This window comes from Paenibacillus barengoltzii NBRC 101215, from assembly GCF_004000745.1.
GTDB classification, from domain to species: Bacteria; Bacillota; Bacilli; order Paenibacillales; family Paenibacillaceae; genus Fontibacillus; species Fontibacillus barengoltzii.
Window position 1 is genome coordinate 115,344 of record NZ_BILV01000007.1, and the last position, 44,460, is coordinate 159,803.

The 44,460-nt window shown below is 52.5% G+C and carries 33 protein-coding genes and 1 riboswitch (1 of these 34 cut by a window edge); of the genes, 17 read left to right on the plus strand and 16 right to left on the minus strand.

Going from position 1 to position 44,460, the window contains the following annotated elements; translation table 11 throughout:
* Positions 1-2,019, minus strand: the 5' portion of a protein-coding gene (locus PBA01S_RS03080) for a helix-turn-helix domain-containing protein (protein WP_127575306.1). The gene continues 96 nt to the left of window position 1, outside the view; only the first 2,019 of its 2,115 coding nucleotides appear in the window; the start codon lies at positions 2,017-2,019; its stop codon lies off the left edge, out of view.
* 425 nt (positions 2,020-2,444) lie between these two features.
* Positions 2,445-3,338 carry a proline iminopeptidase-family hydrolase gene (locus PBA01S_RS03085; protein ID WP_028537472.1) on the minus strand — a complete coding sequence of 298 codons (894 nt, stop codon included), beginning with the start codon at positions 3,336-3,338 and terminating at the stop codon, positions 2,445-2,447.
* A 194-nt stretch (positions 3,339-3,532) separates the two neighbouring features.
* Between PBA01S_RS03085 and PBA01S_RS03090 the strand changes: the two genes are divergently transcribed.
* The 7 genes from PBA01S_RS03090 (at position 3,533) to PBA01S_RS03120 (ending at position 13,543) form a co-directional block, all read left to right on the plus strand.
* Positions 3,533-5,743, plus strand: coding sequence for a helix-turn-helix domain-containing protein (locus tag PBA01S_RS03090; RefSeq protein WP_028537471.1), 2,211 nt, complete (start codon positions 3,533-3,535; stop codon positions 5,741-5,743).
* Between the two features lie 43 nt (positions 5,744-5,786).
* Entirely contained in the window at positions 5,787-7,394 is a 1,608-nt protein-coding gene (locus PBA01S_RS03095; protein WP_028537470.1) for an extracellular solute-binding protein, read from the plus strand.
* A 253-nt stretch (positions 7,395-7,647) separates the two neighbouring features.
* Positions 7,648-8,595: an ABC transporter permease gene (locus tag PBA01S_RS03100; RefSeq protein ID WP_127575307.1), complete on the plus strand. Its 948-nt coding sequence runs from the start codon at positions 7,648-7,650 to the stop codon at positions 8,593-8,595.
* 17 nt (positions 8,596-8,612) lie between these two features.
* A complete protein-coding gene (locus tag PBA01S_RS03105) occupies positions 8,613-9,485 on the plus strand; it encodes a carbohydrate ABC transporter permease (RefSeq protein WP_009223834.1) in 873 nt (290 codons plus the stop codon).
* Between the two features lie 100 nt (positions 9,486-9,585).
* Positions 9,586-11,211: an extracellular solute-binding protein gene (locus PBA01S_RS03110; RefSeq protein WP_009223833.1), complete on the plus strand. Its 1,626-nt coding sequence runs from the start codon at positions 9,586-9,588 to the stop codon at positions 11,209-11,211.
* A 76-nt stretch (positions 11,212-11,287) separates the two neighbouring features.
* Positions 11,288-12,439, plus strand: coding sequence for a Gfo/Idh/MocA family protein (locus PBA01S_RS03115; RefSeq protein WP_009223832.1), 1,152 nt, complete (start codon positions 11,288-11,290; stop codon positions 12,437-12,439).
* Positions 12,440-12,460: 21 nt separating this feature from the next.
* Positions 12,461-13,543 carry a Gfo/Idh/MocA family protein gene (locus PBA01S_RS03120; RefSeq protein WP_127575308.1) on the plus strand — a complete coding sequence of 361 codons (1,083 nt, stop codon included), beginning with the start codon at positions 12,461-12,463 and terminating at the stop codon, positions 13,541-13,543.
* Between the two features lie 65 nt (positions 13,544-13,608).
* Here the strand turns inward: PBA01S_RS03120 and PBA01S_RS03125 are convergent, their stop codons facing one another.
* Positions 13,609-14,310: an SDR family NAD(P)-dependent oxidoreductase gene (locus tag PBA01S_RS03125; RefSeq protein WP_028537465.1), complete on the minus strand. Its 702-nt coding sequence runs from the start codon at positions 14,308-14,310 to the stop codon at positions 13,609-13,611.
* Positions 14,311-14,402: 92 nt separating this feature from the next.
* Positions 14,403-14,858, minus strand: coding sequence for a VOC family protein (locus PBA01S_RS03130; protein WP_127575309.1), 456 nt, complete (start codon positions 14,856-14,858; stop codon positions 14,403-14,405).
* Between the two features lie 191 nt (positions 14,859-15,049).
* Between PBA01S_RS03130 and PBA01S_RS03135 the strand changes: the two genes are divergently transcribed.
* A complete protein-coding gene (locus PBA01S_RS03135; protein WP_051416785.1) occupies positions 15,050-15,430 on the plus strand; it encodes a hypothetical protein in 381 nt (126 codons plus the stop codon).
* Between the two features lie 48 nt (positions 15,431-15,478).
* Here PBA01S_RS03135 and tgl read toward each other — a convergent pair whose 3' ends face one another.
* A complete protein-coding gene (tgl, locus tag PBA01S_RS03140) occupies positions 15,479-16,297 on the minus strand; it encodes a spore coat transglutaminase TGL (RefSeq protein ID WP_127575310.1) in 819 nt (272 codons plus the stop codon).
* A 142-nt stretch (positions 16,298-16,439) separates the two neighbouring features.
* Between tgl and PBA01S_RS03145 the strand changes: the two genes are divergently transcribed.
* Together PBA01S_RS03145 and PBA01S_RS03150 are read left to right on the plus strand one after the other, a co-directional pair.
* A complete protein-coding gene (locus tag PBA01S_RS03145; RefSeq protein ID WP_127575311.1) occupies positions 16,440-18,392 on the plus strand; it encodes a BglG family transcription antiterminator in 1,953 nt (650 codons plus the stop codon).
* A 118-nt stretch (positions 18,393-18,510) separates the two neighbouring features.
* Positions 18,511-20,478, plus strand: a complete 1,968-nt coding sequence (locus tag PBA01S_RS03150; RefSeq protein ID WP_009223826.1) for a fructose-specific PTS transporter subunit EIIC — start codon at positions 18,511-18,513, stop codon at positions 20,476-20,478.
* A gap of 48 nt (positions 20,479-20,526) precedes the next feature.
* Here PBA01S_RS03150 and kimA read toward each other — a convergent pair whose 3' ends face one another.
* The 3 genes from kimA to PBA01S_RS03170 form a co-directional block, all read right to left on the minus strand.
* Complete coding sequence (gene kimA, locus PBA01S_RS03155) at positions 20,527-22,344, minus strand: potassium transporter KimA (protein ID WP_028537462.1); 1,818 nt, start codon at positions 22,342-22,344, stop codon at positions 20,527-20,529.
* A 159-nt stretch (positions 22,345-22,503) separates the two neighbouring features.
* A riboswitch (cyclic di-AMP (ydaO/yuaA leader) is annotated at positions 22,504-22,681 on the minus strand.
* Positions 22,682-22,921: 240 nt separating this feature from the next.
* Positions 22,922-24,037 carry a threonine aldolase family protein gene (locus PBA01S_RS03165; protein WP_028537460.1) on the minus strand — a complete coding sequence of 372 codons (1,116 nt, stop codon included), beginning with the start codon at positions 24,035-24,037 and terminating at the stop codon, positions 22,922-22,924.
* A 236-nt stretch (positions 24,038-24,273) separates the two neighbouring features.
* Positions 24,274-25,554: a methyl-accepting chemotaxis protein gene (locus PBA01S_RS03170; RefSeq protein WP_127575312.1), complete on the minus strand. Its 1,281-nt coding sequence runs from the start codon at positions 25,552-25,554 to the stop codon at positions 24,274-24,276.
* A 268-nt stretch (positions 25,555-25,822) separates the two neighbouring features.
* Here PBA01S_RS03170 and PBA01S_RS03175 point away from each other — a divergent pair, with 268 nt between their 5' ends.
* Positions 25,823-26,575, plus strand: a complete 753-nt coding sequence (locus PBA01S_RS03175; protein WP_127575313.1) for an SDR family NAD(P)-dependent oxidoreductase — start codon at positions 25,823-25,825, stop codon at positions 26,573-26,575.
* Positions 26,576-26,631: 56 nt separating this feature from the next.
* Here the strand turns inward: PBA01S_RS03175 and PBA01S_RS03180 are convergent, their stop codons facing one another.
* The 3 genes from PBA01S_RS03180 to PBA01S_RS03190 form a co-directional block, all read right to left on the minus strand.
* Positions 26,632-27,750 (minus strand): mechanosensitive ion channel family protein, encoded by a 1,119-nt coding sequence (locus tag PBA01S_RS03180; protein ID WP_127575314.1) that lies wholly within the window; start codon positions 27,748-27,750, stop codon positions 26,632-26,634.
* A 111-nt stretch (positions 27,751-27,861) separates the two neighbouring features.
* The gene (locus PBA01S_RS03185) at positions 27,862-29,595 is read right to left on the minus strand and encodes a methyl-accepting chemotaxis protein (RefSeq protein ID WP_028537456.1); all 1,734 of its coding nucleotides are present in this window, start codon (positions 29,593-29,595) and stop codon (positions 27,862-27,864) included.
* 175 nt (positions 29,596-29,770) lie between these two features.
* Complete coding sequence (locus tag PBA01S_RS03190; RefSeq protein WP_016313841.1) at positions 29,771-32,404, minus strand: calcium-translocating P-type ATPase, PMCA-type; 2,634 nt, start codon at positions 32,402-32,404, stop codon at positions 29,771-29,773.
* A gap of 245 nt (positions 32,405-32,649) precedes the next feature.
* Between PBA01S_RS03190 and udk the strand changes: the two genes are divergently transcribed.
* Positions 32,650-33,273 (plus strand): uridine kinase, encoded by a 624-nt coding sequence (udk, locus tag PBA01S_RS03195; protein ID WP_016313842.1) that lies wholly within the window; start codon positions 32,650-32,652, stop codon positions 33,271-33,273.
* Between the two features lie 58 nt (positions 33,274-33,331).
* Here udk and PBA01S_RS03200 read toward each other — a convergent pair whose 3' ends face one another.
* The 3 genes from PBA01S_RS03200 to PBA01S_RS03210 are packed head-to-tail and all read right to left on the minus strand — an operon-like array spanning position 33,332 to position 37,047.
* A complete protein-coding gene (locus PBA01S_RS03200) occupies positions 33,332-34,441 on the minus strand; it encodes a GerAB/ArcD/ProY family transporter (protein ID WP_051416784.1) in 1,110 nt (369 codons plus the stop codon).
* A 19-nt stretch (positions 34,442-34,460) separates the two neighbouring features.
* Positions 34,461-35,561 (minus strand): Ger(x)C family spore germination protein, encoded by a 1,101-nt coding sequence (locus PBA01S_RS03205; protein ID WP_164744073.1) that lies wholly within the window; start codon positions 35,559-35,561, stop codon positions 34,461-34,463.
* A complete protein-coding gene (locus tag PBA01S_RS03210) occupies positions 35,551-37,047 on the minus strand; it encodes a spore germination protein (protein WP_127575324.1) in 1,497 nt (498 codons plus the stop codon). The genes PBA01S_RS03205 and PBA01S_RS03210 overlap by 11 nt, the downstream gene beginning before the upstream one ends.
* Before the next feature lie 232 nt (positions 37,048-37,279).
* Between PBA01S_RS03210 and PBA01S_RS03215 the strand changes: the two genes are divergently transcribed.
* From PBA01S_RS03215 to PBA01S_RS03225, 3 genes are all read left to right on the plus strand, one after another.
* Complete coding sequence (locus tag PBA01S_RS03215; protein ID WP_127575316.1) at positions 37,280-39,034, plus strand: ABC transporter ATP-binding protein; 1,755 nt, start codon at positions 37,280-37,282, stop codon at positions 39,032-39,034.
* The gene (locus PBA01S_RS03220; RefSeq protein WP_127575317.1) at positions 39,024-40,859 is read left to right on the plus strand and encodes an ABC transporter ATP-binding protein; all 1,836 of its coding nucleotides are present in this window, start codon (positions 39,024-39,026) and stop codon (positions 40,857-40,859) included. The genes PBA01S_RS03215 and PBA01S_RS03220 overlap by 11 nt, the downstream gene beginning before the upstream one ends.
* A gap of 122 nt (positions 40,860-40,981) precedes the next feature.
* Positions 40,982-41,653: an SGNH/GDSL hydrolase family protein gene (locus PBA01S_RS03225; protein WP_164744074.1), complete on the plus strand. Its 672-nt coding sequence runs from the start codon at positions 40,982-40,984 to the stop codon at positions 41,651-41,653.
* Between the two features lie 54 nt (positions 41,654-41,707).
* On the opposite strand, the gene PBA01S_RS03230 is transcribed toward PBA01S_RS03225, so the two are convergent.
* Entirely contained in the window at positions 41,708-41,920 is a 213-nt protein-coding gene (locus tag PBA01S_RS03230; RefSeq protein WP_016313849.1) for a DUF378 domain-containing protein, read from the minus strand.
* Between the two features lie 199 nt (positions 41,921-42,119).
* On the opposite strand from PBA01S_RS03230, the gene PBA01S_RS03235 reads away from it, so the two are divergent.
* Positions 42,120-42,818, plus strand: coding sequence for a hypothetical protein (locus tag PBA01S_RS03235; RefSeq protein WP_127575319.1), 699 nt, complete (start codon positions 42,120-42,122; stop codon positions 42,816-42,818).
* Between the two features lie 57 nt (positions 42,819-42,875).
* Here PBA01S_RS03235 and PBA01S_RS03240 read toward each other — a convergent pair whose 3' ends face one another.
* Positions 42,876-43,064: a hypothetical protein gene (locus PBA01S_RS03240; RefSeq protein WP_036644358.1), complete on the minus strand. Its 189-nt coding sequence runs from the start codon at positions 43,062-43,064 to the stop codon at positions 42,876-42,878.
* 196 nt (positions 43,065-43,260) lie between these two features.
* Between PBA01S_RS03240 and PBA01S_RS03245 the strand changes: the two genes are divergently transcribed.
* Positions 43,261-44,169, plus strand: a complete 909-nt coding sequence (locus PBA01S_RS03245) for an EamA family transporter (protein ID WP_127575320.1) — start codon at positions 43,261-43,263, stop codon at positions 44,167-44,169.
* Positions 44,170-44,460: the final 291 nt, after the last annotated feature.

Consider the following 44,460-nt stretch of genomic DNA (forward strand, 5'->3'; position numbering starts at 1 on the left):
GGCGGCAATTTCATCAACGGTATAGTTGCTCTCCTTCAGCAACAATGCGGCCTGATCCATCCGCACTTTAATCAGATGATCGGAATAATTCACTCCGGTCACTTCTTTAAACAGCTGGGAGATGTATTTCTCCGGTCGTTCCACGTGCTCTGCAACCCGATATAACGTCAGATCGGGATCGCAATAGGCTTCAGCTGTATACTCATAGATCTGTTTGATCAGTTGGGCGTGCGAATCCTTCTTCTTATTGGCGATAAAGCTGCACAACTCCTGCATGATCCCATGGATCTCCTGCTGAATCGTCTCCAGCGGGACCGTAGGGCTGATGTCCATGATTCGCTGCTTCACGCTCTCGAACAGCGGGGATTCCAGGAAGATCTTCTGATCCAGCAGCTTAAGGAATGTCCCCTTGATTTCCCCGACGAGTTGGTTTTTCATTTCCACCGACAGCTCGCGTTGCTCTAAATTCTGCGCGATGATCGCATCGATAATCTTCTGGGCTTCTTCCAACTCCCCAGCGCGGATCGTCCTGATCAGGCGGTGCTCCGTATCAAGCGGATAGTAGTACGTTGTGTTTGTACTTTGCGTTTCATGGCTCCACAGAATGCCTTTCTTGTTTAGATATACCGCATATTCCAGCGCCTGCTTCGCCTGGTCAAAGGATTGGCCAACCTCCGTGACGCTCGCAAAGGCTTCGCCAAATCCCGCTTGCATCGAGATTTTATACTCAGCGAACACATGCTGGACCAGCTCCTCCATCAGCGTAGTAATCCGCTCTTCCTCCGCCGGTCCTGGCAGGCGATCCGCCTCGCAGAAGAACAACAGGACGATTTTGTCCGACCCCAAATCGGTCATCGGCATCGGCCCTGCAAGCTCGGTAATCGTTTGCTTCATCAATAGCCTTGCGGCATTCAGCTCATTTAGAACCTCAACGGTATCCATGCCAGCGTATCCGTTGATCTGCAGTATCCCCACATAGCCTTCGCCTTGCCGAAGCGGGATGTCAGCCTGAGCCGCCGCAGAGACGATCTCTTCCCGCGATTCGAATTCCCCGGCAATCAGCCGCTTCAGGAAAGCGTCACGCACCAGCGGAAGCTGGCGGTGCAGCTCCGTCTCCAGTTGCTTGTTCTTCGTAATCATGCCGGCGATGTTCCCGCTTAGGAAGTCGAACTCGTTACGTCCTGTATCGTCATCCTTGCCAAACTGCTCCTTCATCACGCCGATCAAGCGATTAATTGGAAGACTGTTGCGGTAAGCCAGGAACAAGCCCACCAGCAATCCGATCAACATTGCGCCGCCGGTAATCATCCAGGAGATCCGTTTGATCTGGTCAGGTTTCTCCATTAGCGTGCTGCGAGGGATGCCGGCTTGGTACACCCAGCCGTTCTTATCCGATCGTGTGGTGATCACGAGATCATCACCATAAAATTGACTCGTCTTGTTCTCATCAAACTTCGGATCAGCGTGCAGCTTGGCGATATCCGGCACCTTTTCACCCTGAAGGAAGATCGTATTGCCCTTGGCGTCGTAGATATGAACCCACCCGCCACTCTGCTCCGTTAAGCCGGATAACAGCCCGGTCATCGTCTTCTGGTCGATCAGAACGACCACAATCGCTGGCGACGTATCGTTAAAGCTGTCCAGCGGCAGCGACTGCATGTAGGTGATCACAGAAGTTTTCACATCGCGTTGGATGAACGGGGTCAGCGGCTTGATTTCGCTGCGGTGAGTTTGGCCCAACACCTGCTGCTCCCATTCCTCAAAAGATAGATTGTCGTAATGAAAATATTCATAATAATGCTCTGGCCGGTAGGACGACCCGGAGGTGATAATCAAATTATAATTCGCCAGATAGATGAAATAATTTTGCAAAAAATCGTTGGTTTGCCCAAACGTCAGCACGTTGCGCATCGCCTTCCAGATGCCGTACACATCCCTCTCCGTACCTCGGTCGTTCATCAAGGCGTTAATCTCCTGGCTGATCGCCAGCTGCCGAGTCATCCCCTCCACTTCCGCCATCCGGTGCTCGAGCAGCTCTTGGCTCTTCTCCAGCTGGATGACGCTGTTCTCAATCGAGATCGACTCTGTTACCGAAATGGAAGTCCGGTACGAGATGTACCTGCCGAAGCATGGGATGACCCCCCATCTTTTTTGGTAGCGCTCTCATATAACGGCCGAGCCGTCCGCTTTTTTCGTTTCATCATTATATCTACTGCGTATTTCTCTGTCCAGCGGCATGGAGCGCCCCTTCTATCCCAGCATATCGAGGTTCACCTCGATTGGATAGGGTACTCCTGGGTCGCCTAGCGTACATTTTTCCTTCTCTGTCCCCGTAAAAACCGCATCGTGGCGCGGGTTTGCAATCCTCTGCGGTTGTCCGTAACAAGAGCAGCAAAAAAGAGCAGCCCAAGCCCTCTCTAGAGCCGGGCTGCATGCGCTATCGTTCACATGAGGCTGAGTTCAACCTTATTCGTGAAGCTTCTCAACAAAGCCTTATACTCATCCGAGTCTTCCAAATAACCGTAATGGGCACTATTTTCAAACACATGAAATTGCGAATGGGGTACAAGCGATTGATAATACTGAGTCGATTCGGGGGTAGCCTCATCATAGCGCCCGCAGACAAACAATGCAGGAATCGCAATCTGATTCAACTCCGAAGTACAATCAAAGGTTTTCAAATTCCCTGTCGGACAGAACTCGGAAGGTCCCCACATCGTCAGATATACTTCGGAATTGGATTTTGCCCGATTCTGAATGACCACTTCCGGAAGAGGATCAATCCGGATTAAGTGCCTCTTGTAATATTCGTCAACCGCATTTCGGTACTCCTCAGAGTCGGTGGTCCCTCGTTCTTCATTGCGAACAATCGCCTCACGGACTTCTTGAGGCAGCTTGGAGATCAGAACATCTGCATCCCGTTTCCAGCGTTCCGCACTTAAGCATGGACTGGAAAAGGTAATGCTTCGCACGCCCTTCGGCTTCCGTTTTATTAAATAAGTGGCAGCCAGCATCGTTCCCCACGAATGCCCCAGAAGGTGAATTTCATCCAGATTTAATGCTTGTCTCACACATTCCAGCTCTTCAACAAACCGATCGAGCTGCCAGAGTGAAGGATCACCTGGCCGCTCCGAGTTCCCCGAGCCCAGCTGATCATAGAAAATAACCGGCCGCTCATCCGCCAGATCTTGAAGACCGGCTTTCAAGGAATGATGTGTCCCTCCAGGACCCCCATGCAATACAACCAGCGGTGTCTTGGAGCCGGTTCCTACTCGAACGAACCAGACTTTCCCCCCGGGAACATCAATATATCCTTCCTGTTCTGTTAGTTCCTCCATGTGTTCTCCGCCTTTCCCTAAATATGAGAATTATAATACTCCATCCTTCCCTCCCAGAGCAAAAGATCTTAAGTCAAGATGGTAAGCTTTACGCTCCTGCAACAAATAAAAAAATGAGAATTTGAAATAAATTGTGAATTAACAACAGGAATGGGATCTCTTATAATAAACGAAACGGTTTGGGAGAGTTGGTTATGCGAATGAACTGGTATTACCGTACGATTCTTTCCTATGCTCCGATCTTCTTCGTGATCATTTCTTCCATGATCTTCGTGATTTTCTTAGCCCTCAACAATGCTTCCGAGCGAAAATACTTGGAAACCAACAAAGCGATCCTTGATCGGATCGTCTTTCACGCGGATGCGAATCTCATGCTGATCGAGCGCAATGTCGTCAGTAAGCTGCTCATGGACAGCGAGATTCAGGACTACTTCGCCAACACCTCGCAAGATGCATTAGATGACTTCTTACTGCAGAAAAAGCTGATTGACCTAAGCTTAACTTTGCCTTTTGCCAACACCATTTACATTTACAATGAAGCCGAGCAACGAATTATTTCGGATTTGGGGTCCTATTCGCTCCGTTCATTTGGGGATGCAGACTTTCTGGCAGCCAACTACGGCAGAAAGGAAGCGGCAGGATGGTTTAATCCACGCTCATTCGCTTACTCGCCGCATGAGGAGGAAGCCCAGCAGGTGGTCTCCCTGGTGAAATTTGTATATACCGGAGACGATATGCGCGGAGCACTGGTGGTCAACGTATATCAGCGCTCTTTTATGGAATACCTTAATTCCTTTGGTGAAAGCGATTACAATCGAGTGAGACTAATTGATGCTGCTTCGCCATCCCCGGATCAAGTGACGGCCATGAACCCGATTCAAGTTCAATCGGATTATACCGGCTGGACCTATGTGTCAGAGGGGGTTCATGATCAGGGCTACAACTGGTTGTCCCTCTTCTCCAACGCGTGGATGGTCATTTGGATCATCTTGATCTTGCTGGCGCTGATCGGATTTACTATCATCACTCACATTCATTACAAACCGATCCAATCGATCACGGAAAAGGTCAGCCAATTCTCGAACCGAAAAAGTGAGGAGCTGGGCATTAAAGGGGCAAACAATGAGTTCACCTTCATCGAAATGGCGCTGGACCATCTCTTGAAGCGATCGCTGGATTACGAGAACCTGCACAAGGAAGACAGCTTGTTGCGGCAACAACGATTGTTTCATGATCTGTTAGCGGGTCATCTCGTGTTAACGGATGAAGAATTCCAGCAGCGACTGACCGAGTTTAATTTGTCTGCTCCCTATGACCGGTTAGGCGTGATGGTAGCCGAACTGGACCGATATGCCGAGTTTACAGATAGGTACAAGGTCAAAGACCAGAACTTGCTGAAGTTCATTGTTGAAAGCGCATTCCGCGATCTAGGCCAAAGCCATCATGTCTTCGTCTGGCATGCCTGGATGGAGCCGCATCGCATCGCCTTTGTCGTACATCACACCGCCGATTCACACAGCACCCAAGCGACCATCACCTATGCAGAGGAATTTAAAAAATGGATTCATCAGCATCTGGAGCTGACGCTGACGATCGGCATCGGAGCCGATTCAACCTCGATTGAGACCCTCGCTGATTCCTATCGGAACGCGGTGGAGAATGTGGAGCTGAAGACGGTACTAGGTATTCATTCCATCATCGATAATCGGCGAAGCGCAGGCATTCTAAATCTGGACCGATATGCGTATCTACAAGCATTGGATTATGCCGCCCAGTCCTTCCGTATGAATGATAGCGAATGGCGGGCGAAACTAACCCAAGTCTTGGGCGAACTCAGTAAAATGCAATTCCGCAAGCGGGATATGGTGGAGTTCGCTCAGGCGTTCCTTAAACGGATGGACCAGGTCGTATTGGCCATGTCCCCCCCTATCCAATCGCGCTGGAAAAGCGAGTATCAAGAGCGGTTCGCTAATCTAGCTGAAACGGTGGAGACGCTGGCAGAATTTCAAGAACAGTTCATGAGCCTCATGAATCAGTTCGAAGCCTGCGTGGAGGAAGACCGGCAAGCCCGCAGACATCATAGCTTGGCGATGCAGGCCAAGCATTACATCGATGCGCATTTCGCCGACCCCGGCCTCTCCCTGGTTCAAGTCAGCGACTATTTGAACCTGCAGCCCAGCGCCTTAAGTGTGATTTTCAAGGAGGAAATTGGGGAGAAATTTGTGGACTATGTCTTGAAGGTCCGGATGCAGCAAGCGAAGCAGCTCCTGTTGGAAACGGAGGACTCGATCCAGTCGGTGGCGATCAACAGCGGTTACCAGAACGTGAATTCCTTTTATCGCGCATTCAAGAAATTTCAGGACATTCCGCCAGGAGAGTACCGCAATATGCACCGCGCAACGTAAAAGACATAAAAACTGTGTTCCCAACGAGGAAGGAGGGTTCGCCATGCCCCTGTTGAGGTTGTGGTTATCAAAGCTGGCGCTCATCGTTATTCTGGGCGTCCTGTCGGGCTGCAGCGGATTTGGGGATCCGAATCTGCTGGGTTGGGCTGCCAGCCCTCTCCCAAACTTGGAATCAGACGAATTCACAGCCAATCATGATAGCTGGACAACACTTCGTATTGAACTGTTCGAACGGAGCAATAAACCGATCGGCGCCCCCACGATTACCGATAATCGGATGACGCAGTACATTCAGGAGCATTTCGGAAATCCGGAACGGATTAAGATCGAATTTGTCACCATCCCTCGGGCGGAGGAGGTCCGGCGGCTGCAGGTGTTAATGGCCGCTAATCAAGCGCCGGATATCGTGTTCACCTATGATCTGCCGACCGTCTACAATTTCTACACCCAAGGGAAATTGACCGATTTATCGCCTCTGCTGGACCAGTACGGATCCAGGTTGAAGGAGCTCCTCGGGGAAGAGATTTTGAGTTATGGACGTATGCAAGGAACACAGTTTGCGATTCCTGCAAAGCGGGTGCTGACGGCCCGAACCACGACCTTTATCCGTGAGGATTGGCTCCGCGAAGCTGGACTCTCCCTGCCGGAAACGACAGAGGAGTTTTACCGGGCGCTCCAAGTGTTTAAAAAGAATCGGTTGCAGAAGACCGGAGAGGTCATCTATCCTTTCGGTCAAATCGATTATTACCATACTGCCCCGCTGCAGTACTCGTTTTGGGATTGGGACCAGATCACCGAGGAGGACTTATACGCTGAGCCGGGTTGGACGATGCCCGGGAACAAGGAGGCGTTCCGATTCCTGAACCGTCTGTATCACGAGGGGTTGATTCATCCCGAATTCCATTTGGACCGGTTCGCCCAACAATTTCAGAAAGACCTGGTGAACGGTCGCGTTGGAGCCGCATCCCCCAATACAAATGAGCCTGTTTATATGGGATATCTGGCTGAACTGTTAAAGAATGACCCCAATGCCATCCTAACGCCAATCGATCCCTTCACCAGCGCCAACGGCAAGAAGACGAAGCCGATACTGGAAGATACGGGCATGTACATCATGGTTCCAAAAACGAGCAAAAACGCCGAAGCGGCGATGAAATATTTAAATTGGATGGCACAGCCGGAGAATATTATTACACTGCAGAACGGCGTGGAAGGCGTGACCTACCGGATGGAAGACGGCGTGCCGGTGACGCTGGAGAACGAGGATGCCAACCGTTTGTTATTTAACTATTTTGACTACTGCATCATTTTAAATGGGAAATATGTCAGCAGCCAGGACGAACGCTTAAATCTGAAAGCCAATGCGAACAACAAGCGCTTTGAAGAGTTTACGCGCAAGAGCGTGGAATACGGGATGAATGATGGGATCGAAACCCCGCGCATTCATGCGATTTTGCCTTCCGAAATTCGATATGCCGCTGCTTTAAATGAGAAGAACGACGAAATTTTCGTGAAGGTCATTACCGCGTCTCCGGAAGCGTTTGATGCCGTTTACGACGAGGAAGTTGCGGAGTATTTATCTATCGGCGGACAGCAGGTTCGTGAAGAGAAGCATCTGGCTTATCAGAAGCACAACGGCGGAGCACCGTAAGCCGCCCCCTCATGAATTGGGAGCAATCCAGTCATCCCAGAGAGGGTTCTTCCCTTTCTGGGATGATTTTTTTTGCCGATCCGCCTCCTTCCAGCCCCCGATATTAATTAAGGTTAGTCATATAAAAAAGGTGAAACCCCCCGCAAGAAAAAGAGAAGAAGCCCCCAAAAAAGGAGAATTTCCCCCCGCTTCCCCCTGTTGTATAGTAAGCAGCAACCAAGCCATGCACTTACCACCCGAAAGGAGGATGCCGATGCAAACGGAAACCAGGCAGTCCCGTGCCCCGCTCCCCGTCAAACGGCGGAACAGCATGGCTGCCTTCCAACGGCAATGGCCACTGTATCTGCTCATGCTATTGCCGATGACGTTCTTTATCGTATTTAAGTACATTCCAATGGCGGGCGTCGTGGTTGCTTTCAAGGACTACAACATTTTTCAAGGGATCTGGGCCAGTGAGTGGGTCGGATGGGACGTCTTTCGCGAGATCTTTGCGATGCCGCAATTCTACAAGGCGCTGCGCAACACGTTGATGCTTAACGTCTTCTCTCTGCTAACGTTCCCGGTTCCCATTATCCTGGCGATTATGCTGAACGAGCTGCGGGTTCATTGGTACAAACGCGTCAGCCAAACCTTGCTGTATTTGCCCCACTTCATCTCCTGGGTCATTGTCGGCGGGATGGTGCTTCAATTACTCGCGACCAATACGGGCAGTGTCAACGAGTTGATCAAGAGCCTCGGCGGCCGGCCGATTCCGTTCCTCGAGGACACGGTGCTTTGGATTCTGACCTACACAGGAGCCGGGGTTTGGCACTATGCGGGCTGGGGAACGATCCTTTATTTAGCAGCGCTTACAAGCATCAATAAAGAGCTGTATGAAGCCGCCGAAGTAGATGGGGCCAGTCGGCTGCGACGAATCTGGCATATTACGCTTCCCGGGATTAAGCCCACGATCGTGGTGCTGTTTATTATCCAAATCGGCCATATGGCGGATATCAGCTTCGAGCAGCCGTATGCCCTGCAGAACGGCTACGTCATGGATGTCGCTCAGGTGATCAGCACCTATGTGTACACGGTGGGCATTCAATCAGCGCAATTCGCGCTGGCAACCGCCGTGGGATTGTTCCAATCGGTCATCGGGCTGATTCTGCTGCTCACGGCCGAACTCATATCCCGAAAAGTAAACCAGCAAGGCATCTTCTAGCCAAGGAGGGAGCTCACGTGATCCGGAATCCGGTTGATAAAGTGATCGATACGATCGTCATCGTGGTCATCGGTTTATTTGCCTTGTTTTGCGTCGTGCCGATGATCCATATCTTTGCCTTATCCTTCAGCGGCAACCGGGCCATTATGTCCGGGGAGGTGTTCCTGTGGCCGGTCGACTGGAACTTCCATTCCTATTCCGCCGTATTCGGGGACATCTCCATGATGCGGTCCCTGTTGCTGACGGTGATTCTGGTCGTCGTCTATACCGCGGTCGCTTTGGTGATGACCATTATGGCCGCGTATGCGTTAAGCCGCAGAAACTTCAGAGGCCGGAACGTGATGTTTGGGCTCATCATCGTCACGATGTTTTTTAACCCGGGGATTATCCCCAATTACTTGCTGATCAAAGAGCTGGGCCTGCTCAATTCGCCACTGTCGCTCATTTTGCCCCTGATGATTAATGCGTTCCTGCTGATCATTATGAGAACTTCCTTCTCCGGCGTTCCTCATGAGCTGGAGGATTCAGCCTGGATGGATGGCTGCGGCCATTTCCGCTTTCTGCTCCAGGTCGTGCTGCCGCTTCAGTTGCCGATCCTTGCGACCATCGGGCTTTATTCGGCCGTGGACCGTTGGAACATGTTTCAGGACGCTTTGTTTTACATCAACGATAAAAATTTGTACCCGCTCCAGCTCAAACTTTATCAGATGGTCATCAACAGCCAGGTGAACGATGCCACGGCGCAGGAAGGCTTTAACGCCGCGACGCCGATTCCCCAAGGCATTCAGTCAGCCAGCATTATGTTTGCTACCGTGCCGATTTTGCTGGTCTACCCCTGGCTGCAGAAATATTTCATTTCCGGCATGCTGCAGGGGGCCATTAAAGGATAGGCCCTAGCCTGGCGGGAAGCAGCCCGATGTTGATAGCTGCTCTTCGGTCTCGATACCGAAGGTCACTATATTTAAACCAAATCAAAAGGGAGGCAACACCATGCGCAAACCATTTCGCTCCTCGATGTTCGCCTTAGTGGCGCTGGTCATGGCCGCAAGCTTCGCTTTGGCGGGCTGCGGCGGCGGAGGAAGCAACAGCTCATCCAGCGGAAACGGAAAGGACAGCGGCGGGAACACCACAGCTACGAACAATGCCAAGGAATCCGCACCGAAGGGGGAACGCATTACCTTAAAGGTGGAGCTGTTTGACCGGAACAATACGCCGGCTGGGGAACCGCCAATTACGGATAACTTCATGACCCAGTATATCCAGAAAAGCTTTGGCGACCCGAACAACATCGACGTTGAATTCGTGACGGTGCCGCGCGCCGAAGAGGTCGATAAGCTGAACGTCCTGATGGCCTCAGGCTCTGCTCCGGACATTGTGTTCACGTACAGCAAGCCTACCGTGCAAAACTATGTAAAAAGCGGAGGCTTAACCGACCTGGGACCGCTCATCGATCAATACGGCCCCAATTTGAAGAAGGTGCTGGAGCCTTCCCTGCCCTACGGCGTATTTGACGGGAAGCAATACGTCATCCCGGCACTGCGCGTGATTCAAGCCCAAAGCACGACCTTCATTCGCAAGGACTGGCTCGATCAACTGAACCTTCCGCTTCCGCAAACGACGGAGGAATTTGTGAATGCCATGCGCGCCTTTAAAGAGAAGGATCCCGGCAAGACGGGTGGCAAGGTCATCCCCTACAGCTACATCGACGTGTTCCATATGATGCCGTTGGTCAATTCCTTCTGGAAATGGGATGAAATCACGGATAGAGATCTGTACTCGGTTCCGAGATGGCTGCAACCGGGGAGTAAGGACGGTTACCGGCTGCTCAACCAGATGTACAATGAAGGACTGATCGATCCGGACTTCGCGCTCAGCGACGACTTCAGCCAAGCTTTTGCCCAACAGGTTGTGAACAGCATTGCCGGGGCAGGCACGCCAAACACCAATGAACCGGTTTATAACGGGTACTATGCCAACCTGAAAGCGAACAATCCGGACGCGGTACTGGAGGCGATCGATCCGTTCTCTACCCCGGACGGGAAGCATCCAAAGCCGGTGTATGACCCGATTGGCGCATACATCATGGTTCCGGCAACAAGCAAAAACGCAGAGGCGGCTGTGAAATATTTGAACTGGATGGCTGACCCAAGCAACATTCTCGTGCTGCAAAACGGCGAGGAAGGCGTCTCGTACGAAATGAGCGAAGACGGGCTGCCGGTGCTGCTGAATACGCCGGAAGCTCAGAACCTGCTGTACAACTATTACGATTACTGCATCATCCTGAACGGCAAATACATTTCCACCGAGGATCCAAACAAGAACATTGCCGCCAACGCCTTCGATCCCGACTTCAAAGATTTCACCGTCAAGAGCATCCAAGTCGGAACGAATGACGGGTATACCCTGCCTCGCGTAGATATCGCGGTGGATGCCGAGATCAAATATGCCAAAATTCTGGAGGATTTCGAAAAAGAAATGCTCGCGAAGATCGTCACGGCCAAACCGGATCAATTCGACAAGGTCTATGACCAGAAGGTCGAGGAATACATGGCCATGGGCGGCAAAGCTGTCATGGAAGGGAAACAGGCGGCTTACGACGAGTTTTACAAGAAGTAACAGATAACGGATCGGGCCTTTCGGAGTTGTTCTTCGGAGAGGCCCGATTCACATCCAAGCTAAGGAGGGAACCCGAGTGATCCATGTAGCAGTGATCGGAGCCGGTGCGATATCCCCGGCCCATATTCAAGCGTATTTGCAATTCCCGGAGCGGTGCCGGATCGTGGCGATCTGCGATATTTATCCGGAGAAAGCTCGGCAAAGGGCGGAGGAGTTTCAGTTGGATGCGGACATCTATGCCAACTATTCCGAATTGCTCCAGCGCAGCGACATCGACCTGGTCTCCGTGTGCACCCCGCCGTATACTCACGCGGAGACGGCGATCGCTTTTTTGAACGCGGGCAAGCATGTGATTGTCGAGAAGCCGATGGCCTCCTCGCTGGAGGAATGCGATCGGATGAACGAAGCCGCGGAGCAGAGCGGAAAAATATTATCCGTCGTGGCCCAGAACCGGTTCACGACCCCTATGATGAAGCTGAAGAAGGTGTTGGACACGAAGCTGATGGGGCCGATCGTGCACGCGCAAGTCGACTCTTATTGGTGGAGAGGCCACTGTTACTATGATCTGTGGTGGCGAGGCACCTGGGAGAAGGAAGGCGGCGGCTGCACGCTGAACCATGCGGTGCACCATATCGATATTTTTCAATGGATGAACGGCATGCCGGCGGAGGTCACTGCAGTGATGAGCAACACCTCCCATGACAATGCCGAGGTGGAGGACATCTCGATCGCCATCGCCCGCTACGACAACGGGGCGCTGGCCCAGCTCACCAGCTCCGTTGTGCATCACGGCCAGGAGCAGCAGTTAATTTTCCAGGGGAAGCACGCGCGTGTGTCTGCACCGTGGAAAGTAGCGGCTTCTGTTTCCAAGCCAAACGGATTCCCTGAGCCGGACGTAGAGCTGGAAGCGAAGATTCAACAGGCTTACGATGAGCAACCTGAGCTTCGGTATGAAGGTCATCGCGGCCAAATTCAAGACGTGCTGAATGCGATTGAGCATGGGACACCCGTGCTGGTGGATGGCATTCAAGGCCGCAGAACGCTGGAGCTGATTACGGCGATTTACCAATCCGCAAGTACCGGCCAGACGGTGAAACTGCCGTTGGGTCCGGATAGTCCCTTTTATACACGGCAAGGGATATTGCAGAACGCGACTTATTTTTACGAGAAGAAGACCAGCATCGAAAACTTCAGCGACAATACGATCACCTCGGGGGGCAACAGCTAATTCACGAAAGGGGCAGACGCCATGACGAAGGAGCAAGATGGCATGAATTATGCGCCGAAAGGAAAACTCAATCCGGTAGTTGGAACAGGCGAATTTCGCTTTGCGGCGATCGGATTGGATCATGGGCATATCTACGGAATGTGCAACGGGTTGATCGAGGCCGGGGCGGAGCTCGCCGCGGTGTATGACCCGGATCCGGAAAAGGTGAAGCGGTTTGTCGATACGTTTCCGCAAGCGAAGGCAGCGGCGTCCGAGGAGGAGATTTGGGAGGATCCGCAGATCCGGTTGATCGCCGCAGCCTGTATTCCTTCGGAACGATGCGCACTCGGGCTTCGGGCGATGGAGCACGGCAAGCATTATTTTGCGGATAAACCGGCGTTTACGACGTTGGAGCAGGTCGAACAGGCGCGACGGAAAACGGAACAGACCGGTCTTAAATGGGGGATCTATTACGGGGAACGCCTGCATGTTGAGAGCGCTGTGTTTGCCGGCCAGCTAATCGAGGAAGGCGCCATCGGGCGGGTCGTCCAGGTCATTGGCACAGGGCCGCATCGCGCTAATCCCAAGGCCCGGCCGGAATGGTTCTTTGACCCCGACTGTTACGGCGGGATATTATGCGATATCGGGTCCCATCAGATCGAGCAATTCCTGCATTACGCAGGCGCTAAGGATGCGAAAGTGCTGCATAGCAAGGTGGCCAACTACAAGTTCAAGGAATACCCGCGATTTGAGGACTTTGGCGATGCAACGCTGGTAGCGGATAACGGGGCGACCTTCTACTTCCGGGTGGATTGGCTGACTCCCGACGGTTTGGGGACGTGGGGCGACGGCCGCACCCTCATCTTGGGGACGGATGGCTACATCGAAATTCGCAAATACATCGACATCGCCCGGGAAGCTTCCGGCAATCATCTCTATTTAGTGAATCATGAAGGCGAATTCCACTATGACTGCTCCGGGAAAGTGGGATACCCTTATTTCGGCGCATTTATTTTGGATATCCTCAACGGAACGGAAACTGCCATGACACAGGAGCATGCCTTTAAAGCTGCGGCTTTGTGTATCGAGGCGCAGAAGCAAGCGATTCGGATTGAAACAGATTAGAAAAATGAAGGGGCTGACCCACTCGTCATTTGCGATGACGTGGGCAGCCCCTTGGTTCGTCCATATTACTGCGGCATCGCTTTCCCATCGATACCGATCATCACGGCGTCGGTATCCGCCTTCAGTTTGCCTTCCGCCAAGTCGAGGATCGCCTTCGCCGAATCCAGTGGATCGCCGGGCGCCTGACTGCCGCCCATCGGAGTGCGTATCCAGCCTGGATGCATCGCGTACACGCCGAACCCTTGCGGCACCAGCTCCTTGCGCAACTGAGCGGTAAAATAGTTCAACGCCGCCTTGGACAACGCATACGGATAGTCGCCGCCGTAAGCACCGGCAAAGCATCCAGCCTCCGAGGATACGTTTAGAATAAACGGGCGGTCACTCTCTTTCAGCAGCGGCAGGAAATGCTTCACCATCTTCATCGGGCCGTACAGATTGGTGCGGAACGTATTCTCCACCGCAGCGAATTCCAATCGCTCGATCGACTGGTCCCGGGCCAGCAAGATCCCTGCGTTATTAATCAGCGCGTCCAACTTTCCCCATCTGTCAGCCATAGCCTCCTTGGCTTTGGCGATCGAATCTTCCTCGTCCACATCCAGCTCAAGCAGCGTCAACTTCCCTGGAGCTCCTTCCTGCCGCGCCTTCAACGCATCTACGTTCGTTTCCAGCGAGCGTATGCCAGCCGCTACCTCATGGCCGCGTCGCAACGCTTCCCCAACGATCTCCAAGCCAAGTCCCTTTCCCGCTCCTGTTACGATCAGTTTCATCGTCCAACCTTGCCTCCTTGAGATAGTATGAATCCGTTTTCATTTCTAATTACGACCATTGCTCAACATATAACTATCTTCGTGATTATCGCCTATTTGTCATTCTCCAACAGCTCGATCCACAGCTTCAGGTCCCGCGTGGCGTCCATATACGCATATCGTCCGCCGGTGTATTCCCCTTTTTGCGACAGCGACATCCCGCGTCCTTCGAGCAGCTGAATCTTCTCCTTCATCCCGTCGATCACAAAAGCAATATGGTGCATGCCTTCCCCTTTCTCCTCCAGGAAGTCCCGCCAAGTGCTGGGATGCTCATCCGGTTCGATCAGCTCCAGCTGCAGCTGGCCGCAATCAAAAAACGCCAGTTTCGCGCGAGCCAGAGACGGTGCCCCTTGATATTCCGTCTTCGCTACTTCCACCGCATCCGTCCAAAACCAAGCGGGCTTCTCCACGCCCAGGAAATCCGCGTAGGCTTGCGAAACGGCTTCAATATCCCTAACGACAATTCCGATTTGCGTAATCACCTTGCTGCCTAACGGTTGTTTGTCCATGTGCGGTCGCTCCTCTTTCTTTTTTTCATAATAAATGATTGTGATGAGGCCATCGCTCAATGCATCCCCATCTTAGCATATTCGCACGCATTCCGGTACAAAGCAGATCACTCGCAAAATGAAGGACACGAACCATCGGCACAAATGCCCATCTCCGTGAATATACTGCAGCAAGAACAAAGGAGGAATGGATGGAAATGCCAAGTATGTATTCACCTTACGGCGGTACACCAAGCCAAGTAAGCCCGATGAGCCAAGAGCCGATGGGATACGATCACAAGAAACAGATGATGGAGATGTGTAAAAAATATCATCATCACCTCATGCAAATGGAAGGCACCGATGGCAGAATGTATGAAGGGATCATCGATGGAATGGATGATGACCACGTCTATCTGCTCGTTCCGGTTGGGGATATGGATGATCGCGCATTCGGGTTCCCTTATGGCGGTTATCCTTACTACGGAGGCTTTGGTTACGGATATGGCTATCCGCGCCGCTTCCGCCGCTTTATTCGCCGGCCTTACCCGTTCTTCTTCTTCAGAAGATTCTTCTTCCCGTTCTTCTTCTAATCTTAAAGCAACAAAGCCTCCTGCCAGATGCGGGAGGCTTTGTTGTTCTTAGGCTTGGTTGGAATCCGGGTGATAGGCTTCGTTCTGAGAGCCGCGGCGACGATAAACGGTGCTGCCGATCCGAGCATACACGCCGCGTAAGGAACGAATATGATCGTAATTAGGATAAATGATCAAATCCATCAAGTACGCCGATCGCCGGCTGCCGGGTTTTCTTCTTCGGTTAAGCGCGTCGATGATCCCAGCGGAAGAACGGATGCCGATGCCATGGCCATAATAGCGGTCTTCGCCGAGCATGATGACGTTCTCCCCTTGCCATTCCGGAGTTTCAGGGTTATGATCCGGATTTTTGAAATAGAGAATATCCCCGGGATAAGGCCCCAGTCTTAAACTTCCTTGACGAAATCCCAGATCACTGTCATACTGCCAATCGTAAAGATACAAGTTGGTAAAATACGTATTAAACGCCCGGCTGCCGATTTGATCCAGTACGGCCTTGTACATCACGATCATCATCGCCATCGAGCATTCGAAGCCATAAAGCGGACCGTTCCGGTAAATGTCGGTGATGGCATCCGACGGCGCTACTCCATTTTTTAGCCGAAACCCTCCTTCCTCCGTACGGTTCCAGTACATCTCATTGCATCGGGATTTACGGTAGACCGCAAACTGAGCCCCACTTCCATTCAGCGCCAAGGCCGAATCCACGATCGAGTTGCGGAGCGCCAATTCGAACAGCAATTCATCTAAAGAACCGTAACGATAGGGTATCGGGCTTCGTTCTTGCGCCTGCACAATTTCCCTTTGAAGCGGAGGCAGCGTCATTTGGGCAAGTTCCCTCTTATCTTGTGGCGGCAGTAGGATCAAACCTGTTCCCCTCCTTGTCAATATTCAGGTGAATCTAGGTTAGTGTACGTGCGGATGAGGGGATTGGTGCCCGGCCGTATCGAATCTACCTGTTCCAGAAATGCTAATCCCATCATTTAGATAAAGGGGGTGACGCGAAACGATGAACGACCGTCAGAAGGACATTTTACATATGCTGCTTACCGATGCCCGGCCTCACTTGGTGATCCGGGATATCGCCGTGCACTTTGGGTGCTCGGAGAAAACGATACGTAACGATCTGGACGAAATCGATCAGTATTTAGCTCAATCGTCTACTAGCCGTGTGGTCCGCAAGCCTGGATACGGAGTGACCTTGGATATTTCTGAGTCGGACAAGGCTCAACTCACCGCAGAACTGCTCCGATCAAGGTCCAGCAAGCCAAAGGAACAGGAAACGGAAGAGGAGCGGCTTATTGCTGTGGCCTACCAACTCTTGATGGAGACGAAGCCGGTCACAATTCAAGAGCTGGCCGACAAGCACTACACCAGTAAGACCGTAATCAAAAAAGATTTGGATACCTTGCGGGATTGGCTCGACAAATGGGACCTGACCGTCGTTTCCAAGCAAAAGGTCGGCGTCCTGCTCGAAGGGAAAGAACGGGATAAACGCGCGGCGTTGTCCAAGCTGTCCCAACTCACCGGCGAAGCAGGCCAAGCCTTCATCAAGGATCGGTTTGCTCCCCATGAGCTTGATATCGTGACCTGCGAGCTTAAGCAGCTCGAGCTGGATGCCCAGCTTGCTTTTACGGATGAAGCGTTCGACAACTTGCTCATTCATACACTCCTCATGATTCGTCGGACGAAGCTGAACCAGCCGATTTCCTTCTCTGAACAGGAGAAAATGTTTGTCCGCGAGAAGCCGGAGTTCCGCTGGACCGGAGCCTTCATTCGGAAGCTAGAGCGCTTCTTCGCGGTTCATTTCCCTGAGGATGAAGTTGCTTATTTGACCGCGCATATTCTGGGCGGGAAGATTCGCTCCCGGGCACGGATCGAAACGGCGGAGCCTGAAGCCGGCCCATCTGCGGAAACGGCGGAAGCTCGCGGTTTAGCGGAGTCGCTTGTAAGGAAGATGTCTGCCTTAACCTGGGTCGATTTTGGCCAAGATGAGGCTTTGATGGAAGGCTTACGCATTCATTTATATTCCACGTTGAACCGGTTAAGTTATGGGCTTACCGTATCGAATCCGATGCTGCAGGATATCAAGCGAATGTATCCTTACATGTTCGATATGGTGATTTATGCGACGAGAGAGTTAAGCGAAGGGTACCCCTTCACCATTCCTGAAGAGGAGGTAGCATATTTGACGCTGCATTTTCAGGCTTCAGTAGAGAGACTGAGCCAACCTGCGGAGACAAGGAAGCGAATCGTGACCGTCTGCCATATGGGGGTGGGCATGTCCCAAATCTTGCGCAGCAAGCTGGAGCGCAAATTCCCTGAGCTGCATGTATTGGATTCCGTTCGGAAAGCTGATCTTACGGGATATTTAGCTCAACATTCGGTTGACTTTATCATCTCAACGATTCCTTTGGAGAATGTGAACGTCCCCTATATCACGGTATCTCCGTTGCTAGAGGCCGGCGAAACGCAGAAGATCACCGACTTCATCGGCAAGCTGGATCAACCATCCGGTCATACCGAACACGCTGGTTCGATTCTGGGCATGTACACGCAGCCTTCACTTATCTTCCCGCGCCTGACCATCGGCCATCGGTTTGAGCTGATCGAACTGTTAGGGAACGAGCTCGCCAAGCAGGGGTTCGTCGAACCGGATTACGCGCATCAGGCGTTGCTGCGGGAACGGCTCTCGTCCACGACTATCGGCGGCGGCATAGCAATCCCCCACGGCGAGCCGAAGCTGATTCGCACCTCGCGAATCGCGATTGCTACCCTGGAAGAGCCGTTGGAATGGCAAGAAGAGAAGGTGTCCGTCGTATTTATGCTGGCGCTGGCTCCGCAAGAGCAAGAGATGACGAAAAAGTTATTCCAGCGCCTCTCCCTGCTTAGCGAACAGCCGTCAACCGTTGAGCGGCTCGTGCAGGCACGGACTCCCGAGGAGCTGCTCAATTGCTTATAGGGAAAAAAATCAGTTTTTCCGCAACTTCCGGTAATATAAAGTTCTTTTCCGCCGTTCCTTTTGCGATAAGATGAGTCATGTAAACGATTTCGATCTTTGATTACAGGAGGAAACATCCATGAAACTACTGGCGATTACCTCATGTCCCAACGGGATTGCCCATACGTACATGGCGGCGGAAAATCTGCAAAAAGCCGCCGACAAGCTAGGTATTGCCATGAAGGTCGAGACCCAAGGCTCGATCGGAGTGGAAAACGAATTCACGGAGGAAGATATCCGCCAAGCGGACGGCATCATCATCGCGGCCGACAAAACGGTAGACAAACGCCGGTTCGTCGGCAAGAAGCTGCTCGTTGTTGGTGTGCAGGAAGGCATACGGAACCCCGAGGCGCTGATCCAACAGATGATTCGCGGAGAAGTGCCGGTATACCAAGGACAGGATAACAATGAAGGTACGCCGGCCAAACAGACCGGCGCCAAGCAGCAAAACGCCTTTTATCGCCACCTGATGAGCGGTGTCTCGTATATGATTCCGTTTATCGTCGTGGGCGGTCTCTTGATCGCCATCGCTCTCTCGATCGGCGGCGTACCTACTCCGGGCGGCCTGCAAATTCCAGAAGACTCGTTCTGGAAAACCATCGAGAAGCTGGGATCTGCGTCCTTTACGTTTATGGTACCGGTGCTAGCCGGGTTCATCGCGTTTAGTATCGCCGACCGGCCGGGTCTCGCTCCCGGGATCATCGGCGGTTACATCGCCGCCAATGGCAGCTTCTACGGAAGTGAAGCCGGTGCCGGCTTCATCGGCGGGATCATCGCCGGTTTCCTGGCGGGTTACGTTGCACTTTGGATCAAGAAGTGGAAGGTGCCGAAAGCGATCAATCCAATCATGCCAATCATCATCATCCCGGTTCTCTCTTCGCTGATCGTAGGTCTCGCCTTCATTTACCTGCTTGGCGGCCCGATCGCCCAAGTGTTTGAATGGCTGACCAACTGGCTTGCCAGCATGCAAGGAGCCAGCTCGATTCTGCTGGCCTTGATTCTGGGCGCCATGATCTCCTTCGACATGGGCGGTCCGGTTAACAAGGTAGCGTTCATGTTCGGCTCCGCGATGATCGCGGAGGGGAACTATCAAATCATGGGTCCGATCGCCGTTGCGATCTGTATTCCGCCGATCGGTCTGGGCCTGGCAACGTTCTTGTTCAAACGCAAGTTCCATAATGCCGAACGGGAATCCGGCAAAGCCGCCTTTACGATGGGCTTGTTCGGGATCACCGAAGGTGCGATTCCGTTCGCATCGCAAGACCCACTGCGCGTTATTCCCAGCATCATGGTCGGCTCGATGACAGGTTCCGTCATCGCCATGCTGGGCGGCGTCGGCGACCGCGTAGCTCACGGCGGTCCAATCGTTGCCGTACTTGGCGCCGTTGACAATGTCCTCATGTTCTTCGTGGCCGTCATCGCGGGTTCCATCGTTACGGCCTTAATGATCAAATTGCTGAAGAAAGAACAGGTCGAGCCTCAGCTCGCCGAAGCGAGCGCTGCGGACGAGGCGGCTCCAGCCATGGAAACGCCACGTGCGGAGAACGTCCGCCCGGTAAGCGTGCCGGCTGCCGAAGCTCAAAGCACAGTTCGCAAGCTGACGGATATCATCAGTTTGGATCTGATTGAGCCTTCCCTGTCCGCGTCAACACGGGACGGGATCATCGACGAAATGATTGCAAAGCTGAACGCTGAAGGTGTGCTGACCTCCTCTGCTGAGTTCAAGCAGGCGATTCTGAAGCGCGAGCAAGAAAGCTCTACCGGCATCGGCATGAACGTCGCCGTACCGCACGGGAAGTCGGTGGCGGTGCTGAAGCCAAGAGTCGTATTCGGGATCAAGCCGGAAGGCGTGGATTGGAGCAGCGCGGACGGAACGCCCGCTAAGTTGATCTTTATGATCGCTGTCCCTGCCGAAAACAAAGGCAATGAGCATTTAAAAATTCTGCAAATGCTGTCCCGCAAGCTGATGGATGACGCATTCCGCGAACAGCTGCTGCAGGTGAAAACCAAACAGGAAGCTTATCAGCTGCTGGATCAAATTCAATAATTAAACTAAGGTCCCCCGAGCCGTTGCGACGGCTTCGGGGGAATTTGCTTATTTTTGCAAATGATAAGGTACAGTCGCAATGACGATATCTTTCTTGTTAAACAAATAAGCTCTAAGCAACAAGCTCGACTGATTATGCAAAATATTCTGCCACCAGTGCCGAGGAATAAACTGAGGAATCAGGACGGTAATGTGATCGGTCTCCGCCGTTTTCCATTCCACGGTATCAATGAACTTCATCAGCGGCCGGATAATGCTGCGGAAGCTGGAGCGCAGCGTAATGAGCCGAACCCCCGGATTCCATTCCTCCCACTTCTTCTCCATCCGTTCGATGTCCTCATCATCAAATCCGACATACACCGCAACAACGTTATCCGTCAGCGATTTGGCGTAGCTTAACGAGTTCATCACGACACGGGTAACGCCCGCCACCGGCACGACGATCGTGCTGCCCTTTATGCAAGGTTTGTCTTTATCGATGTCAATCCGAAGCTGGTCGGCGATATTGATATAATGTCGATGGATCTGGTAGAAAATAAACATCACGAGCGGCAAGAAGATAAATACGAACCAGACATGTGAAAACTTCGTGATAATGAAGATGAGCGTAATGCCCAGCGTCGTCAGCATGCCAATCGTGTTAATCGTAAACCGGAACACCCAACCTTGCGGCTTGCGCTTGATCCAGCGCACCATCATCCCCAGCTGGGACAAGGTGAACGGAATAAATACCCCAACCGCATAGAGCGGAATCAGGCTTTCCGTGTCGCCGTGGAATCCAAGAACCAGCAGCGCCGAGGTTACGCCCAGGAAGATAATTCCGTTTGAAAAGCCAAGCCGGTCACCGCGCACCATAAACGCATGCGGCATGTATTTGTCCTTGGCGAGCATAAACGCCAGCAGCGGGAAGGCCGAATAAGCCGTATTGGCGGCCAAAAACAAGATTAACGCCGTAATACCTTGGATCAAGTAGTACAAGCTCCCTCTCCCAAAGGTCGATTCAGCGATTTGAGAAATCACGGTGGCCTTCGGATCTGGAGCAATGCCGTACCAATAAGCCAGCGTACTAATCCCAATAAACATGGTACAGAGAATAACCCCCATCATCACCAGCGTGGCTGCGGCATTCCGTTCTGCCGGTGGCTTAAAGTTCGGAATAGCGTTGGACACCGCCTCAACCCCAGTTAAGGCCGAGCATCCCGAACTGAACGCCTTAAGCAGCAGGAACAAGCTGACATTGGATACGGCCGTCCCAAACTCCGGCACACTGGCATGAATCCCGCCAGTCCAATACTTGTAAAGTCCCGACACAATCAGGACAAAGATGGAGGCCACGAACAAGTATACCGGAACCGCCAACATCGAGGCCGATTCTGTAACTCCACGCAGGTTCATCATCGTCAACAGCGTAATCATCAACAGGGCGATCAATACCCGTTGATCATGCAGCATCGGGAAAGCCGATGTGATGGCATCCGTACCGGCTGACGAGCTTACAGCCACCGTTAAAATATAGTCGACAAGCAGCGATCCGCCGGCCAGTAGTCCGGTTGAACGCCCTAGGTTATCCATCGCCACGATATAAGCGCCGCCTCCAGTCGGATAGGAGAAAATCGTTTGGCGATACGACAGAATCAGAATCAACAAAAGCCCAAGTACCGCAAATGAGATCGGAATCGAATACCAGAGAGCGGAAAATCCCGCCGCCATCAGGACGATCAGAATCTGCTCGGTCCCGTATGCCACGGAGGACAATGCGTCCGACGACAACACGGCCAGCGCTTTAAGTTTGCTAAGCTTTTCTCCTTCAATTTCAGTGCTTTTCATCGGTCTGCCAATCAATATCCGTTTCAGTTTGCTTCCCATGATGAGATCCTCTTTTCATTCGCAAAATAAACCTTCGATCCTGATCCATTCTTACTCCTATAGGGCTCTCATGCATGCAGCGAACAACGCAAAAAGGCCGCAGGAAAGCTGGACCTTCCCGCAGCCGCTTTGAAAAAAATCTCAAGCGTCACCGCGACAATTCCCTCTTTCGGACGCTTACGGAGTTAGCTGACGGATTCGGGCACGAAAGCAGCCCTACGCCGGTTTGGCTTACTGGCCAAATCAAGCGATTCACCCCGGAAACCGCCTCATTGGGCGAGTTTCATTGGTTCCCCCGTTTCTTTCTGCATGAGAAAGAACTCAGCGATCAGGTTTTGTCATATCAATTTTTGTTACGGATGAATCATACTCCCCGTCTGAAGAAGTGTAAAGAAGAGGGAAAGGCAAATTCGCCGAGAAAAGAGATCGGCCTTGTTCGAGGAAGCGCATACATCACTCTCTTGCATTCATTATTGCGAGCAGGCTTGAATTATCGAAGCATATATGCAAAAAAACACCGTAAGGAACGACATCAAATCGCATCCTACGGTGCTCTGCATCTCAAACAAATCCAAGTTTAAAGCGAAAGTCCCTTCAACTTCTTATCCAGCAGCTCGAACGCTAGCTGCAGCCGATCTTTCGGCACCTCACTGTAGCGGTCTCCGATGCTGATTTCAAAGGCACTTCCCCCATCCGCTTTCTCTTTCAAGAACGAGGTGAAACCAACCCCGGTTTCCCGATAGACTTCAATCAGCACGGACTCCAATCGCTCCTTGGGAACGTCCGAATGCACATGGAACATGTTCGACACCGGGATCTCCGGAACGGTCTTCATCCGATGACATTGATTAAACAGACTGGAGAGCTCTTGTGCTTGCTGATAATACTTTTTCATCTTTCCGACACGTTTCTCATAATAGTAATCCGCACTGAGAAAATAAGGATACAAGCTGATAAGATCCCCGCCGTGGCGCCTTTTCCATACCTTCGACTCCTTCGTCAGCTCCGGATCCCCGGCCAATATGGCTCCGGCAATCCCGCCGATCCCTTTGTAGAACGAGATATAGACGCTGTCGAACAGGGCGCAAACCTCAGCGGCGGTTTTTTCGTAGTAAGGCAACACTTCAAACAGTCGGGCTCCGTCCAGATGCAGCTTGATGCCTCGCTCCCGGCAGTAGGTGGATATAGCTTCAAGCTCTTCGAACGGCGGCAGTTGACCGCCGATTTCACGCTGCGGCAGCTCCAACAGCAGGCATGAGACATCCTCTGGCAGCTGACGAACGTCCTCCATCTCAATCAGCCGATCTGGATCCGCCAAGAGAATCGGCTCCAGCCCGTGCAGCTCCTTCAACCCGTCCTCCTCATGAATCTCCAAATGGCATAAAGGATGATAGGCCACACGTTTGGACCCTTTGCGGTCACACCATATCCGCAGGGCAATTTGCTGCGCCATTGTACCGCTCGGAAAAAATACAGCAGACTCCTTACCAAGCACTGCAGCCATTTTCGCTTCGAAAGCTTCCAGCGCTTGCCCTGAACCGTACATGTCACTGTCTACCCCGCCGCTGATCTCGGCAAAGGCCTGCTTCAACACTTCTACATTGCGTTTTCCGTGGCCCGCCACTTGATAAACTGTCCGTTCAAAGGCTGCCTTCAGTGTCCGCCTATCCAGTACTCCATCATTTCCATACATGCTCCTCACCGCTCCTCTCCCACGCTGTCTGTCTAATTTCAGTATGATCATGCTTATTATAACGCCATTTGAAGCAGGAAACGATGATCCAGATTGATCGGAGGGGCGAAGCAGTCTTATAGGACCCCTTCTGCACATTATCCCTTTCATTCAGTGTGAAGAAATCGAAAAGATGAATGATGAAATAGTAAAAAGAACGCCTGCAAAAGCAAGCGCCCTTTCTAATTGCTATGGGATTAAAGCTTGAACACGTTCGTCAACCCGTTCATATTCTCGGACAGTTCGACCAATTTACAGGAGGTCTGCTCGATATCCCCAAAGATCTGCTCCTGCGTACCCAGCTGATCTTGAATAACGCCAGAGACTTGCAGGCCCGACTCGATCGTGGTGTTCACATCCTCCAGCGTTGCGGTCATTTCCTCCAGCGCAGCGGCTTGGGTGGTAACCCCGTCGGAAATATCGTTCAACATGGCGAAGGTGTTCTCGATATTATCGATGATTTGCTCGATATTAACCTTCACATTCTCGGATTGCGTGACGCCTTGCTGCACCTTCTCTTCCGTCTGAGCAACCGCAGACACGACACTGCCAGTACGAACTGTCATATCTTCGACCAAGCTGCTGATTTCCTGAAGGGAGTGATTCGTATCCTCGGCTAATTTCCGGATTTGTCCGGCTACCACTGCGAACCCTCTTCCCTCTTCCCCGGCCCGGGCCGCTTCAATCGCCGCGTTAAGGGCTAACAGGTGGGTCTGTTCTGAAATTTGTTTAATGATGCTGATAACCTCGGTAATTTTCTGGCTTTGTTCCTCAAGCCCAAGCACCTCGCTGTTAACGTGCTCCGTATTCGCTGCGAGCTCGTTAATCGCCTCCACGATCGATTCCACCGAATGCTTCCCGCCTTCGGCGGAATGCATAACCGATTGGGCTTGCTCCGCAATGCGGCTTGTCAGTTCTGCCGTCGTCTGCGAATGGTTCGTAATCTCGGAGATCGCAATCGCCGTTTGCTTCATGCTTTCTGCATTTTGGGTAAATACGGATAACAAATGCTTGATGCCTTCGTTAATTTCGTGCACCTGCCCATTCGCCTGCTCAATGATGCGGTTTAACTCTTCCGAAGACAGCGTCACTCGTTCGGAGGAGGATTGGATGGATGCGATCAAATGCTTCAGGTTATCTCTGGCCTTCTGAATCGAGCGGATCATTTGCCCGGCTTCCCCTTGCTGAAACGTATGTATTTTGGTGGATAAATCATTTTCGGCCATGGAATTAGCGAGCTTCGCGCCTTCTTTGAGCGGACGAACTAGAAAAGCTTCGGAGATAAACGCAGACACCACTTGGAAAATAAGAAAAATGATCAATGCCTTTAATACCAAAGAGGGGGTAATCAGTTTAAAGAAATCATTACTCTGGCTATAGGATAAGGTTACAATAAGAGCGGTGTTGGAGACGAACATGGCCAAGAAGACAAGCACCATGATTCGGGTCCGGATAGAAATATTGCGAATTCGATTCATCTTAGTATCACCTGGTTTATTTGTAGTATGGTAAAAATCAAAATCCTCTGGCACATTTTTTTATCCGCTCCAGGTATCTCCTCCCATTCTCGAGATAGGCACTGAGTTCCAAATCTTGCATGTGATTTTCGTTATATAGTCCAATATATAGTCCAAATTGACCATAGTCAAATTCATGTTAAATGGTAGTAAACCGCTTACAAGTCTAGTAAAATAAATAGGTTAGGAAATCAGCCGAGCATCTTTTAGCACACAGGAGGGGATCCGAATGGTTGATGTGAAAGGCAAATGGGCGCTCATTACCGGAGCCAGCCGCGGGATAGGGTATCAAATCGCGAAGTTTATGGCCGAGCAAGGCTGCAACTTGATTCTGCATAGCCGCAAGCTGGAGCATACCCGGCAATTGGAGCAAGAAGTTCGGACATCGGGCGTCCAGGTCTACTCTGTACAAGCTGAGCTGTCAAACCAACAGGAAGTTGTCGCCATGCTGGATGAAATCGAAGCCAAAGGCACGCCGGTTGACATCGTATTTAATAACGCCGCCGTTCAAATCGCTTACCGGACCGATTATTGGCAGACTCCAGTCTCCGATTTCGAGCAGAGCTTCCAAATTAATTTCATCTCCATCGTCACGATCTGCAACCGATTGATTCCCAAGATGATCGAACGCGGTTTCGGCCGGGTCATCAACACAACCAGCGGGATCAAAAACGAACCGGAGCAAGCCGGCTACGCCGCAAGCAAAGCCGCGCTCGACAAGTTCACCAAAGATCTCGCCTCCCGTCTCGAAGGCACGGACGTGATGATTAATTTAAGCGATCCGGGCTGGTGCCGGACCGATCTGGGCGGCCCGCATGCCCCGAATTCGGTGGAAAGCGTACTTCCGGGCATTGTGGTCGGAGCTTTCGTTAACGACCAGAAGAGCGGGCGCTATTTCCCTGCGCAAAGCTTCACCGGTCTGACGCTGGAGGAAGCCATCGCTAAGGCAGAGGAGATCGAAGCAGTGCCTTATATGATTTAACGCAATTTAACGCAAAAAACCATCCCGCGAGCAACCCGCCGCGGGATGGTTTGCATTCAGAACTCATATTGTCTCGAGCGGGTGGTGTCCACCTCACCGGACGTTGCCGGTGCTGATTCGAGAAATACGCGTTGTGCCGGATAAGCCAGCTTAATCCCCTCTTCCTCCAGCACCTGCATAAAGGCCAGATTCATTTCCTGACGCGCTGACAAGTACTCTCCCCAAACGGTTGATCGCGTGAAGTAATAGATGAAAATGCCTAAGCTGCTCTCGTTGAAATCCGTAAACTTCACGAAAATGGTGCCTGGGTCGATTTGCTCGTTGTCGCGAAGCAGTTGTTCGATTCGACGGATGGCTGCCATCATCCGTTCCCGATCAGAGTCCAGCGCCACAGGAAGTGTAAAAGTCACTCTTCGCTTGCCCATTTTGCTCCAGTTCGTGATCGGCTGATCTGCCAATTGCGCATTGGGGACGGTAATCACCGCATCAGCGAAGGTACGGATCTTCGTGCTGCGGAAGGTAATGTCCTCCACCATGCCTTCAGCGGTAGGCGTCAGAATCCAATCTCCTTTGGAAAATGGCTTTTCCAAAATAATCACAATGCCGCCAAAGATGTTCCCTAACGTATCTTTGGCAGCCAAAGCTACAGCTAAGCTGCCTAACCCCATGCCGGCCACCAGTCCATTGATGCTAAATCCCCACTCCGCCCCAATTAAGGCTACAGTGATGATAACCACAACGATCCGGAGGACCTTCGATAAGAACGGAATAAGCATGCTTGCATCGTCTAATCGGATTTTGCGGCTTAATCCCTCCAGCAATACCGAGGATTGGGCGGATAGGATGTACATCCCCCATCCGATCAAGGCGATGACGCCGCTGCGGAATAAGGGATCCAGGCCTACGGCGATTTCCACATTGCGCGGCAGCAAATATTTCAACCCTATTTCAAGGCCAATCAGAATAAATAACCACCGAAAAGGCCGCTCCAGCACTTGTCTCCATAGATTTAGCCGGTCCGGCTTCGCCGTCTTTCTGCGATCCAGCAGAGCGAAAGCCAGCTTCACGAACGCTTTGCTAAACAAAGCGAACAGCGCCATAATGCCGACGGCAATTCCAAGATCCTCCCAACCCAATTGTCCGAGGGACTTCAACACTTTTCCCCCATCGTTCAATGTTATAGCACCCCCTTAAATAAAGGGCCATTATAACATGATCCGGTGAAAGATGTCTAAAGGCCATAACCCACAAACGACATGTCGTGAGCCCGAGGGATGCGCTGCCGCCTACACTTTAAACTTGCCGATCATCGCCTGCAGTTCCTCAGACAACTGACTTAGCCCCTCCATTGAAGCCATCATTTCTTGAACGCCGGCGTATTGTTCCTCGGTGTGGGCATAGACCTCGCGGGAGCCGCTGGCGGTCTGCTGAGCGACCCGGTCGATCGTGGTGATTGCCTGGACGACAGCATCCGATTGGGAGTACAGTTGCTCCGCCTGCCCGGTCACCCGGCTGATTTGCCCAGCCACCTGCTCGACCGCCTGACGGATGCTGCTGAACACCTCACCAGCTTGCTGAACCGTCGCAATGCCTGCTGCGACCTCCTGCGAACCGGCTTGGGCCGCCTCGATCACCAGCTCCATCTCACTGCGCACCCCTTCGAGCATCTCAGTCACATCGGCTGCGGCCGCTCCGGTCTCTGCCGACAGCTTGCGCACCTCCCCAGCGACCACGGCGAACCCTTTACCAGCCTCTCCCGCCCGTGCCGCCTCAATGGAGGCGTTCAGCGACAACATCTGCGTCTGCTTGGCGATCCCGGCAATCAGCTTCGCGGCCTCCGCAATTTGACCCGAGCGAACGCCTAGCCGCTCGATGAAGGCGCGAAGCTCGTCCATCTGCCGCTGGATCGAGGCCATCTGGGCCGCCGCTTGTGCCACAATGTCCTCGCCGGCCCGCGTTTCGTGCACCGCCGCTTCCGATTCTTCGCGGGCGTCATCCGCGAGGCTGGCCATCTCCTGGGCCCCCGCAGCCATCTTCGTCACTTGGGTCACGCCCAGTTCTACAGATTGCACCTGCTCCTCGCTTCCAGACGAAATTTGCCCCATGATATCGGAAATTTCTCCAGAGGAGGCGCGGAACTGCTCCGACTGGTGTCGCAGCTGATCCGCCGATGCAGCAACACGTCCCGCATGCCGACCCAGATTGCCGATCATTTCCTGCCAGCTTCGTCTCATATGGTTAAACGCAGCTGCGAGTTCGCCAATCTCATCACGGTTACTCACCGCGATCTCTGCAAGGGTTAAATCGCCGTCCGCCAATTCGCGGGCCCCCTTGACCATCACTCGCATCGGTTTGACGATTTTCCGGGACAACAGGACACCGGTCAAGACAGCGAACAGGATCGCGATGGCTCCGCAAATCGCTAATATCCATAGGGTGGTCGCCGATTCTTTCTTGAACTCGGCTAATTTCGCCTGAAGTTCGCTTTCCTGCAAGGTCCGCAATTCACTTGCCCCATCAATCATCGCATCTGACGTCGGAATCGCCCACATCAGCGCTTCTGTTTTCGCCAAATCCGGCTTGTCCGATTGAACATAATCGCGAACCTTCGTCAGCAAGCGAGCAAACGTCGCATTGGATTCCGATAACGAGGAAGCAACCGCCCCCTGCTCTTCACTTGCGGAAGCGCTTACGATTCGGCTGATGATTGTGTTCAGTTCTTCATTAGCTCCGGTTAACTGCTGTTCCTTCTCGGGCGAAGGCTCCACGATATAACTAAACAAGAGGCTGTTCTGACGCTGTGTCTCCATCTCCAACCTGGCCGCCTGATCCCGTGCTGCCGTATTCTGCTCAAGCAGCTCGGAATAGTTCTGATCCATCCGGTTCAAGAACGCGTAGGCCACTCCAGCAATAACCCCCACCAGCAGCGATACCGTGATAAAAGCTGCCGTCAGCTTCCGACCGAGCGAAAAAGCGTGCCCTCCAGCTCCTACTCCATTGGATTTCTTCTGCTTCTCCATCTGTTGTCCCCCCTTGGTTGGATCTAACGAACAAGGGCCGCCAGACAAATCATCTGCGGCCTATGTTCTTCTTGGTCTATTCACTTGTATCATCTATCAAACCGTGGCAAGAGGGGAATTCAAAATTCTCCTTTGTTCTATCAAAATTCTCATATCTCAAGATTTTGCCGAAGTTTTAGGCGGACTCTCTAGCCTTCCCGGCCCGCATAAAGATCTTGATGATCTCATTCAAGATCAGCGGGATTAACGCCAAGAGAATCACGATCCCCCAATCGGAGAGGCTGAGATTTTGGACCTTAAACGCTGCGGCCAAGAACGGGATCGAGATCGACAGGAACTGTAACAGCAATCCAGCAATAACCGCTCCAACGAGCAACAGATTGGAGAACAGACCGACGGTGAAAATCGACTTGGTCGCACTGCGCTTCGAGAAGGCGTAGAACAGCTGCGACGCCGCAAGCACAACAAAGGCCATCGTCCGTGCGTAAGTCATCACATCCTCCGGAATACCGGAGGTGCGCAAACCATACCCATGCTCACGAAGTCCTATGTAAAATGCAACCAAAGTCAGCGCACCGATCAAGAGCCCGCCAAGCACCGCCTGCCACGCTGCACCTCCGGCAAAGAAGCTCTCCTTCGGATCACGCGGCTTACGCTTCATGACGTCCTTCTCGCCAGGATCCACACCTAGTGCAATCGCCGGCAACGTGTCGGTGACCAGGTTGATCCAGAGGATCTGGGTTGCCAACAACGGCAACGGCCAGAAGAATAAAATCGAAGCGAGAATCGCCACAATCTCCCCGAAATTACACGCCAACAGGAACGTTACCGTCTTACGAATATTCGCGTAGATGTTCCGACCTTCCCGAATCGCGTGGACGATCGTGGTGAAATTATCGTCGGTCAGAATCATGTCGCTGGCGCCCTTCGATACGTCGGTACCGGTAATACCCATCGCCACGCCGATGTCTGCCGTCTTCAGCGACGGCGCGTCGTTGACGCCATCCCCGGTCATCGAGACGATGTTGCCCTTCGCCTTAAAGGCCTTGACGATCTTCACCTTATGCTCAGGCGAAACCCGGGCGAATACGCGGATGCCCTTGATTTTTTCGGCAAACGCCTCATCCGACAACTCGTCGATTTCGGCCCCCGTCATGCTTTGTTCCAGGGAGCTGGCAATCTCCAGCTCTTTGGCGATTGCCACAGCGGTGTTGCGATGGTCGCCCGTGATCATCACCGGAGTGATCCCCGCCGCTTTCGCCTCGCGGATCGAATCCTTCACTTCGGACCGCGGCGGATCGATCATGCCAACGAAGCCAAGGATGGTCAGATCCTGCTCCATCTCCTCGGGCGGCAGGATGCGATCCGTATCCTTATAGGCAGCACCCAACACCCGTAATGCATCGTCCGACATCGCTTCTGCGGCTGCCATGAAGCGTTGCTTCAGCTCTTCCGTCAGCGGTACGACCTCTCCGTGAACTACCGCGCTGTTCGATATCCGCAGCAGCTGGTCGATCGCGCCTTTCGTATGCACGCGATAGCCTTCCCGCGTCTGGTTCAGCGTGGACATCAGCTTGCGGTCGGAATCAAACGGCTTCTCGGAGATCCGTTTGTATTCGGCCTCCAGCGATTTCTTCGAAAGTCCATGCTGTTCGCCGAAAGCGACCAAGGCGATCTCCGTTGGATCACCGGTCCCTTCGCCATTCTCGTAAGTGGCATCGGAACACAACACGAACGTCTTGATCATTTCGATCGGGGCCTCATCGCCCAAAGGCTCCGCAGTAAAATGCTTGACGACCGTCATTTTATTCTGGGTTAAGGTCCCGGTTTTATCCGAGCAGATGATGTTCACCGAGCCCAACGTTTCTACGGCCGGCAGCTTCTTGACAATGGCGTTGATGCGAGACATGCGCGTGACGCCAAGTGCGAGTACAATCGCTACGATGGCTGGCAGCCCCTCCGGAATCGCCGCGACCGCCAGGCTGATCGCAGTCAGGAACAACTCAAACAGATCTCGTCCCTGAATAAGGCCAATGACGAAGATCACGACGCAGATGCCGATAGCGATGTAACCCAGCATTTTGCCGAGCTCATCGAGCTTCTTCTGCAGCGGAGTCAACTCCTGCGTATCTTCGTCCAGAATCTTGGCGATTTTGCCCATCTCTGTATTCATCGCCGTCCCGACGACAACCCCTTCGCCGCGGCCATACGTCACAAGCGTCGACATAAATGCCATGTTGCTCTGATCTCCGATGGGCGTTTGCGCTTCTTGATGCAGATCCTCCGCATTTTTATCCGACGGTACGGACTCGCCGGTCAGTGCGGATTCCTCAATTTGCAGATTCGCACTGTCAATCAACCGCAAATCGGCTGGAATGAAACGTCCGGCATCCAGGATCACGATATCGCCCGGAACGATCTCCCCGGAATCGATTTCCTTCACATTCCCGTCACGCCGTACCAGCGTTTTGGGGGTGGTCATTTGCTGCAGCGCTTCAATCGCTTTCTCCGCTTTCTGCTCCTGAATGACTCCGATAATCGCGTTCAACAGGACAACGGCCAAGATGATGACGGCATCCATGTATTCTCCGACAATCAGCGTAACGATGGCGGCAGCCAGCAGCACATAAATCAGCATATCCTTTAGTTGAGCGAAGAAGACCGACCAAATGCCCGGCTTCGGCTTGCCTTTAATCTGGTTTGGCCCGTACTTCGACAGACGCTTCCCGGCTTCTTCCGAAGACAGCCCGGCAGCGGGATCCACCTGCAGCTCTTGCAAGACGGCCTCCCGGGTTTTCGTATGCCACATCAGCAGCACCTCTTTACTTGAATTTGGCAGACATGAACATACCATTATTGTAAACCGAATCCGCGGGAAATTATGAGAAAAAATAAACAACACTCCACATCGATATCCCGCCACAAATTTGCCATAATATGAAGGACCTCGAGTCAGCCGCATGAAGATGAAAAAATGCCTGGGCTATGCTACAATACTGAGATGTTAAACGGGAACGTTTAGAGGGATGTCATTCTAGGAGGGTATTTCATTTCATGTTAATTATAGGTATCGCCGGCGGCACCGGGTCCGGGAAAACGACGGTGGCCCGCTCGGTTATCGGCCAGCTGGACACTGATAAAGTGACGTTTATTTCACAAGACAACTACTATAAAGACCAGTCGCACCTCAGCATGGCCGAACGGGAAAAGACGAACTACGACCATCCCTTCGCCTTCGATAACGAGCTGTTGGTGGAGCATTTGAACCTGCTCAAGAACGGACAAGCTGCCTATGCTCCGGTGTATGATTTTACGAAGCATACCCGTTCGGATAAGACGATCAAGCTATTACCTAATAAGATTATTATCGTTGAGGGACTCTTTGTCCTGTATGACGAGAAGCTGCGGGAGATGCTCGACATCAAGGTGTTCGTGGACACTGACTCCGACGTGCGCATCCTTCGGCGGGTACTGCGCGACATGGAAGAACGCGGTCGTTCGATCCACTCCATCCATCAGCAGTACCTGGCCACGGTAAAGCCGATGCATGAAGCTTTTATTGAGCCGTCGAAAAAATACGCCGACCTCATTATTCCCGAAGGCGGGCATAACGAAGTGGGCATTCAAATGCTGACCATCCTGACGGAGAAACATTTGACCGGAGGGTTTAAAGTCTAGATAAACAGCGGAAAAAACACCTGCAATTGGCAGGTGTTTCATTTTTCAACGAATGGGGTTAATTACTCCGGGCCGTCCGAATGCGGATCACCGCTTGTCTAACTAAAGCAATCAGAAACAGCAGCGGAAGGTAGCCGAAGGTCAGGAAGCCGCCAATCTGCGAGATGAGGAGTTCCATTCGTTCGATGCCCACCGGGGTTCGCACGGAGATGATCACTCCAAAAACCACGAGTAAGGTGATCCATAGCGCCCATTTCCTTGGCAACTTCAAAGTTTGATGCAGAATACGAACCGCTGCCCAGATCGAAATGCAGCAAACCGGGAAGATCACCAGCAGCCAATCAAAGATATAGATATAGTCGAAACGTTCCAAAAACGCCAAACGAATAATTTTAGATAGAACAAGCGTTGGCCAAATCGTTCCCTTCAGCTGCAACATATTGAAATATCCCAGGGTCGTGATCAGCACGAGCATATAAAGCACGGTGGTATAGGCTGTCGCGAGATGTGCCCATTTATGCGCTTTACGCTTATCCTTGAGAAATGGATAGTAGAACAAGAGAAATTCGGGCCCTAAGAAGATATAGAGTGAATTCACCGCCGACGTTATATAATCGCCCAGACCATGATTCATGATCGGAAGTAGGTTGTTCCAATGAGCGAGCTTCATAGGAAAATAGAGCGTCGGGAGAATGAAACTGGGAATAATAACGCACAGCAAGCAGATGCCGGTAACGACACGAAAGCCTCCGGACACAATGTACGTAGCCGCCGCTAAAATGATCAACGCAACTTGCCATAGCGACGAATCCGGAAACACCCATACATAGATCACTTCCGCATAGGGCCGAATCTGCCCTACACAAATCAGCACACAGTAGAAGAACAGAACCAAGCTTAACCCTCGGCCAATGACGTTTCCGAATATTTGACGGTGGAGAGAGAAGATATCCCCGTCTTCGGCCATACGCATCAATTGGAACAACATAAAAATAACGAGGTGCATCAAGATGCCTACCACCAGCAAGGAAATCCAGGCGTCTTGTTCCGCGCCGCGAACAATTCTTTGCTGAAAATTCAACATCCCGATCCCCGTTTGAACCCCGTGGACTAGAAACCAGGTGAAGTAAGCCGAGACTTGGCTGCTTTGCTTTACGTTTTGGCTCATCCGTTTCTCCTGCCTTGATCTAATATCCGATCCCCGATTCCTTTAAAGTGAGATGAGTATGAACTTCGAAACGCATTCGCGGGTACTCCCGCTTGTAGAAATCCTCTTCGTCCCAGGAACGTTGATGTCCCCGAACAAAGTCACCTAATCCGAGCGGATCTACGCCGTTGTCACGCAGCTTGTTCAGCAGCTTTATGGCATTGTCATTTATTTGCTGCTCTAGCTCGGATACCGTATATTTGTAGGTGATTTCAGAACGCATATTCATTCTAGGGATTTCCTTTAACATCCCTATTAGATGCAAGTCGATGGTCATTTTGAGGGCTTCTCCGTGATCCAGGGCGAAGTGCATGGAGGGCTCTTCCTTTAGCAGGCTGAGCGCTGCCACATGTTCCTCGGAACCCGCATTGATTTGAACGGGTAAGATCCCGCCTTTTCCACGTCCCTTCATCATTTTGAGGAGCAGCGTCTCCTTCGCATCTAGCACCAATTTCAGCCGATCGTATTGAAAAATACCGAGTCCTGTGAATTCGATTTTCCCATACTTGTTCCTCTTAAGATACGGAGCGAATGCGTCCCTCCCTGTTCCATAACAATTGAATAAAAAAATATGCAGATTGTTCAGAGGAGCGTTATCCGACGTCACATTTTGCTCGATTAAATGATAGGGCAGTCCTTCCCTGTTTTTTCCTTTTAAACTTTGGAACATCTCTTGCGGAGGTTCCTCCGAGACGGCCAAGATCATGCTTGTGCTGGTGATCGGGCTTCTGCAGAAGGTATGCAGGAAGGAATCCAAGCCTTGCTCGGCCATCCGGCGGCTAAATACTAACATTCGCAGCTTCCCCGTTTGAATCGTATGGGGGGACTGCATGTTCATTTGGCTGAGCATCAACTCCACCGTATCCCCTTCCCCATAGATGGACTTAATTCTATCGTTTTCCATATGGTCCATATAGAGACCAATAGTCTGGTATAGTCCGTTCTTCTGGTCGACTCCCAACACGGTGAGAATTTTAATTCTGTCCACGATCCGAGTTTGCATGCAGCCGATCAACGTCAGGGTCATCCCCAGCATAAGAGCGGTGAGAACAACAAACCTCCTAAGCCGTTTATTCCGCATAGTCATCCTCCTTCCGTGATTGTGGGTGGTAGCGATAAGCGGTTAACGGGCGTAGGAATAAGCTGCGACGGTTCAAGTATTGATAGGAAGCCCGAATGGCGCTGTCGGCCAAATTGTCTGTTCGAAAAGGATACAGCGGCGCGAGATACGGCACCCCAAGCGATTTGAGCCGCATTAAATGTCCCATCAACATCAAGAAACCTATAGTAATTCCAAGACCGCCCCAAAGGGCCGCTAATAAGATAAACGGAAAACGAAGCAGCCGGATCGTATTCGCCATTTTGACAATCGGAGTCGTAAAGGAAGCCAGGGCCGACAGCGCCACAATAATCAATAAAATAGTACTGGTCAATGCGGCTTGCACAGAAGCCTCACCGATAACAATACCGCCGACGATCCCAAGGGTCTGGCCGATTTTAGACGGCAGCCGTGCGCCTGCCTCCCTGAGCAAATCAATCGTGATCTCCAGAAAGATCACCTCCACGACCGGCAGAAATGGTACATGGATTCGCGACTGAATTAACGGGCCAAGAATCGTTTCAGGGAGGATCTCATAATGAAACGTCATAATCGCCACATAAATCGGTGTGGCAAACACCGAGAACACCACGCTCAGAAGTCGAATAATGCGATGGAATGACCCTAAGATCCAAGGCAAACAGTAATCCTCCGGCGACACGAAAAAACCAAGAAAATTAGCTGGGGCCGCCATGACGTAGGGAGAACCGTCCGTGAAGACAGCCACTTGCCCGGAGGTAAGGGCAAAGGTAACCCGATCGACCCGTTCGGTGGAGATAAATAACGGGAACATGGTGTTGCTCTGATCAGCAATGATTTCTTCCAGTTGGGAGGTGTCGTACAATACTTCGTAATCGATGCTTTTCAGCCGCTGCCTCATCGTGTCGACGATCTCCGGATTTGTGACATCCTCCAAATAAGCGATAACCACTCGGGTGTTGGAGTGAGAACCGATCGTTAGGGTTTCGAAAATCAACGCCGGCGTTGCCAGCTTCTGCCTCAAGAGATGCAGATTCGTGTCCAGATTCTCCACAAAACCAACCTTCGGCCCCATGACACTGAACTCATTCTCAGTGTCGTTGCTCTGCCGTTGACCGGTTTGGGCGTTATTCAAATTCGCCAGTACATACAAGTCTTCCGCTGAATCCATGCGGAGCAAGACGTACCCTTCCATGAGTTTTGCGACAACTTCTTTCTCCGTGTTCGCAATCATCACCTCGGCAAAAGGCAACAGGTCCATCAGCTCTTCCGGTTGACCGAGCCGATCCCGATGCTCCCGAAGAGCAGGAAGCAAATAACGGGTCACCTTATCATCCGACACCAACGAACTGTAATAGGCGACTCGAATCAATCCTTCATCTTCCTCAAAGGGCGAAAACTCGTGAAAATCACTGGACTTCCGGACCTGCTCCAGGCCCGAATGCCTCTGGTTCAGCCGTTTCTCGTTATCGGAATGCTTCACAAACATCCCCTCGATTTCAATCATTTTCCTTTAAGATTCCGCAGCGTGGCAGGGTTTATGCAAAATAATGATTCCGTTTTCCGCTCTACACCCGCATCTTCAATGCATAAATATACAAAATGACGTGTCCCGCGGTTTGATGGATCTGGAAATTCGCAGTATGATTAAAAAGCTGAGACTGGAAAAAAGGAGGTCGAAGGATAACAATCACCTTTTCTGGGAAAGGACGGGATGCCTGATGCGTGGAAAAACCTTATTGCTGAGCCACATGAAGTCGCATTTTCCGCTGTATTTGACAGCTGCGCTATGTTTGACGGCTGCCAATGTGACGTATTCATATTTCCCGAAGGTCCTGGGGGATTTTACGGATCACCTCCAGCAAGGCGGGCTGACTAGAAGCGGAGTAGGCCGATACGCGCTGACTCTGGCTGCCATCGCCGTCGTCTATGGCCTTTGCTTTGGATTCGGTCAGTACATGAACCATCGCCTGGGGCGAATGTTCGAATTTCGGGCCCGGAACCAATTATTTCGGCATTTTACTCAATTAAGCGAAGCGTTCTTCTCGAAACACGGAATCGGCAAACTGCTCAGCTACGTGATGAATGACGTCACCGGCGTGCGGGAGTCGATCGCTAACGGGTTGAACCAGTTAACTAATGCGTCGGTGTTGTTGATCTCCGTCATCACGATGATGATGGTCAGCGATATTCCGGCGCTTTTGATCGTGGTATGTGTCTTGCCGCTGATTGCCATCCCGTTTATCGTAAGCGGATTCGGCCCTAAGATCCGTGACAACTCGCGAAAGGTGCAGGAGTCGCTTGCGGCGATGACGGAAGCTGCGGAGGAGCAATTTGAAGGCATCAAGGTGACGAAGAGCTTCGCAATCGAAGAGATTGCCCGCGCCCGGTTTGGGCAGACTGTGGACCGCATCCTGAGCAGCCAGCTGTCGCTGGTCCGGATGAGCTCGCTGTTTCAGGTGCTGCTGCCGTTTACCGGCGCGGTTTCCATGGCGGTGGCCATCGCTTACGGCGGCCTGCTCGTCTCGCACGGCGAGCTGTCGCTGGGTAATTTCGTGGCCTTAACCTTATATTTGCGGATGATTATGAACCCGCTGCGGCTGATCGGCAACGTGATCAACTTCATGCAGCGTGCGCGAGCTTCCCTTGACCGGCTGAACCACCTGTTGTCCATGAAGCCGGACATTTACGATGAAGCCGATGCCCTGCCGCTGCCGGAAAATCCGCACAGCCTCGACATCGAGATCCGCGGGTTAACCTTCACCTATCCGGACGCCGCCCGCGCATCGCTGCAGGACATTCACCTTCGGCTCAAGCCTGGAGAAACGCTGGGCATCGTGGGCCGAACCGGCAGCGGGAAAACGACGCTCGTCAAACTGCTGCTGCGGGTATACGATCCTCCCCGTGACACAGTCTTCATCGGCGGCCGCGACATCAGAAGCTTGACGCTGGAGAGCCTCCGCACCCGGATTGCCTACGTGCCGCAGGACGGCTTCCTGTTCAGCACGACGCTCCGTGACAACATCGCCTTCTTCGACCGAACCTCCGAGCTGCGCCAAGTGGAGGACGCCGCAAGGATGGCGGATCTCTATGACAACGTCGTAAAGTTCCCGAAGCGGTTCGATACCGAGCTGGGCGAACGCGGCTTAACGTTATCCGGCGGGCAGCGTCAGCGCACCAGCTTGGCCCGAGGACTGATCAAGAACGCGCCGATCCTGCTGCTTGACGACAGCGTCAGTGCGGTAGATTCCGTAACGGAGACGCGCATCCTGTCTCATCTCCGGGAAGTTCGTAAAGGAAAAACAACGCTGATCATCGCCCACCGCATCAGTGCGGTGAAACATGCCGACCGCATCCTCGTGCTGGATGACGGGCGGATTGCCGAGCAAGGAACGCATGAGCAGCTGCTGCAAGCCGGAGGCTTGTACGCAGACCTGTATCACCTGCAGGAAGGAGAGGATTGCGATGTCAACTAATTCCGAAGCAGCCGACACCCGCAGGAAATACGAGGTCACTCCGGAGCAACGGAGGAAGGCGTTTGCCGCCCTGCTCACCTATGCCAAACCACACCGAAAGGCGTTCATCGCCGTGTTTGGTTTTGCCTTTCTGGCCATTTCCGCCGACCTGCTGCAGCCGTTCCTGATCAAATATGCCATCGATGAGAAGGTGCTGTTTGGTGCACACGGCCCCAGCATCCTGCTTAGCCTCGCTTTGGCCTACCTTGCGCTTGAGGCAGTCAGCGGCGTGTTCTCCTATTGGCAGGCGAATCTACTGCAACGGGCCGGGCAAAGCATCGTTGCCTTGCTGCGCAAAGATCTGTTTAAGCAGATCACCCGGCAGTCGATGTCTTTCTTCGACCGCAATTCAGCTGGCGGCCTTGTCACAAATGAGTCCAGTGATACGGAGACGATCAACCAGTTTTTTACCCAGGTGTTGTTAAGTCTGGTCCGCGACGGATTATCGCTGATCCTCGTTGTTGTCTTTATGTTTGCGTTGGACGTCCAGCTGGCCTTATATTGCCTAATTCTTTTTCCGATCATCACGGCCATTGCCATCGCCTTCCGTAAATATTTGCGCACCAGCTATCAGCGAGCCCGCTCGCTGTTGTCCCGGCTCATCGCGTTTACAGCGGAAAATCTGAGCGGGATGAGTCTGATTCAGTCGTTCCATCAGGAAGGGGAGCAAACGTCCCGCTTCAGGGACCGGAACACCGCCTATTTAAAAGCGAATCTGCGGGAAGTTCAGGCCACCGTCCTGTTTAACCGTTCCTTCGACGTGCTTGGCAATTTGTCGGTGGCCTTCGTCGTTTGGATCGGCGGCTTCGCGGTGCTGGGCCATCGCATCGAATTTGGCGTGCTGTATGCCTTCATCAGCTATATCCGCCAATTCTTTCAGCCGATCAACCAAATTACCCAACAATGGAACACGCTGCAGTCCACCATCGTGTCGGTGGACCGGCTGTGGCGAATCTTCTCCGCCGAGCCGGAGGTACAAGACCCTGCGCCGGAGAAAACCAAAGCGTTGCTGGCCCATACGGTACGCGGGCGGATCGATTTCAATCGCATCCGCTTCTCATACACAGAGGGCCAGGAAGTGCTGCATGGCCTCGACCTTCATGTGCGAGCAGGAGAATTCATCGGCATCGTAGGCACGACCGGCGCAGGCAAGAGCTCCTTGGTAAACCTGCTGACGCGGTTCTATGATGTAGACGAAGGCAGCGTCGAAATCGACGGCACGGATATCCGCCGGCTTCCGCAGGCCTCGCTGCATCGCATCGTCGGACTGGTGCAGCAGGACCCGTTCCTGTTCGCCGGGTCCATTATTGACAACGTCCGCCTCTTCCGCGAGGACATCAGCCGCGACGAAGTGATCGACGCCTGCCGGCGCATCGGCGCCGAGCCAATGATCACGCGGCTGAAGGACGGCTACGACACCCTGCTGTCCAATCGGGGCAGCGGGCTGTCTGCCGGTGAGCGCCAGCTGATCTCCTTCGCCCGGATCCTGGTCTTCCAGCCCAAAATCCTCATCCTCGATGAGGCGACGGCGAATCTGGATTCCCAAACCGAGCTGATGATCCAGAACGCGTTAAGCGTAGTGTCCGCCGGCCGGACAACGCTGGTCATCGCGCACCGCCTGTCCACCGTTCAGCACGCGGACCGCATCCTCGTGATCCAGAGCGGCCGGATCGCCGAGCAGGGCACGCATGAAACGTTGCTGGCCCGCGGCGGCTACTATGCGGAGCTGGTACGCCACTCACGGCAAGGTCGTGCGGAGCTGAGGCAGCTGGCACCGCGCAGGTAAGTCTGTCAAGTATAAGGACTGGTCTGAATGAATCGGACCAGCCCTTTTTTGATAAACCGCACCTCCCCACCTGGTTCGCAATACTATAGTTGTAAAGTCTATCTTAGGTGGGTGACCTGGAGATGATATACACCGCACTTGGGGATTCCATCACGTATGGTGATAACGCGACCTCGCCGCGGCTGGCCTATCCTCAGTTAATCGTATCGGAGAATAATCGCTCTACCCCCCGGCCCATCCGGGGTTATGTATTAGCCCGGTCCGGTTGGACCAGCGGCAATCTGCTGGATGCCGTACTGCGGCAAGGCTCGGACATGATTAAACAGTCCTCGGTTGTATCGGTCTGGATTGGGGGCGTCGATTTAGCCAATTCGGCGATTGACCCGCTGGTGAATGGCGGACCGTTTCCGAATATGGAGATCCTCTTCCAGTTTCGCAGAAATTTAAGCACCCTTCTGGGCCATATCCGCAAAATTAGCTCCGCCCGGATCGTATGCTGCACCCAATACAACCCGTTCCCGGGCAACTCACTTGCCATCGAGTGGATCAGTCGTCTTAACGAGACGACCCACGGCATCGCGGCCTCTTACGGAGCCAAGGTGGCACCCGCACACAGATGGTTTGAAGGGAAGCAAGCCGAACTGATCGACGGGTATCGAGGCGGCCAATTGGAGGACCTCCTCGGCGGTACGCTGCCGATTCATCCGAACAATCAGGGACACCGGGTGATTGCGAACGGACTTGCGCCCTACCTTTTTCCTAAAACCAGCGTATCTTCCAAGAAAAAAAAATAGCCGGGATGCTCTCACATCCCGGACCTTCCCGCATACTTCCACGGATTCCCCAGCTTATCTGGCGACTTCATCATTCGTGACATCGTTGAAGAACTTAAACGCGTAGATGGCGCTAATGCCGACAAGCGTGTAAATGATCCGCGACATGGTCGAGTCTTGCCCGCCAAAAATGCCTGCCACTAAGTCATATTGAAAGAGCCCCACCAACAGCCAGTTTAATCCGCCCACAATCAGTAATGCGAGCGCTATTGCGTTTAATGTTTTCATTCCGGGCCAACTCCTCGGTCGAAATTTTTTTATTCATTAGTTAAATTTCCAAGTTGCCCAAAATTTATGCAGATTCCGGCAAATATCACGAAACGGGCTAGAAATTGAGGAACAAGCACAGGCATCGAACCCATTTCGGAAGTAAGATATATCGAGGAAAACGTCTAGCGTAAAAACTAAGCACCGAGGTGATCCTTGCATGGCAAGTTCGGCAAACATTCGCAAACGTGCGAAACAGCTGAAGGGCCAGCCGGTTCGCGTGGAATTGCACGACGGGCGTTCTTATATCGGATGGATCGCCGGGCTGGATGCGAACGGCCTGGTTCTCTCCGTACCCCCGCGCGGCAAGAAGAAAATGAAGAAGAAGAAGGCAGCCCACAGCAAAAAAGCACGCTCATCGGCTATCCAGCAGCCATTGGACAGCGGCCTCCCAAGAGATCCCCGTTTCGCCCAGGGCATCCGTCCCGACGTCGGCTGGGGGCTAGGCGGTGTGCCTATGGGATATGGTCCTGGCCCAGGCGGCAATTGGGGAAGACCCCGGGAACTGGGCTATTACGGAAACTTGAACGGAGGATGGGGAAGACCTCAAGGTTATTATGGCTTTAGCGGAATGCCAGGAAGACCCGGACCCAGACCCTTTGGCTATGGCTTCGCTGGAGGGCCAGGGCGTCCGCGGAGACCCGGGCTGTTTGGCTTTGGCGGATCAAGCGGAAGCGAGGGCTCCGGCGGAACGCAGGAGCAGAACACGGAGACCTCTCCTTCGGAAAGACCCCGCCGGCCAGCCATTCTCGGAATGGTGCAAAAAGTGCAAAAATACATGCCCCTGATGAAGATGGGCTATAACGCCATCAAATCGATTATCCCGTTATTTAACGGCATCAAAGCCTTGATGGTCTGACCTATTAGGAATGGCTCCAAACAACAAAGAGACGCAAATCCTGCGTCTCTTTGTCTATTACTTGCGGCGGTTCTTCGAAAATCGGGTATACACGATCAAAGCGGCGAGCATCATCGCCACGAATCCGATATTCCCGGCAGCTTCAGTCGACATTCCAAACAAGATGCAAAGGTTCGTCACCAAACCGTTGGTCAGCAGCGCGATCAAGATCAAAAATACCGGCCGCCACAAGTTATATCCTCTCATACCGCGACACTCCTGCCCCTTTATTTTCAACGAATCTATGATTTCATGTTAGTAGCATTTTACCATAAGTAGAGAGCGTTTGCATTTTTGCGGTTATTTCCTTCCAACTCTCATTGGTAAGTTTTTTCATAGACACTCCCCGCCGAATGATTTGTATAATCAGTAAGATTGCTATTTTCTTGGAAGGAGCATAGATATGTGGTTTCTATTTGCACTACTGACGTCTCTAGCGTGGGGGAGTGCCGATCTATTCTATAAAAAAGGCAGCGACAGCAAAGACCCGTTCAGTCATCTGAAGATCGTCGTTATGGTAGGTCTGGTGATGGGGATTCACGGCACGGCGTACCTGTTGATCGAAGGGCTGTCCTTTGATCCATTCGATATGATTCGCTATTTGCCGGTATCGGCGCTGTACATTCTATCGATGGCGATCGGCTATTTCGGGCTCCGGTACATTGAGCTCTCTATCGCTTCGCCGGTGCAGAACTCATCCGGGGCGGTGACCGCGATTCTCCTGTATTTGTTCTTCCCTCATGATCTCGGATGGATGGACATTGCAGGGGTAGCGATCATTACCTTCGGCGTGGTGGGGCTGGCGATTTTGGAGAAACAAGAAGAGCGAATAGCCCTGAAGACGGGGACAGATCACCTCAACGCCAAATATCAAATCGGCGTGATGGCGATCACCTTCCCGCTGCTGTACTGCCTGCTTGACGGCTTAGGCACGTTTGCTGACGGCATTTATCTGGACGAGCTGAAGCTGATTGGTGAGGATGCCGCGCTTCTGGCTTACGAGTTCACGTTTTTCCTGTGTGCAGCGGTGGTTTATATTTACTTGGTTGCAGTCAAAAAACAGCGGTTCAACCTCTGGACCGAACGCGTCAAAGGCGTAGCTGCAATTTTCGAGACGACCGGCCAGTTCTTCTACGTCTTCGCCATGGCCAGCAACGCCATCGTTGCAGCCCCGCTGATCGCTTCGTACAGCGTCTTCTCGGTGATTTTGTCCCGCCTGTTCCTTAAAGAACGGCTCAGCCGGTTGCAATATGCAGTCATCGTACTCGTGCTGGCGGGGATCGCCTTGCTTGGCTTGGCGGACGAGCTGTAGGGTGAGGCGCGGGACCTCGGCAAGGCGAGCATCGGGCCGAGTGAGGGGCTGAGTGAGGGGCCGCGTAACGAGTTGGCCGCAGTAGCTATTGCTGTAACTGCTTGCCTTAACACGTAACGGACCGTAATGACCTTATTCGCACATTTCCCGGGTATTTCCCAGTGTAACGGACTTCACGGGCCTTATTCGGCTTGGAGAGCTGCAATTCACGGTGACTACCCTGAAATAACGTCATCTCTGTCCGTTACGTTCCAGAAGTCCCCGATGGCTCCCTATTAACGTCTCTAGTGT

What these genes read in the sequence shown, in the direction of transcription:
- PBA01S_RS03235 (WP_127575319.1), top strand. Translation starts at nt 42,120, where the DNA reads ATGGCAAGTTCGGCAAACATTCGCAAACGTGCGAAACAGCTGAAGGGC.
- PBA01S_RS03215 (WP_127575316.1), top strand. Translation starts at nt 37,280, where the DNA reads ATGCGTGGAAAAACCTTATTGCTGAGCCACATGAAGTCGCATTTTCCG.
- PBA01S_RS03100 (WP_127575307.1), top strand. Translation starts at nt 7,648, where the DNA reads ATGCAAACGGAAACCAGGCAGTCCCGTGCCCCGCTCCCCGTCAAACGG.
- kimA (WP_028537462.1), bottom strand. Translation starts at nt 22,344, where the DNA reads ATGGGAAGCAAACTGAAACGGATATTGATTGGCAGACCGATGAAAAGC.
- PBA01S_RS03135 (WP_051416785.1), top strand. Translation starts at nt 15,050, where the DNA reads ATGGAAATGCCAAGTATGTATTCACCTTACGGCGGTACACCAAGCCAA.
- PBA01S_RS03225 (WP_164744074.1), top strand. Translation starts at nt 40,982, where the DNA reads ATGATATACACCGCACTTGGGGATTCCATCACGTATGGTGATAACGCG.
- PBA01S_RS03170 (WP_127575312.1), bottom strand. Translation starts at nt 25,554, where the DNA reads ATGAATCGAATTCGCAATATTTCTATCCGGACCCGAATCATGGTGCTT.
- PBA01S_RS03120 (WP_127575308.1), top strand. Translation starts at nt 12,461, where the DNA reads ATGACGAAGGAGCAAGATGGCATGAATTATGCGCCGAAAGGAAAACTC.
- PBA01S_RS03125 (WP_028537465.1), bottom strand. Translation starts at nt 14,310, where the DNA reads ATGAAACTGATCGTAACAGGAGCGGGAAAGGGACTTGGCTTGGAGATC.
- PBA01S_RS03210 (WP_127575324.1), bottom strand. Translation starts at nt 37,047, where the DNA reads ATGTTTGTGAAGCATTCCGATAACGAGAAACGGCTGAACCAGAGGCAT.
- PBA01S_RS03205 (WP_164744073.1), bottom strand. Translation starts at nt 35,561, where the DNA reads ATGCGGAATAAACGGCTTAGGAGGTTTGTTGTTCTCACCGCTCTTATG.
- PBA01S_RS03085 (WP_028537472.1), bottom strand. Translation starts at nt 3,338, where the DNA reads ATGGAGGAACTAACAGAACAGGAAGGATATATTGATGTTCCCGGGGGG.
- PBA01S_RS03175 (WP_127575313.1), top strand. Translation starts at nt 25,823, where the DNA reads ATGGTTGATGTGAAAGGCAAATGGGCGCTCATTACCGGAGCCAGCCGC.
- PBA01S_RS03130 (WP_127575309.1), bottom strand. Translation starts at nt 14,858, where the DNA reads ATGGACAAACAACCGTTAGGCAGCAAGGTGATTACGCAAATCGGAATT.
- PBA01S_RS03230 (WP_016313849.1), bottom strand. Translation starts at nt 41,920, where the DNA reads ATGAAAACATTAAACGCAATAGCGCTCGCATTACTGATTGTGGGCGGA.
- PBA01S_RS03145 (WP_127575311.1), top strand. Translation starts at nt 16,440, where the DNA reads ATGAACGACCGTCAGAAGGACATTTTACATATGCTGCTTACCGATGCC.
- PBA01S_RS03110 (WP_009223833.1), top strand. Translation starts at nt 9,586, where the DNA reads ATGCGCAAACCATTTCGCTCCTCGATGTTCGCCTTAGTGGCGCTGGTC.
- PBA01S_RS03240 (WP_036644358.1), bottom strand. Translation starts at nt 43,064, where the DNA reads ATGAGAGGATATAACTTGTGGCGGCCGGTATTTTTGATCTTGATCGCG.
- udk (WP_016313842.1), top strand. Translation starts at nt 32,650, where the DNA reads ATGTTAATTATAGGTATCGCCGGCGGCACCGGGTCCGGGAAAACGACG.
- PBA01S_RS03095 (WP_028537470.1), top strand. Translation starts at nt 5,787, where the DNA reads ATGCCCCTGTTGAGGTTGTGGTTATCAAAGCTGGCGCTCATCGTTATT.
- PBA01S_RS03200 (WP_051416784.1), bottom strand. Translation starts at nt 34,441, where the DNA reads ATGAGCCAAAACGTAAAGCAAAGCAGCCAAGTCTCGGCTTACTTCACC.
- PBA01S_RS03245 (WP_127575320.1), top strand. Translation starts at nt 43,261, where the DNA reads ATGTGGTTTCTATTTGCACTACTGACGTCTCTAGCGTGGGGGAGTGCC.
- PBA01S_RS03220 (WP_127575317.1), top strand. Translation starts at nt 39,024, where the DNA reads ATGTCAACTAATTCCGAAGCAGCCGACACCCGCAGGAAATACGAGGTC.
- PBA01S_RS03090 (WP_028537471.1), top strand. Translation starts at nt 3,533, where the DNA reads ATGCGAATGAACTGGTATTACCGTACGATTCTTTCCTATGCTCCGATC.
- PBA01S_RS03190 (WP_016313841.1), bottom strand. Translation starts at nt 32,404, where the DNA reads ATGTGGCATACGAAAACCCGGGAGGCCGTCTTGCAAGAGCTGCAGGTG.
- PBA01S_RS03150 (WP_009223826.1), top strand. Translation starts at nt 18,511, where the DNA reads ATGAAACTACTGGCGATTACCTCATGTCCCAACGGGATTGCCCATACG.
- PBA01S_RS03165 (WP_028537460.1), bottom strand. Translation starts at nt 24,037, where the DNA reads ATGTATGGAAATGATGGAGTACTGGATAGGCGGACACTGAAGGCAGCC.
- PBA01S_RS03185 (WP_028537456.1), bottom strand. Translation starts at nt 29,595, where the DNA reads ATGGAGAAGCAGAAGAAATCCAATGGAGTAGGAGCTGGAGGGCACGCT.